The sequence below is a fragment of the Bradyrhizobium sp. Kon37 genome, from assembly GCF_055807535.1.
The window spans coordinates 676,181-731,125 of the sequence record NZ_JBVVOY010000001.1 but is presented as its reverse complement, the minus strand read 5'-3'; the positions used below and the strand labels follow the sequence as shown (position 1 = coordinate 731,125).

55 protein-coding genes, 1 tRNA gene and 1 pseudogene (1 of these 57 running past the window's edge) are annotated in these 54,945 nt (G+C 64.8%); 27 read left to right on the top strand and 30 right to left on the bottom strand.

What is annotated here, in order from left to right; translation table 11 throughout:
• Positions 1-476, bottom strand: partial view of a hypothetical protein gene (locus AC0L3J_RS03460; RefSeq protein WP_473345935.1) — the 5' portion only. Its footprint begins 157 nt before the window's first position; 476 of the gene's 633 nt are visible here — the first part of the coding sequence; it begins with the start codon at positions 474-476; its stop codon lies off the left edge, out of view.
• Between the two features lie 413 nt (positions 477-889).
• Here AC0L3J_RS03460 and AC0L3J_RS03455 point away from each other — a divergent pair, with 413 nt between their 5' ends.
• Positions 890-1,462 carry a hypothetical protein gene (locus tag AC0L3J_RS03455; RefSeq protein ID WP_473345933.1) on the top strand — a complete coding sequence of 191 codons (573 nt, stop codon included), beginning with the start codon at positions 890-892 and terminating at the stop codon, positions 1,460-1,462.
• A gap of 58 nt (positions 1,463-1,520) precedes the next feature.
• On the opposite strand, the pseudogene AC0L3J_RS03450 reads toward AC0L3J_RS03455, so the two are convergent.
• Positions 1,521-2,162: pseudogene (locus AC0L3J_RS03450) on the bottom strand (magnesium chelatase domain-containing protein); the annotation flags it as partial.
• 228 nt (positions 2,163-2,390) lie between these two features.
• Here AC0L3J_RS03450 and AC0L3J_RS03445 point away from each other — a divergent pair.
• Both AC0L3J_RS03445 and AC0L3J_RS03440 read left to right on the top strand, forming a co-directional pair.
• Positions 2,391-2,636: a PilZ domain-containing protein gene (locus AC0L3J_RS03445; protein WP_007598461.1), complete on the top strand. Its 246-nt coding sequence runs from the start codon at positions 2,391-2,393 to the stop codon at positions 2,634-2,636.
• An 80-nt stretch (positions 2,637-2,716) separates the two neighbouring features.
• The gene (locus AC0L3J_RS03440) at positions 2,717-3,502 is read left to right on the top strand and encodes a tetratricopeptide repeat protein (protein ID WP_473345931.1); all 786 of its coding nucleotides are present in this window, start codon (positions 2,717-2,719) and stop codon (positions 3,500-3,502) included.
• A gap of 23 nt (positions 3,503-3,525) precedes the next feature.
• On the opposite strand, the gene AC0L3J_RS03435 is transcribed toward AC0L3J_RS03440, so the two are convergent.
• The 7 genes from AC0L3J_RS03435 to rsmI all read right to left on the bottom strand — a co-directional run bounded on the left by AC0L3J_RS03435 (position 3,526) and on the right by rsmI (position 10,603).
• The gene (locus AC0L3J_RS03435) at positions 3,526-4,815 is read right to left on the bottom strand and encodes a CpaE/TadZ family protein (protein WP_473345930.1); all 1,290 of its coding nucleotides are present in this window, start codon (positions 4,813-4,815) and stop codon (positions 3,526-3,528) included.
• Positions 4,812-5,546, bottom strand: coding sequence for a CpaD family pilus assembly protein (locus AC0L3J_RS03430; RefSeq protein ID WP_473345928.1), 735 nt, complete (start codon positions 5,544-5,546; stop codon positions 4,812-4,814). Before AC0L3J_RS03430 ends, AC0L3J_RS03435 begins: the two co-directional genes overlap by 4 nt.
• Positions 5,547-5,604: 58 nt before the next feature.
• The gene (locus tag AC0L3J_RS03425; RefSeq protein WP_456769770.1) at positions 5,605-7,122 is read right to left on the bottom strand and encodes a type II and III secretion system protein family protein; all 1,518 of its coding nucleotides are present in this window, start codon (positions 7,120-7,122) and stop codon (positions 5,605-5,607) included.
• A gap of 10 nt (positions 7,123-7,132) precedes the next feature.
• Positions 7,133-7,936 (bottom strand): Flp pilus assembly protein CpaB, encoded by an 804-nt coding sequence (gene cpaB / locus AC0L3J_RS03420; protein WP_473345927.1) that lies wholly within the window; start codon positions 7,934-7,936, stop codon positions 7,133-7,135.
• A 373-nt stretch (positions 7,937-8,309) separates the two neighbouring features.
• A complete protein-coding gene (gene gshB / locus AC0L3J_RS03415) occupies positions 8,310-9,254 on the bottom strand; it encodes a glutathione synthase (protein WP_473345925.1) in 945 nt (314 codons plus the stop codon).
• Positions 9,255-9,264: 10 nt separating this feature from the next.
• Positions 9,265-9,666, bottom strand: coding sequence for a YraN family protein (locus AC0L3J_RS03410; protein ID WP_473345923.1), 402 nt, complete (start codon positions 9,664-9,666; stop codon positions 9,265-9,267).
• Positions 9,653-10,603 (bottom strand): 16S rRNA (cytidine(1402)-2'-O)-methyltransferase, encoded by a 951-nt coding sequence (gene rsmI, locus AC0L3J_RS03405; RefSeq protein WP_473345922.1) that lies wholly within the window; start codon positions 10,601-10,603, stop codon positions 9,653-9,655. The genes AC0L3J_RS03410 and rsmI overlap by 14 nt, the downstream gene beginning before the upstream one ends.
• Positions 10,604-10,948: 345 nt before the next feature.
• Here rsmI and AC0L3J_RS03400 point away from each other — a divergent pair, with 345 nt between their 5' ends.
• Complete coding sequence (locus AC0L3J_RS03400; RefSeq protein WP_473345921.1) at positions 10,949-12,202, top strand: penicillin-binding protein activator; 1,254 nt, start codon at positions 10,949-10,951, stop codon at positions 12,200-12,202.
• 124 nt (positions 12,203-12,326) lie between these two features.
• Here AC0L3J_RS03400 and hemW read toward each other — a convergent pair whose 3' ends face one another.
• Genes hemW through rph form a run of 3 tightly spaced genes read right to left on the bottom strand, consistent with a single transcriptional unit; the run spans position 12,327 to position 14,888 of the window.
• Positions 12,327-13,511 (bottom strand): radical SAM family heme chaperone HemW, encoded by a 1,185-nt coding sequence (gene hemW / locus AC0L3J_RS03395; protein ID WP_473346071.1) that lies wholly within the window; start codon positions 13,509-13,511, stop codon positions 12,327-12,329.
• A 16-nt stretch (positions 13,512-13,527) separates the two neighbouring features.
• On the bottom strand, positions 13,528-14,163 hold the full coding sequence (gene rdgB / locus AC0L3J_RS03390; protein WP_473345919.1) for an RdgB/HAM1 family non-canonical purine NTP pyrophosphatase: 636 nt from the start codon (positions 14,161-14,163) through the stop codon (positions 13,528-13,530).
• 11 nt (positions 14,164-14,174) lie between these two features.
• Positions 14,175-14,888, bottom strand: coding sequence for a ribonuclease PH (gene rph / locus AC0L3J_RS03385; RefSeq protein WP_027514789.1), 714 nt, complete (start codon positions 14,886-14,888; stop codon positions 14,175-14,177).
• A 180-nt stretch (positions 14,889-15,068) separates the two neighbouring features.
• Between rph and hrcA the strand changes: the two genes are divergently transcribed.
• The gene (hrcA, locus tag AC0L3J_RS03380) at positions 15,069-16,157 is read left to right on the top strand and encodes a heat-inducible transcriptional repressor HrcA (RefSeq protein WP_007598483.1); all 1,089 of its coding nucleotides are present in this window, start codon (positions 15,069-15,071) and stop codon (positions 16,155-16,157) included.
• Positions 16,158-16,252: 95 nt separating this feature from the next.
• Positions 16,253-16,867: a nucleotide exchange factor GrpE gene (gene grpE, locus AC0L3J_RS03375; RefSeq protein ID WP_456766946.1), complete on the top strand. Its 615-nt coding sequence runs from the start codon at positions 16,253-16,255 to the stop codon at positions 16,865-16,867.
• A gap of 140 nt (positions 16,868-17,007) precedes the next feature.
• Here grpE and pncA read toward each other — a convergent pair whose 3' ends face one another.
• Positions 17,008-17,730: a bifunctional nicotinamidase/pyrazinamidase gene (gene pncA, locus AC0L3J_RS03370; RefSeq protein WP_027514788.1), complete on the bottom strand. Its 723-nt coding sequence runs from the start codon at positions 17,728-17,730 to the stop codon at positions 17,008-17,010.
• Between the two features lie 126 nt (positions 17,731-17,856).
• Positions 17,857-18,798, bottom strand: coding sequence for a hypothetical protein (locus tag AC0L3J_RS03365; RefSeq protein ID WP_473345918.1), 942 nt, complete (start codon positions 18,796-18,798; stop codon positions 17,857-17,859).
• 396 nt (positions 18,799-19,194) lie between these two features.
• Between AC0L3J_RS03365 and dnaK the strand changes: the two genes are divergently transcribed.
• The 8 genes from dnaK (at position 19,195) to AC0L3J_RS03325 (ending at position 26,648) form a co-directional block, all read left to right on the top strand.
• Positions 19,195-21,096 carry a molecular chaperone DnaK gene (gene dnaK, locus AC0L3J_RS03360; RefSeq protein WP_027566215.1) on the top strand — a complete coding sequence of 634 codons (1,902 nt, stop codon included), beginning with the start codon at positions 19,195-19,197 and terminating at the stop codon, positions 21,094-21,096.
• A gap of 260 nt (positions 21,097-21,356) precedes the next feature.
• Positions 21,357-22,493 (top strand): molecular chaperone DnaJ, encoded by a 1,137-nt coding sequence (dnaJ, locus tag AC0L3J_RS03355; RefSeq protein WP_456766948.1) that lies wholly within the window; start codon positions 21,357-21,359, stop codon positions 22,491-22,493.
• A gap of 88 nt (positions 22,494-22,581) precedes the next feature.
• Complete coding sequence (locus AC0L3J_RS03350; protein WP_007598495.1) at positions 22,582-23,181, top strand: class I SAM-dependent methyltransferase; 600 nt, start codon at positions 22,582-22,584, stop codon at positions 23,179-23,181.
• A 57-nt stretch (positions 23,182-23,238) separates the two neighbouring features.
• Positions 23,239-23,817: an NADPH-dependent FMN reductase gene (locus AC0L3J_RS03345; RefSeq protein WP_473345916.1), complete on the top strand. Its 579-nt coding sequence runs from the start codon at positions 23,239-23,241 to the stop codon at positions 23,815-23,817.
• A 6-nt stretch (positions 23,818-23,823) separates the two neighbouring features.
• A complete protein-coding gene (pyrF, locus tag AC0L3J_RS03340; RefSeq protein WP_473345915.1) occupies positions 23,824-24,534 on the top strand; it encodes an orotidine-5'-phosphate decarboxylase in 711 nt (236 codons plus the stop codon).
• A 23-nt stretch (positions 24,535-24,557) separates the two neighbouring features.
• Positions 24,558-24,869: a DUF1330 domain-containing protein gene (locus AC0L3J_RS03335; protein WP_027566211.1), complete on the top strand. Its 312-nt coding sequence runs from the start codon at positions 24,558-24,560 to the stop codon at positions 24,867-24,869.
• A 259-nt stretch (positions 24,870-25,128) separates the two neighbouring features.
• Positions 25,129-25,944, top strand: a complete 816-nt coding sequence (dapB, locus tag AC0L3J_RS03330) for a 4-hydroxy-tetrahydrodipicolinate reductase (protein WP_473345914.1) — start codon at positions 25,129-25,131, stop codon at positions 25,942-25,944.
• 80 nt (positions 25,945-26,024) lie between these two features.
• Positions 26,025-26,648 carry a 2,3-bisphosphoglycerate-dependent phosphoglycerate mutase gene (locus tag AC0L3J_RS03325; RefSeq protein WP_007598504.1) on the top strand — a complete coding sequence of 208 codons (624 nt, stop codon included), beginning with the start codon at positions 26,025-26,027 and terminating at the stop codon, positions 26,646-26,648.
• A 170-nt stretch (positions 26,649-26,818) separates the two neighbouring features.
• Here AC0L3J_RS03325 and AC0L3J_RS03320 read toward each other — a convergent pair whose 3' ends face one another.
• On the bottom strand, positions 26,819-27,715 hold the full coding sequence (locus AC0L3J_RS03320; RefSeq protein ID WP_007598507.1) for a methylated-DNA--[protein]-cysteine S-methyltransferase: 897 nt from the start codon (positions 27,713-27,715) through the stop codon (positions 26,819-26,821).
• Positions 27,716-27,771: 56 nt separating this feature from the next.
• Positions 27,772-28,305 carry a DUF2244 domain-containing protein gene (locus tag AC0L3J_RS03315; RefSeq protein WP_473345913.1) on the bottom strand — a complete coding sequence of 178 codons (534 nt, stop codon included), beginning with the start codon at positions 28,303-28,305 and terminating at the stop codon, positions 27,772-27,774.
• Positions 28,306-28,327: 22 nt separating this feature from the next.
• Here AC0L3J_RS03315 and nth point away from each other — a divergent pair, with 22 nt between their 5' ends.
• Genes nth through AC0L3J_RS03300 form a run of 3 tightly spaced genes read left to right on the top strand, consistent with a single transcriptional unit; the run spans position 28,328 to position 31,868 of the window.
• Positions 28,328-29,080 (top strand): endonuclease III, encoded by a 753-nt coding sequence (gene nth / locus AC0L3J_RS03310; RefSeq protein ID WP_473345912.1) that lies wholly within the window; start codon positions 28,328-28,330, stop codon positions 29,078-29,080.
• A gap of 36 nt (positions 29,081-29,116) precedes the next feature.
• Positions 29,117-30,253, top strand: coding sequence for an HlyD family secretion protein (locus tag AC0L3J_RS03305; RefSeq protein WP_473345911.1), 1,137 nt, complete (start codon positions 29,117-29,119; stop codon positions 30,251-30,253).
• A complete protein-coding gene (locus AC0L3J_RS03300; RefSeq protein WP_456766955.1) occupies positions 30,240-31,868 on the top strand; it encodes an MFS transporter in 1,629 nt (542 codons plus the stop codon). Before AC0L3J_RS03305 ends, AC0L3J_RS03300 begins: the two co-directional genes overlap by 14 nt.
• A gap of 6 nt (positions 31,869-31,874) precedes the next feature.
• On the opposite strand, the gene AC0L3J_RS03295 is transcribed toward AC0L3J_RS03300, so the two are convergent.
• Positions 31,875-32,615, bottom strand: coding sequence for a sulfate transporter family protein (locus AC0L3J_RS03295; protein ID WP_473345910.1), 741 nt, complete (start codon positions 32,613-32,615; stop codon positions 31,875-31,877).
• A 192-nt stretch (positions 32,616-32,807) separates the two neighbouring features.
• Here AC0L3J_RS03295 and AC0L3J_RS03290 point away from each other — a divergent pair, with 192 nt between their 5' ends.
• Together AC0L3J_RS03290 and AC0L3J_RS03285 are read left to right on the top strand one after the other, a co-directional pair.
• Complete coding sequence (locus AC0L3J_RS03290) at positions 32,808-34,001, top strand: CaiB/BaiF CoA transferase family protein (protein ID WP_473345909.1); 1,194 nt, start codon at positions 32,808-32,810, stop codon at positions 33,999-34,001.
• Entirely contained in the window at positions 33,998-34,942 is a 945-nt protein-coding gene (locus AC0L3J_RS03285; protein ID WP_473345908.1) for a hydroxymethylglutaryl-CoA lyase, read from the top strand. Before AC0L3J_RS03290 ends, AC0L3J_RS03285 begins: the two co-directional genes overlap by 4 nt.
• Before the next feature lie 186 nt (positions 34,943-35,128).
• On the opposite strand, the gene nikR is transcribed toward AC0L3J_RS03285, so the two are convergent.
• Both nikR and AC0L3J_RS03275 read right to left on the bottom strand, forming a co-directional pair.
• A complete protein-coding gene (gene nikR / locus AC0L3J_RS03280; protein ID WP_473345907.1) occupies positions 35,129-35,575 on the bottom strand; it encodes a nickel-responsive transcriptional regulator NikR in 447 nt (148 codons plus the stop codon).
• Positions 35,576-35,757: 182 nt separating this feature from the next.
• Positions 35,758-38,193 carry a heavy metal translocating P-type ATPase gene (locus tag AC0L3J_RS03275; protein ID WP_473345906.1) on the bottom strand — a complete coding sequence of 812 codons (2,436 nt, stop codon included), beginning with the start codon at positions 38,191-38,193 and terminating at the stop codon, positions 35,758-35,760.
• Between the two features lie 50 nt (positions 38,194-38,243).
• On the opposite strand from AC0L3J_RS03275, the gene AC0L3J_RS03270 reads away from it, so the two are divergent.
• Entirely contained in the window at positions 38,244-38,519 is a 276-nt protein-coding gene (locus AC0L3J_RS03270; RefSeq protein WP_007598521.1) for a metal-sensitive transcriptional regulator, read from the top strand.
• Between the two features lie 59 nt (positions 38,520-38,578).
• Here the strand turns inward: AC0L3J_RS03270 and AC0L3J_RS03265 are convergent, their stop codons facing one another.
• A complete protein-coding gene (locus AC0L3J_RS03265; RefSeq protein ID WP_473345905.1) occupies positions 38,579-39,547 on the bottom strand; it encodes a YiiX/YebB-like N1pC/P60 family cysteine hydrolase in 969 nt (322 codons plus the stop codon).
• A 192-nt stretch (positions 39,548-39,739) separates the two neighbouring features.
• Between AC0L3J_RS03265 and AC0L3J_RS03260 the strand changes: the two genes are divergently transcribed.
• Positions 39,740-41,128, top strand: a complete 1,389-nt coding sequence (locus AC0L3J_RS03260; RefSeq protein ID WP_473345904.1) for a flavin monoamine oxidase family protein — start codon at positions 39,740-39,742, stop codon at positions 41,126-41,128.
• Between the two features lie 157 nt (positions 41,129-41,285).
• Here the strand turns inward: AC0L3J_RS03260 and AC0L3J_RS03255 are convergent, their stop codons facing one another.
• Genes AC0L3J_RS03255 through pheS form a run of 3 tightly spaced genes read right to left on the bottom strand, consistent with a single transcriptional unit; the run spans position 41,286 to position 45,567 of the window.
• Positions 41,286-42,056 (bottom strand): sulfite exporter TauE/SafE family protein, encoded by a 771-nt coding sequence (locus AC0L3J_RS03255; RefSeq protein WP_473345903.1) that lies wholly within the window; start codon positions 42,054-42,056, stop codon positions 41,286-41,288.
• 23 nt (positions 42,057-42,079) lie between these two features.
• Positions 42,080-44,488 (bottom strand): phenylalanine--tRNA ligase subunit beta, encoded by a 2,409-nt coding sequence (gene pheT / locus AC0L3J_RS03250; protein ID WP_473345902.1) that lies wholly within the window; start codon positions 44,486-44,488, stop codon positions 42,080-42,082.
• Entirely contained in the window at positions 44,485-45,567 is a 1,083-nt protein-coding gene (gene pheS / locus AC0L3J_RS03245) for a phenylalanine--tRNA ligase subunit alpha (protein ID WP_456766966.1), read from the bottom strand. Before pheS ends, pheT begins: the two co-directional genes overlap by 4 nt.
• 150 nt (positions 45,568-45,717) lie before the next feature.
• Between pheS and AC0L3J_RS03240 the strand changes: the two genes are divergently transcribed.
• Positions 45,718-46,128 carry a hypothetical protein gene (locus AC0L3J_RS03240; RefSeq protein WP_473345901.1) on the top strand — a complete coding sequence of 137 codons (411 nt, stop codon included), beginning with the start codon at positions 45,718-45,720 and terminating at the stop codon, positions 46,126-46,128.
• Between the two features lies 1 nt (position 46,129).
• Here the strand turns inward: AC0L3J_RS03240 and rplT are convergent, their stop codons facing one another.
• Entirely contained in the window at positions 46,130-46,489 is a 360-nt protein-coding gene (rplT, locus tag AC0L3J_RS03235) for a 50S ribosomal protein L20 (RefSeq protein WP_007598538.1), read from the bottom strand.
• Positions 46,490-46,567: 78 nt separating this feature from the next.
• Positions 46,568-46,768: a 50S ribosomal protein L35 gene (rpmI, locus tag AC0L3J_RS03230; RefSeq protein ID WP_007598540.1), complete on the bottom strand. Its 201-nt coding sequence runs from the start codon at positions 46,766-46,768 to the stop codon at positions 46,568-46,570.
• Between the two features lie 270 nt (positions 46,769-47,038).
• Between rpmI and AC0L3J_RS03225 the strand changes: the two genes are divergently transcribed.
• Entirely contained in the window at positions 47,039-47,443 is a 405-nt protein-coding gene (locus tag AC0L3J_RS03225; RefSeq protein ID WP_473345900.1) for a hypothetical protein, read from the top strand.
• 91 nt (positions 47,444-47,534) lie between these two features.
• Here AC0L3J_RS03225 and infC read toward each other — a convergent pair whose 3' ends face one another.
• Positions 47,535-48,074 carry a translation initiation factor IF-3 gene (infC, locus tag AC0L3J_RS03220; RefSeq protein WP_085349942.1) on the bottom strand — a complete coding sequence of 180 codons (540 nt, stop codon included), beginning with the start codon at positions 48,072-48,074 and terminating at the stop codon, positions 47,535-47,537.
• A 249-nt stretch (positions 48,075-48,323) separates the two neighbouring features.
• Here infC and AC0L3J_RS03215 point away from each other — a divergent pair, with 249 nt between their 5' ends.
• Both AC0L3J_RS03215 and AC0L3J_RS03210 read left to right on the top strand, forming a co-directional pair.
• Positions 48,324-49,136 (top strand): alpha/beta hydrolase, encoded by an 813-nt coding sequence (locus AC0L3J_RS03215; RefSeq protein WP_473345899.1) that lies wholly within the window; start codon positions 48,324-48,326, stop codon positions 49,134-49,136.
• A gap of 186 nt (positions 49,137-49,322) precedes the next feature.
• Entirely contained in the window at positions 49,323-49,793 is a 471-nt protein-coding gene (locus AC0L3J_RS03210; RefSeq protein WP_473345898.1) for a nuclear transport factor 2 family protein, read from the top strand.
• 17 nt (positions 49,794-49,810) lie between these two features.
• Here AC0L3J_RS03210 and AC0L3J_RS03205 read toward each other — a convergent pair whose 3' ends face one another.
• The 3 genes from AC0L3J_RS03205 to AC0L3J_RS03195 form a co-directional block, all read right to left on the bottom strand.
• On the bottom strand, positions 49,811-50,608 hold the full coding sequence (locus tag AC0L3J_RS03205) for an acyl-CoA thioesterase domain-containing protein (RefSeq protein WP_473345897.1): 798 nt from the start codon (positions 50,606-50,608) through the stop codon (positions 49,811-49,813).
• A gap of 174 nt (positions 50,609-50,782) precedes the next feature.
• A complete protein-coding gene (queG, locus tag AC0L3J_RS03200; RefSeq protein ID WP_473345896.1) occupies positions 50,783-51,973 on the bottom strand; it encodes a tRNA epoxyqueuosine(34) reductase QueG in 1,191 nt (396 codons plus the stop codon).
• Positions 51,922-52,614: a glutathione S-transferase family protein gene (locus AC0L3J_RS03195; protein WP_007598553.1), complete on the bottom strand. Its 693-nt coding sequence runs from the start codon at positions 52,612-52,614 to the stop codon at positions 51,922-51,924. Before AC0L3J_RS03195 ends, queG begins: the two co-directional genes overlap by 52 nt.
• Before the next feature lie 169 nt (positions 52,615-52,783).
• Here AC0L3J_RS03195 and AC0L3J_RS03190 point away from each other — a divergent pair, with 169 nt between their 5' ends.
• On the top strand, positions 52,784-53,590 hold the full coding sequence (locus AC0L3J_RS03190) for an undecaprenyl-diphosphate phosphatase (protein WP_027566187.1): 807 nt from the start codon (positions 52,784-52,786) through the stop codon (positions 53,588-53,590).
• A gap of 64 nt (positions 53,591-53,654) precedes the next feature.
• Here the strand turns inward: AC0L3J_RS03190 and AC0L3J_RS03185 are convergent, their stop codons facing one another.
• Complete coding sequence (locus AC0L3J_RS03185) at positions 53,655-54,620, bottom strand: complex I NDUFA9 subunit family protein (protein ID WP_247285080.1); 966 nt, start codon at positions 54,618-54,620, stop codon at positions 53,655-53,657.
• Positions 54,621-54,783: 163 nt separating this feature from the next.
• Here AC0L3J_RS03185 and AC0L3J_RS03180 point away from each other — a divergent pair.
• Positions 54,784-54,870 (top strand) — tRNA-Leu (locus AC0L3J_RS03180).
• The last annotated feature ends 75 nt before the right edge of the window (positions 54,871-54,945 follow it).

The window sequence follows — 54,945 nt, the reverse complement described above, 5'->3', positions numbered from 1 at the left end:
CCAGCATCCGCGAAGATCCGAATCCAATTCGCTTTCGCTAGCTCAGCTCCATGCAGTGCGCTCTCATGCCACGGGTTCGCAGCGCCGCCGGTCGGCAACTTGACAGGCCAAAGCATCGTATTGCCCGAACGAGTGACCGTTACGTATAGCTGCGCATAGAACGCCCCACGCAGGCCGTTCATAGTGCCGAGCATCGTCGGCATGATGATATAGTACTCGCTAGTGTAGCCCTCTCTGCTTTCATGCAGCGCGACCGAGATTGTCATGCCTCGATCTGGGTGAACGCGGATGTATTCTTCGGCTGGCGGCTTTCGAACGCTGACCGAAGAGAGCACTTCTTCGGCCCCTTCAAGGCCAGCCTCTTTCATATCGACCTTGAACTGTTCAAGGTCGGCGAAGAAGTGGCTGGATTGAGAAGATCGAGCAGCTGCTGGCGGCGGAGAAACCGCGACGTCGGTATCAATAAGAGACGACATTTGTGCTCTCCCTTACTTGATCAACAGAGAGCGGCCGCGATGCACGCTGGCGATCTGGTCTGCCGTCGGAACCGTCAAGTTTTCAGGCTGGTGACGGGTCTCGTACAGCACTCGAGGCTTGCGCCGCAGCTGCGCACGGATGGTCCTAATGATTCGGACCGCGGCCGACCTATTTGTGGTCAGACGATGAAGCTCCCTCATGCGATTCACGAGGTTTAGTCTAGTCGGTGCACTCGATCCGCCGCCGCAGATTGTGGTCAATCGAATATTGTTCGACATGTAGCTCTCTTTCCTTGCTCAGAATGGACAAGTGGAGTGTCATGTCGCGGCCTTGAAGGATCGAGTGGTACTCGTAAAAAAATGGCAAAATCCAGCTACATCAGTGGCTTATTGGCCGAAAGTTGAGGGGTCGAATGGCGAATAAGCCCTACAAAGAGCGCATAGATAGCAGGTTGAAGGATTGGATCGGCTGCGAGGTCAAAGGTGAAGAGCTTATGGCTGAACCATTTCATGACCTGGATGGGCCCATAGCTGAACTGTTCGACCAGTCTGATCTCGACCCCCGATATCAAATCAGTTGGTATTTGCTCCTGGGGATGTTTGCGGAAATTCACTACGAAAAAGCGCCTCGTGCGAAAACTTGGAATAGTTTCGCATATCAAGATCTGCTGAAAGCAGCATACGAGCAAAAACTGCTCAGCTCGGCAGATGATCTCGCGGGCATATGCATGAAGCTAATCGCCAAATCGCACCCTATCGTCGAGTTGGTAAATGCTGTTGAACCTGAAAAAGTCAAAAATGCTCTTCTAAGACATCTGTATTCCGCGATGAACTGGGCTCACTCCAGGTTGCAGGAAGAGCCCACTTTGCTCAAGGACCCGGAGGGCGAGGCCGAAATACGCAAATGGCTGTTAGCTCTTCGAGCTCCAGGTCTGCTCCCGACTAAGATGAGCAAATCGCCGCGGCGCATAAAGGACAGCCAATAGAACGACATCACTTGAAGATCAGACGGCCTAATGATCCAAAATCAAAAGGACATCACTTAAGCAGGTGATGACCGCCGGCGGCCGCGATCTCCAGCGCCCGCTTGGCACTCTCCTGGCCCTTGATGTCGCGCAGGTCGAGCGGCGAGCTTGCTGCTTCATGCACCTTCGGCACGGGCCGCGACAGCACCTGCGTTCCCTTGAAGTGGTTGGCGATCTGGATCAGCGAACTTGCGGCGATGATCTGGATGTCGGGGCTCGCCCACGCCGCTTCCGAGCCGCAAGCTGCCGGACAGATCAGCCCCTCCTCGCGCACATTGGCGCCGATCGCGGCGGGAAGAACACCGGCCACCGGCGCGATCGATCCGTCGAGGCCAAGCTCGCCCAGAACGGTGAAGCCGGTCAGCGCATCCGGCGGGATCGCGCCGATCGCCCCCATCAGCCCAAGCGCGATCGGCAGGTCATAATGGCTGCCCTCCTTGGGCAGATCGGCGGGCGCGAGATTGACGGTGATCCGCCGGGCCGGCAGCGCCAGCCCCGAGGCGATCAGCGCCGAGCGGACCCGCTCACGTGCCTCCGACACCGCCTTGTCCGGGAGACCGACGATCGCGAACGCCGGCAGACCCGGCGCGACCTGCACCTGCACGTCGACCGCGCGGGCCTCGATCCCCTCAAAGGCGACGGTAGAAACCCGCTGAACCATGCCCGAACCAGCCTGCCCTTTTGCACAATTAGGGGTAGCAGAGCGGGCCGGTTCTTGCAAGAACAATACGGGAACGCGTAGGGGTGGGCTGGAAGGTCCTAACCGATCGTAAACACGACGAAGACACTACGCCTCGAATGCAAGCTGCTCTGCTCAGCACATCCCAACGAATGTCCGCTACTCCTAGGGGTGCGGGATGGGCCGTGGTCTAACGGGTGAACAATTCAGATGCTTGCAAATCGCCGGAGAAGCGAACGACGGATGTGCACGCGGCTCGCCAAGATTCATTTTGGCGCGGGTTCGCTGCCGCGGGACTGCACGATCACGGATATTTCGGATGGCGGCGTGAAAGTGGTGGCGGAGTTCCTGGAAGTGCCGCCGCAATTCACCATCATCTTCGCGCCCGACTATTCCCGCCAGTGCCGCCTGCGCTGGCGCATCGGCTGCGAGTTCGGCGCTGAATTCACCGACTGAGCTATCGGAAGCACCCCGCCTTAACGGGACTTTAGCGTTAATCGGTAAGCATCTCTGATCAGTCGCCGAGTGATCAGAGTATGTCCAAGCGTTTGTCCGTCGCCTCTCCTCCGGCGAGATATCTGTTTTCCGCGCTTCTGATCCTGGCCCTCGGCGGCTGTCAGACCACCGGCATTGAGGACATCACCGGCGCGCTCGGCGGAAAGTCGGAAACGGCTGGCAGGGCCGAGGCCAAGCCGGACGTGAGGCCGGACATGGACGCGCTGCGCGAGCGCTATCGCGCCAAGCCTGGCGATCCCAACGTCGCGCTCGAATACGGCAAGGCGTTGCGCCAGACCGGCCAGCGCGCGCAGGCGCTCGCGGTGCTGGAGCAGGCCGTGCTCGCCCATTCCAGCAACAAGGCGCTGCTCGCCGGCTACGGCCGTGCGCTCGCCGACAGCGGAAGTTTCCAGCAGGCGTTCGACGTCCTCGGCCGCGCGCATTCGCCCGAGGATCCCGACTGGCATATCCTCTCGGCGCAGGGCGCCGCGCTCGATCAGCTCGGCCGCAACGAGGAAGCGCAGCAATATTACGCCGCCGCGCTCAAGATCGTGCCGGACGAGCCGTCGGTGCTGTCCAATCTCGGACTGTCCTACATGCTGCAGAACAATCTGCCGCGGGCAGAGGAAACGATGCGCCGGGCGCACGCGCGCAATCCCGCCGATCTCCGCGTGCGCGCCAATCTCGCGCTCGTGCTGGGACTGGAAGGAAAGCAGGCCGAGGCCGAAACCATCGTCAAGGCGGACCTGCCGCCGGATCAGGCGGCGGCAAAGGTCACGGCGCTGCGGCAGTTGCTGGTGAAGAAGCAGCAGCGGGCGGAGAAGTAACCGCGCGCGTCAGGATGCCTTGGTTACGACGCCTTGCGATGCGGAGCTGATCCGCGCCCCGACCTGCCCTTCAGCTTCTTCAGCAGCGGTCCGAACAGCGAGCGCTTCGGCTTCTTCACCTCGCCGCGCCCGGCAAGGCGGTTCGCCATGTTCTGGAACAGCTCGGTCGTGCGGTGGCCCTTGGAGACCTCCGCGATCATCTGGCCGTTGTTGGCCGCGGTCGAGAACAGCTTCGAGTCGAACGGGATCACCGCGATCGGCTGGCTCTCCATGGTCTTGGCGAAGGCCTTGACCTCGATCTCCGCACGCTTGGGCATGCCAACCTGGTTGATGCAGTAGAGCGGTGGCCGGTCGTTCGGCCGCGCCGCCTTCAACACGTTCAGCATGTTCTTGGTGTTGCGCAGGTTCGCAAGATCGGGCTCGGCCACGATCACGATGTCGTCCGCGTTGACCAGCGCGCGCCGCGTCCAGCCCGACCATTGATGGGGAACGTCGAGCACGATGCAGGGCGTGGTCATCCGCAGCGTGTCGAACACCGCATCGAAGGCCTCCGCGCCGAAATCGTAGACGCGGTCAAGGGTGGCAGGCGCGGCAAGCAGGCTGAGACGCTCGGTGCATTTGGAGAGCAGACGCTCCATCAGGGCCGTGTCCGGCCGATCCTGCGACAGCACCGCATTGGCGATGCCCTGCACCGGGTCCTGATTGTAATCGAGACCGGCGGTGCCGAAGGCGAGGTCGAGATCGATCACGACGGAATCGAGTGCGAGGTCGCGGGCGATGGTCCAGGCCACATTGTGCGCGACGGTGGAGGCACCGACACCGCCCTTGGCGCCGACCACCGCGATGACGCGGCCGGTGATGATGGTTTCGGATGCCGAGAACAGGCTGCAGATCGAGCGGACGACGTCGAGTGTCTCGACCGGTCCCACCACATAGTCGTTGACGCCGCGGCGGACCAGCTCGCGATAGGGCGCGGTGTCGTTGGGATTGCCGATCACGACCACGCGGGTGCCGGGGTCGCAGACGCCGGCGAGGTCGTCGAGGCCCTCGAGAATGTCGCGCGTGCCGTCGGATTCGATCACAATGACGTTCGGCGTCGGCATCGTTTCATAGACTTCGATTGCCGCAGCTAAGCCACCATCCTTTGCGGTGAGGTGCGCCTTGGCGAGACGGCGATCCTGCCCGGCCGCGGTCACCGCGGCGAGCGTCTGCTCGGTCTCGCAAAAGGCCTGCACGGAGATGCGAGGAACCGGCGCAATGTGTTCCTCGGGGTGCTGCGGATCGTCCGCTTCTTCGTCGTGGACGCGTGTCATCTGCCTGTGTCGCTGAGTTTGGCCTTGTCGGCGTCTGGATTGGTGGTCCCGATCGGCGTGCCCTTGCGATAGCGCTCGAAGGCCATGTCGCGCCGTGCGTTATAGGCCGGCGTCTCGGACCGCGGCTGCTCGAGGTCGGCCGGATTGTCGATCATGGCCGCGAGGTTGCGCTGGCTGGCGCAACCCAGATTGAAATAGGGCCGGTTCTCGTTGTAGCCGGGGTCGAGGATGGAGGGGCCGAGATCTTCCGGCCACAGCCCGCAGGGGCCCGCGACCGCGGCGATCCGGGAATAGCTCAGACGGATGGTGGGCAGCAGTCCGGGATCCTCGGGCCGATAGGGATGCTGGACGATGGCACGCGAGGGCACGCCGACGGATGCGAGCACGGAACGGATCTCGTGATAGGTCGCTGCCGCCGCGCGCGAATTCGCAGCGTTGACGGGGACGTCAACGACGACCGAGCCGGTACCTTCGCGCACCCAGTCCCGGGCAATGCCGGCGACGTCCGCGTGCTGCGCGGCCGAGAGGCCGCCGCGAGCGTTGCCGACGAAGATCACGATCGACTTCTTGGCTTCCTCGACCGCGATCGGGTGACGCTGGCGATAGTCGGTCGGCACCGTCTGGGTGACGATCTCGCCGGTGGTGTTGCAGGCGCCCAGCATGACGGAGAGCCCCGTCAGTGCCAGGGCGACGCTCAACTTGCGACGTCGATCGGCCATGGTCTTCGTCATCGCTTCATCCCCTCGTGCCCCGTCTCTTTGCCCCGTTCCCCAGGCCGTCCGTTCGTCATCAGTCGATGATGAAGCCGAAATCGCCGGGCGTGCCCGCGATCGGATCGACGCGGCGCGCGATGCCATAGAGGCGGTTCATGCGGCCGAGCAGCGCCGTCTGGGCGTCAGAGGCCGGCGCAAAGCCGTCGTCGGGCCGGGACAGTTCCTTCTGAGCCACCGCGCGCACCACATAGGGCGTCACGATCACCATCAGCTCGGTCTCGTTGTTGACGAAGTCCTGGCTGCGGAACAGCGCGCCGATGATCGGCACCTGGTCGACGCCGGGCAGGCCGTTGATCGCCTGTTTGGTCTGCTGCTGGATCAGGCCGGCCATCGCCATCGAACCGCCCGAGGGAATTTCCAGTGTCGTTTCGGCGCGGCGGGTCTGGATCGAGGGAATGGTGATCGAGTTGGTCGAGCTCGACGACAGCGCCTGGGTCACCGTGATGGCGCTCTGGTTCGACAACTCGGACACCTCGGTCATCACCCGCAGGCTGATCCGGCCCTCGCTCAGTACGACCGGGGTAAAGTTCAGGGAGATGCCGAACTTCTTGTAGGTGATCTGGGTGGTGCAAACGTGGGTGACGGGATCGCAGGCATAGCCCGACGGAATGGGGAATTCGCCGCCGGCGATGAAGGTGGCGGATTCGCCGGAGATCGCGGTCAGGCTCGGCTCGGCGAGCGTGCGCATGACGCCCGCGCTTTCCATCGCGCGCATCGTGGCGCTGACGGTCGCGAAGCCCTTGGTGAGGCCGGCGACACCTAATCCGTTGTTGCTGACGATCGGTCCGCCGCTGACCGAGAACGGGTTGGAATTGTTGAAGTTCACCACCGCGGTGCCGGCGTTCAGGCTGGCACTGAGATCGACGCCCAACTGCTTGACGATATCGCGGCGCACTTCGCCGACGACGACCTTGAGCATCACCTGGTCGCGGCCGCGCACGACGATGTTGTTGACCACCTTCTCGGAGCCGCCGACCAGTTTGGCGGCGACGTCGCCGGCCTGCTGGGCCTCGACCGGGCTCGACACCGAGCCGGTGAGCATCACGCTGTCGCCGACGCCCTCGATCTGCACGCCCGGCAGCGACTGACGCAGCGCCGTGCGCATGCCGTTGAGATCGCGCTTCACCGCGATGTCGTAGGCGGCCACCTGCTGGCCGTCGGCGGCGAAGAACACGACGTTGGTCTGGCCGACCTGTCCGCCGATGATATAGGCGCGTTGGGCCGAGCGGATCACCGCATTGGCAATCTTGGGATCGGCGACCAGCACGTCCTTGACGTCGCGCGGCAGGTCGATCACGGCGGACTTGCCGACGCCGAGCGACAGGAAGCGCGTCTTCGCCGGTGCGATCGTCCCGACTGGCGACACATCGAGATCCGCTGCCTGCATGGGCGCCTGGTCGCCGACCGGCGCATCCGCGGCGCTGACGACATCGGGGGCTGCGAGCAGCCCCAGGATCAGCATCGTCCCCGTCCAGACCGAGCGCGCGCGATTCCCCCGAATGCGCATGCCCGTCCGATCATCCCCAAAGTTCATCATATCCCCATCACTTCTGTGACGTCAGTTGCCGCGCCTGTACGCCGTAGCGGATCACGTTGACCCCGCCGGTCCGCTTGCTCGCCTGGTCCTCGGGCGTGCTGTCGAGCGAGTTGGCATCGACGATGCTGCGCAGCGCGAGTGTCAGCGTGCCGCCCTGGCGCGCTGCCGAGAGCGTGGCGACCTGCTCGGGCTTGAGCTCGAGCGTGACGGTCCTGCCGACGACGGCGTTCTGGCCGTCCTTTTCCTTCGGCGCCTGGTCGATCGCGAGCACGCGGATATTGGTCAGGATCGCCTCGGACAGGATGAGGTCGTTACCGGCGGCCCCGTCAGGATTCTTCAGGCGACGGGTCAGCACGATGTCGACGCGGTCATTCGGCAGGATGAAGCCGCCGGCGGCAGTCTCGGCTGAAATCTCGGTGGAGACGGCGCGCATGCCCGACGGCAGGATCGCGGCCATGAAGCCGGAGCCGTCGGCCTTGACCAGCTTCTGCTCGCGGATCGGCTCGCCCTGCATCAGCGGCACGCGTGCGATCGAGCCTGCGATCTGGATCTGCGCCTCGGGCCTGTTGTCGCGGCGGATGAAGGCGCTGCTCGCGGTCGCCGCCGGCCAGACCTGCCATTGCAGGTCCTCGGGCTTCACGGCTTGACCGAGCTGGATATCGTTCTTGGCGACCAGGACCTCGACCGTCGGCAGCTTTTCGGCGACGGGGAGAGCGGGCGCGGGCTTGTTGTCATAGCCGCTCGCCAGATACGCAGCGACGCCGCCGGCGCCCAGCGCGATGACGAGAACGACAATGCGTGCGGTGTTCATACGCTTCTACTCTTACGCGGGGCACTCGAACCGCACCTGGCGGGTTCCCCAACGTCGATGAGTAGGCAGTAAAAGTATAAGCGGTGTTGCGAGGCCGAATGCGATCGACGGCCGCGCTGTGGTCTTTCGGCAGATGGTGAACGTCGCGTTAGCCGGTCGGCCACTGGCCCCGTAGTTTCACGCAGTCGCGGCCCGTGCGTTCGAATGACGCGCGCCGCGTGATGGTGAATGCGTGGTTAGTGATGTGTGGGGTGATGCCGCGAATGCATCACGTAGCCCGGATGGAGCGCAGCGCAATCCGGGGCCGTTGAATGTGGCGTGGGATCCCGGATTTCGCTGCGCTCCATCCGGGCTACGAGCTACGGGCCGATGCCTACTTCGCCCGCTTCTGCTCGATCACGTCCCAGAGCTTTGCGGCAACGTCCGGTCCGCCGAGTCGCGCGATGGCGCGGATGCCGGTCGGCGAGGTCACGTTGATCTCGGTGAGGTTGCCGTTGATGACGTCGATGCCGACGAACAACAGCCCGCGCTCGCGCAGCGCCGGGCCGACGGTGGCGCAGATCTCGCGCTCGCGCGGCGTGAGCTCGGTCTCCTGCGCTGCGCCGCCGCGCACCATGTTGGAGCGGAGGTCGTCGGCGGCCGGCACGCGATTCACCGCGCCGGCGAACTCGCCGTTGATCAGGATGATGCGCTTGTCGCCGTGCTTTACCTCGGGGATGAACTGCTGGATCACCCAGGCTTCCTTGAATGTCACCGAGAACATGTCGAACAGCGAGCCGAAATTCATGTCCTGCGGCATCACGCGGAACACCGCCGCGCCGCCATGGCCGTGCAAGGGCTTCATGACGACGGCGCCATGCTTGTCGCGAAACGCGTTGATCTCGTCGAGATCGCGCGAGATCAGCGTCGGCGGCATCAGCTGCGGGAAGTTCATCACGAACAGCTTTTCCGGCGCGTTGCGCACCGAGGCTGGATCGTTGACGACGAGTGTCTTCGGATGGATGCGTTCGAGCAGGTGCGTCGAGGTGATGTAGGCGAGGTCGAACGGCGGATCCTGGCGCAGCAGCACCACGTCAAAACCGTTGAGCGCCTCGCGCCTGGGCTCGCCCAGGGTGAAATGGTTGCCAGGCTCGTCGCGCACGGTGAGCAGCTGAACCGGAGCGACGATCTCCTCGCCGACCATCGAGAGCTTGTCGGGGGTGTAATAGGACAGGCCGTGGCCGCGCTTTTGCGCCTCCAGGAGCAGCGCAAAGGTGGAATCGCCATTGATGTTGATGCGGGCGATGGGGTCCATCTGGACGGCGACGTTCAGTTTCATGGTCTGCCTTTCAGGTCGAGGCGTCGAATGCCGCCAACACATGGCGTGGAAGTGACCGCGGCGCAATCAGCATGGCATCGAATCGCATTTCGAATTCCGCATGCTCGGGATGCGCGACGAGCCAGCCTTGCGCGGCGTCGATGATGCGCTGCTGCTGGCGCGGCGTCACGGCGAAGGCGGCATCATCTAGCGTTGCGCGCGCCTTGACCTCGACGAAGGCGATCAAATTGCGGCGGCGCGCCACGATGTCGATCTCGCCATGCGGCGTGCGGAAGCGCTTGGCGAGGATGCGGTAGCCCTTGGCCATGAGATAGGCCGCGGCGCGGCTTTCCGCGGAGATGCCGGTGCGGAACGCGGCGACGCGCTCGGGCGAGGCGATTTTCGGTTCCGAAGGGGCCTCAGTCTTCGCCATCGCCGCCCCGCAGATCTTTGGCAAGCTCAAGCGCGCGGGCATAGACCTCGCGGCGCGGCCGGCCCGAGAGCGCGACCGCATGCGCCACCGCATCCTTGACGCTGTTCGCGGCGAGCTGCTCGCGCAGGAGCTCGTCGAGCGCGTCCGATGTCAGCATCTCGGCATCCGCCGCAGGCGGAGCGATCACCAGCACGAATTCGCCGCGCGTCTCCAGCGTGTCGGCACCAAGCGCCAACTCACGCAGCGTCGCGCGCGAAATCTGCTCGTGCAGTTTCGTCAGCTCGCGGCAGATTGCGGCTTCGCGGGTCCCCATGATCTCGGCGAGCTCGGCAAGCGTGTCCTGCACGCGGTTGCCGGAATCGAACATCACCAGCGTCGCATCGATGCGCGCAAGCTCAGTCAGGCGCGATCGTCGTGCCGCCGATTTCGCGGGCAGAAAGCCTTCGAAGAAGAAGCGATCGGTCGGCAGCGCTGCGACCGACAGCGCCGCTAGCACCGAGGACGGGCCGGGCAGCGCGTAGACGGCGTGGCCGGCGGCGCAGACCTCGCGTACCAGCTTGTAGCCGGGGTCCGAGATCAGCGGCGTGCCCGCGTCCGACACCAGCGCGATCGAGCCGCCCTGCGAAAGCCGCTCCAGGATTTTTGGACGGGCCGCTTCCGCGTTGTGCTCGTGATACTGCTTGAGCTGCGCGGAGATGTCGTAGCGCTCGGTCAAACGCCGCGTGATCCGGGTGTCCTCGCAGGCGATGACATCGACCCCGGCGAGGGTCTGCAGCGCCCGCAGCGTGATGTCGCCGAGATTGCCGATGGGGGTCGCGACCAAATGCAGGCCCGGCGCGGCCTTTGGCGCCGCAAGCCGATGGGCGTCGATGGCGAAACCGCGCGAGGCGGGCTCCGTGATCTCGGGTGTATTTATCGGGGACGGCTTTGCGCGCATAATCAGACGAACTTAGGCATGATCCCCGGGACTGGGAACCGGTCCCCGGAAAAAGATCGTGCCTGGGCGAGGCAAGGGGCGAGGAAGGACTGGAATGTGATCCATTCGGCATCACATTCCCCAGGGAATGAAGCGTCAGCGCCATATTCGCGGCGGAAACGCCGCCTTGATGCTGGGTGATGGACGGCGGACAGCTAGCCAGAACTTGAGAGGAAGCCGCGTTAAGCGGGCATTATCCTTTTGTTTGAGTTAACTATTTGCCGACAATATGCCTGAATCCATGGCCGGTGTCGTGGAAAGAATGTCGTGACCGGCTGGCGACGGTCGGTCAGAAGAGAAACTGTCATGACGGGCCCACGTGATCCCAGATCCTCCTTTCCGGAGGAATCTCCCGTTCAGGGCCCCCTGATGTCAGGGGCGACCCGGCGAAGCGCGCTCGGCCTGTTGCTCGGCACGCCGCTGCTGTCGGCCTGCGCCGGCGTGCAGCAGAGCCTCAGCCAGTTCTCCAATCCGTTCAGCAGCTCCTCTCCGCCTCCGGCCCAGCCGGCCGGCCCGCCGCAGCAGGCAACGACCGCCGGCACCGGCGGGGTGAAGGTTGCCGTGATCCTGCCGCTCTCGGCATCCGGCAATGCCGGCCTCGCCGCGCAGTCGATGCGCAATGCCGCCGAGATGGCGCTGGCCGAGTTCCAGAATCCCAACATCCAGCTCCTGATCAAGGACGACAATGGCAACCCGCAGGGCGCGCAGGCGAGTGCGCAGCAGGCGGTCGACGAGGGCGCCGAGATCATCCTGGGGCCGCTGTTCGCACAATCCGTGCCTGCGGTGGCGCAAATCGCGCGCACGCGCGGCATCCCGGTGATGGCGTTCTCGACCGATTCCAGCATCGCCGGCCGCGGTGTCTATCTGCTGAGCTTCCTGCCGGAGTCCGACGTCAACCGCATCGTCGAATATTCCGGCAGCATCGGAAAGCGCTCCGTCGCCGTGCTGGTGCCCGACAATGCTTATGGCAACGTGGTCGAGGCCGCGGTGAAGGCGGCGGTGCCGCGCCGCGGCGGGCGCATCGTCGCGTTCGAGAAATACGGCGCCGACCGCGCCACGCCGGCCCGGACCGTGGCGCAGCAGCTCGGCAGCGCCGATGCGCTGTTCATCGCCGATGATGGCGACGCCGTCGTCTCGGTCGCCGATGCGATGAGCGCGGCGGGTGCGAATTTGCGCAATATCCAGCTGCTCGGCACCGGCCTGTGGGACAGTCCGCGCGTCTATGCCAGCCCAAGCTTGCAAGGTGGCCTCTACGCCGCGCCCGATCCGGCCGGCTTCCGCGCCTTCTCCGGCCGCTATCGCACCAAATACGGCGCCGAGCCCGTGCGCACCGCAACGCTCGCCTATGACGCCGTCGCCCTCGTTGCTGCGCTGGCGCGCACGCAAGGCACCACCCGCTTCTCGTCCGACGTGCTCACCAATCCTTCCGGATTCGCTGGCATCGACGGCCTGTTCCGCTTCCGCGCCGACGGCACCAACGAGCGGGGCCTCGCGGTGATGAAGGTCACGACCGGCGGCGGCGTGGCCGTGGCGGGTTCGCCGAAGAGTTTTGGGGCGTAGCGCGGGACGACAGTGCCGTAGGGTGGGCAAAGGCGCGCGCTTTGCGCGCCGTGCCCACCGTCTTTCTGCACATGTGGTGAAAAATGGTGGGCACGCTTCGCTTTGCCCACCCTACGGCAGCTCGCTACGCCGCCAGATCCGCAACCACCGCATCGAGCACCGGAAAACCGCTGCTGGTCACGCGCAGCCGTCCCGTTGCATCCACTGTGATCGCGCCTTCTTCGCGCAGCAGCGTGATGCGCTTGGGATCGAGCGAGCGGCCTGACAGCGCGCGGTAGCGCTCGGGGTCGATGCCCTCGGCAAGGCGCAACCCCATCAGCAAAAATTCGTCGGCGCGCTCTTCGCTGTTGAGGAGATCGTCGGTGACGACGCCGTGGCCGTTGGTCTCGACCCGCATCAGCCAGGCTTCGGGACGCTTCTCGGTGGCGGTCGCGTGCCTGATACCGTCGATGTCGAGCCGGCCATGGGCACCGGGGCCGATGCCGGCATATTCCTCGCCACGCCAGTAGACCAGATTGTGCCGGCACTCGGCGCCGCGCCGCGCGTGATTGGAAATCTCGTAGGCGGGCAGGCCGAGCCTGTCGCAGGTCTCTTGGGTAACATCGTAGAGCGCGCGTGCGACCGCTTCATCCGGCGTCTTCAGCTTGCCGGCCTGATGCAGGCCGAAAAACGGCGTGCCTTCTTCGATCGTCAATTGATAGAGCGACAGATGTTCGGCTGCCTCGCCGATCGCGAGACGCAATTCATCGGCCCACATCGCCGGCGTCTGGTCGGGACGGGCGTAGATCAGGTCGAACGAATAACGATCGAACGAGCGGCGCGCGATGGCGACGGCATCGAGGGCCTCGCGCGCGCTGTGCATGCGACCGAGCGCTTTCAGAGAGGCATCGTCGAGCGCCTGCACGCCGAGCGAGACGCGATTGACGCCGGCGGCGCGATAACCGGCAAAGCGCGTGGCTTCGACACTGGTCGGGTTTGCCTCCAGCGTGACTTCGACGTCTTTCGCCACGGTCCAGTGCTTGCCGATGGCGTCGAGCACAGCGCCGACGGTCGCAGGCTGCATCAGTGAGGGCGTGCCGCCGCCGAGAAAGATCGAGGTGACTTCGCGGCCGGGCGCGCGCTCGGCGGTCGCAGCGATCTCGCGCGCGAAAGCCGACGCAAAGCGCGCCTCGTCGATCGCGGCGTGGCGGACATGGCTGTTGAAGTCGCAATAGGGGCACTTCGACAGGCAGAACGGCCAGTGCACGTAGACGCCGAAGGCTTCGGATTCTTGTTTTGACGCGTTTTCCTGGCGCGAACCGGTATCCACTTCGCTCGAAAACGCTCTAGCGCGGCTCAAGGCAGATCTCCGCCAGTTTCACGAAGGCGCGGGCACGGTGCGACAGGCCGAGACCGAGCGGCGGCAGGCCGTGCTTCTCGAGGCTCTCCATCTCGCCGAAGGTGCGGCTGTGGCCGTCGGGCAAAAACATCGGGTCGTAGCCGAAGCCGGCGGTGCCGCGCGGCGGCCACACCAGCGTGCCGTCGACGCGCGCTTCGACCTGTTCGAGATGATCGTCGGGCCATGCAACGCAGAGCGCGGAAACGAAATGCGCCTTGCGCTTGGCGGGCGTGGTCGCGCCGCGCTCCTGCAATAGCCGTTCGATCTGCGCCATCGCCGCGGCAAAATCCTTGTTCGGGCCAGCCCAGCGCGCCGAGTAGATGCCGGGCGCGCCGTCGAGCGCGTCGACCACGATGCCGGAATCATCGGCGAAGGATGGCAGCTTCGTCGCCTGCGCTGCCGCGATCGCCTTGATCGCGGCATTGCTGCGGAAATCGTTTCCGGTCTCTTCCGGCTCCGGAAGGCCTAATTCGCCGGCCGACACCGCCTCGATGCCGTAAGGCGCGAGCAGCTCCTTCATCTCGGCGAGCTTGCCGGGATTATGGGTCGCGATGACCAGCTTTCCGGTGATTCGGCGATGCATCGGGCTATTGACTACGCTACCGCCAGTTTCTGCAAGTCCACCAGACGCGCCACGCCCTTGCGCGCCAGCGCCATCAGCGCGAGGAACTCGGCTTCCGTGAACGGCTCGCGTTCCGCGGTGCCCTGGACTTCGATGATGCGGCCATCACCCGTCATGACGAAGTTGGCGTCGGTATCGGCCTCGGAGTCCTCGGCATAGTCGAGATCGAGCACGGGCGTGCCCTTGTAGATGCCGCAGGAGATCGCGGCGACGTTGTCGCGCAACACATTGGCTTTGACCATGTTGCGCGCCTTCATCCAGGTGATGCAATCGGCGAGGGCGACCCAGGCGCCGGTGATCGAGGCCGTGCGGGTGCCGCCGTCGGCCTGGAGCACGTCGCAATCGACCGTGATCTGGCGCTCGCCGAGCGCTTCGAGATTGATGATGGTGCGAAGCGAGCGGCCGATCAGGCGCTGAATTTCGACGGTGCGGCCGCTCTGCTTTCCTGCGGAGGCCTCGCGGCGGGTGCGTTCCGAGGTCGCGCGCGGCAGCATGCCGTATTCGGCGGTGACCCAGCCACGGCCCTGGCCCTTGAGCCACGGCGGCAGGCGGTCTTCCAGCGTGGCGGTGACCAACACGTGGGTGTCGCCGAATTTCACCAGGCACGAGCCTTCCGCATATTTGACCACGCCGCGCTCCAGCGTCACGGGGCGCAATTCGTCGGGCGCACGGCGGCTTGGCCGCATGGGAATCCTCCAAAACTCTCGGAAAAGGGCTGTTGGCGGTGCTTGTAGGGGGGGTAAGGGTGGGCGGCAAGGGGGAAGATCGAGGCCTTATTCACCCCCGATTTTCAATCCGCGAACGCCACGCTTGTCAGAAGCCCCAGGGATAGACAAATTAGCTGTATCTGAGAGGAGTTACGGTCTGTGGCCCATCACGATCCGATCCATCTGATCGCGCCGCGCGCGGGCCTTGCCCAGCTCAACGAGCGTTCCCGCGACATCTTTCGTCAAATCGTCGAAAGCTACCTCGCGACCGGGGAGCCGGTGGGCTCGCGCAATATTTCGCGCCTGATCGCCATGCCGCTGTCGCCCGCATCGGTCCGCAACGTCATGGCCGACCTGGAACAGCTCGGCCTGATCTACGCCCCTCACACCTCCGCCGGCCGGCTGCCGACGGAACTCGGCCTGCGCTTCTTCGTCGATGCCCTGATGCAGGTCGGCGACCTCAATGACAGTGAACGGCAGGCGATCCAGAGCCAGTTGACCTCCGTGGGCCACGCGCAATCGGTCGAGGCCGCGCTCGAGGAGGCATTGACGCGGCTTTCCGGCCTGACCCGTGCGGCCGCCGTCGTGCTGACGCCGAAATCCAATGCGCGGCTGAAACATATCGAATTCGTCCGCTTGGAACCGGAAAAGGCGTTGGTGATCCTGGTCGGCGAGGACGGGCAGGTCGAAAACCGCGTCTTGACGCTGCCGCCGGGAGTTCCATCCTCGGCGTTGACCGAAGCCGGCAACTTCCTCAATGCCCGTATCCGGGGTCGGACCCTGGCCGAGGCGCGGCTGGAGCTCGAGACCGCGCTCGGCGAGGCGCGCACCGAGCTCGATCAGCTGACGCACAAGGTGATCTCGGCCGGCATCGCCAGCTGGTCCGGCGGCGAGAACGAGGATCGCCAGCTCATCGTCCGCGGCCACGCCAATCTGCTCGAGGATTTGCATGCGCTGGAGGATCTCGAGCGCGTTCGCCTGCTGTTCGACGATCTCGAGACCAAGCGCGGCGTGATCGACCTGCTCGGCCGGGCCGAAACCGCGGAAGGCGTGCGGATCTTCATCGGCAGTGAGAACAAGCTGTTCTCGCTGTCGGGCTCGTCCACCATCATCTCGCCCTATCGGGATGCCGCCGGCCATATCGTCGGCGTTTTGGGCGTGATCGGGCCGACGCGGCTGAATTATGCCCGCGTGATCCCGACCGTGGACTACGCTGCCCGCATCGTCAGCCGGCTCCTGGGGGGCTGACCGGCGTCTCCCGCGATCACGGGCGCTTGATTTTCGGCGCCCGAAGCACGATATGCGGGCCAGAAACCCCTGAGATGAATGCGAAAAGAGAGCCGATGACCGATCGAGACCGGCAACCCGAAGACACGAGTGCTGCGGCCGGCGAGCCCGTGGTGTCAAAACCCTACATCATGCCCGACGATCCCGAGCCCGGCTCGGTCGAGCTCCTGCAGAAGGAAGTCGCCGAGGCGCGCGACCGCATGCTGCGGACGCTGGCCGAGATGGAGAATTTGCGCAAGCGCACCGCCAAGGAGGTCGCTGACGCCAAGCTCTACGGCGTCACGGGCTTTGCCCGCGACGTGCTCGACATCGCCGACAACCTCCAGCGCGCCCTCGATGCCGTTCCGGCCGAGGCCCGTGCGGCGGCCGATGCAGGCCTCGCCTCGCTGATCGAGGGCGTCGAGCTGACCGAGCGCTCGCTGCTCAGCGCACTGGAAAAACACGGCGTGAAGAAGTTCGACCCCTTGGGCCAGAAGTTCGATCCGAACTTCCAGCAGGCGATGTTCGAGGTGCCCGATGCGTCGGTACCCGCGGGCACCGTCGTGCAGGTCATGCAGGCCGGCTACACCATCGGCGAGCGCGTGCTGCGTCCTGCCTTGGTCGGTGTCGCCAAAGGCGGCGCCAAGGCCGCGCCCGCTAACAGCAACGAGCCGAACGGCGCGGCGAACTGAAGATCCTCATGGTGAGGAGGCGCGTCAGCGCCGTCTCGAACCATGCAGGCCGAACTGCTGCAGCGGGGCCTTCATCCTTCGAGACGCGCGCGAAAATGCGCGCTCCTCAGGATGAGGGTCTTGCAGTTCGGTCGCGCCTCTTACGCGCTCGCCGCGATATCCGCAGACTGAATCCGCTTCACGCCGGCCTTGGCCATATCGGCCCAGGCTTTTGCGAGCGAACCCTGATTGTCGATGCCGCGGCAGGCGTCTTCCACCACATAGACCTCGAAGCCCGCCTTGCGCGCGTCGAGCGCGGTCCAGGCCACGCAGAAATCCGTCGCCAGCCCGACTACGAAGACGCGCTTGATCTTGCGCGCCTTCAGATAGCCGGCAAGGCCGGTCGAGGTCTTGCCGTCGGCTTCGAGGAAGGCCGAATAGCTGTCGACGTCCTTGTGAAACCCCTTGCGGATGATGAGCTCGGCGTGCGGGATCGCAAGGTCTTTCGACAGTGCGGCGCCGTCGGTGCCCTGCACGCAATGGTCGGGCCACAGCACCTGCTTGCCGTAGGGAAGATCGACGGTCTCGAACGGCTTCTTGCCAGCGTGGACCGACGCGAAGGAAACATGGCCTTGCGTGTGCCAGTCTTGCGTCATCACCACGTTCGAAAACGCTTTCGAGATCTTGTTGATGACGGGCACCACCTGCTCGCCTTCCTTCACGGCAAGGCTGCCGCCGGGCAGGAAGCAGTTCTGCACGTCGATCACGAGCAGCGCGGATGCATCGTCCGGCTTGATCGATGTGGCCGCCAGAATCGCGGTTGGCGCGAGCGCCACGAGCGCGCTCGTCCCGAGCGCCGCCAAGACTTGTCGCCGATCCAGCATCATTCGCCTCCCATCCAGGATGAACTCAACGGAAGGGGAGCCTAGTTCCGTTCGTATACGAACAGAAGCCCGAAAATGCAGCCGGCTTTGGTGAGTGGTTGGGCTGCTGACCGGATGAGTGTCGGGTTAGCCCTTCGGCTGGATGCCGTCGCGGACTGCGCGGAAGCGGGTGAAGGCGGCCGGCCATTGCTCGCGCGGGGCGCTGGCGATGATGCGCAGCGAGGCGCCGCCGCTGCTAAAGCGGATCCACTGCACCACAGTCACCGGCGTCTTGTCCTTGCCGCTGACGCCGTCGATCCGGGTCTCGAACCCCTGCTGGCCGCTGATGCGGATCGGCTCGGACATGGTGACGCGCGACTCGCGCACGCCGGGAATCTGGAGCGCCGCCTCCTGGGCGAAGCGGGCGCGGTCGTCGGCGGCTTGCGGGGTGGCGCCAATCACGCCGAGGATGATGAACGGCTTCGATTCATAGCCGGAGCTCTCGTCGCCGTCGGCCAGGATGATGCTCGAGCCCGGCGCCAGCGTGCGAACGTCCTTGAAGTCGGCGAGATCGGTGATCTTGAACGGCATCAGCGCGATCTGCTCTTCGGCCGAGACCTGCTTGCGGGTGACGACGCTCGCGAACATCTGCCGCACCGCTTCGTCGGTGTAGATCTTGCTCGCATTCTCCGGAATCTGCACCGCGACATAGCCGGAGAAGCCGGCCCCCGGCACGATCATCGAATAGCGTCGAACCGGGGTTTCGCCGGCCTTGCCGCTCTCGGTCGTGAAATAGGCAAGACCCGCGGGCGTCTCGATCTTGTCCTGCTTGACGCCGTTGGCTCCGGCCGGATTGGAGTTGAAGGCGCTCACGACCTCGCCATAGGCCGCCGGCGGCAGTTCTGTGATCAGCACCTTGACGTTGCCGTCCTCGCTCTCGAAGCCGGGAAAGGTCTTGGCCGTGTTGAGACCGACCAATGGCACCATGCCGAGGCGCAAGCCGGGTGGGAAAACGGCGTCGGCAGCCAGAGCCGGAAGCGCAGAGGCAACGAGGAGGGCGAGCGCAGCAAGGGGGCGGATCAGCTTCATGGGCACTCTGATTGGTTCACATTGAGGCCGTTCGATGGTGGCCAGCCGGCCCCTTTTGTCGCGCAACGCAGCCCGCTGACGAGCCCGGCCGGCTGCCCGCCTTTTAGCGGGTTTGGACTTGCCGCAACAGGGCGGGGCGGAATGCGGTAGCCGATGCCGGCTGATCGCGGCACCTGTTAATAATTCCTCACCTGCAAGGGCGGTGCAGCCCGGATATGTTCTTCCAAAACCCAATGTTTTCACGGCCGAAACTTGCGTTCGGTCCTTGCGGGCACCTCCCCCCCTCCTATATGACCCCCAACCATCGCAATATCGCGAATGTTTGATCTTAGGGGGTTTCGGTTCGGGTGCCTTCTGGGCCCAGCCAGCCTGCCGCAAAAACAAGGATACAGGACCATGGGAAAGGTCATCGGGATCGACCTCGGCACCACGAATTCGTGCGTCGCCGTAATGGATGGCAAGAACGCCAAAGTCATCGAGAATTCCGAAGGCATGCGCACGACGCCTTCGATCGTCGCCGTGACGGACGACGGTGAGCGCCTCGTCGGCCAGCCGGCCAAGCGCCAGGCCGTCACCAATCCCGAGCGCACGTTCTTCGCAGTGAAGCGCCTGATCGGCCGCCGCTACGACGACCCGATGGTCGAGAAGGACAAGAAGCTCGTTCCGTACAAGATCGTGAAGGCTTCCAACGGCGACGCCTGGGTCGAGGCCGACGGCCAGACCTACTCGCCCTCGCAGGTCTCGGCGTTCATCTTGCAGAAGATGAAGGAGACCGCGGAAGCCCATCTGGGCCAGAAGGTCGACCAGGCCGTCATCACCGTGCCCGCCTACTTCAACGACGCCCAGCGCCAGGCGACCAAGGACGCCGGCAAGATCGCGGGCCTTGAAGTGCTGCGCATCATCAACGAGCCGACCGCGGCCGCGCTCGCCTATGGCCTCGACAAGACTAAAACCGGCACGATCGCCGTGTACGATCTCGGCGGCGGCACGTTCGATATCTCGATTCTCGAAATCGGCGACGGCGTGTTCGAGGTGAAGTCGACCAACGGCGACACCTTCCTCGGCGGCGAAGACTTCGACATGCGCCTGGTCGGCTATCTGGCCGACGAATTCCAGAAGGAGCAGGGCATCAACCTGCGCAACGACAAGCTCGCGTTGCAGCGCCTGAAGGAAGCTGCTGAAAAGGCCAAGATCGAGCTGTCGTCGACGACGCAGACCGAGATCAACCTGCCCTTCATCACCGCGGACCAGACCGGCCCGAAGCATCTGACGATGAAGCTCACCCGCGCCAAGTTCGAGGCGCTGGTCGATGACCTCGTCCAGAAGACCGTCGAGCCCTGCCGCAAGGCGCTGAAGGATGCCGGCCTCACCGCCGCCGAGATCGGCGAAGTGGTGCTGGTCGGCGGCATGTCGCGCATGCCGAAGGTCCAGGAAGTCGTGAAGCAGCTGTTCGGCAAGGAGCCGCACAAGGGCGTCAACCCGGACGAAGTCGTGGCGATCGGCGCCGCGATCCAGGCCGGCGTGCTTCAGGGCGACGTCAAGGACGTGCTGCTGCTCGACGTGACCCCGCTGTCGCTGGGCATCGAGACGCTGGGCGGCGTGTTCACCCGCATCATCGACCGCAACACCACGATCCCGACCAAGAAGAGCCAGGTGTTCTCGACCGCCGAGGACAGCCAGAACGCGGTCACCATCCGCGTCTTCCAGGGCGAGCGTGAAATGGCGGCCGACAACAAGATGCTCGGTCAGTTCGACCTGATGGGCATTCCGCCGGCCCCGCGCGGCATGCCGCAGATCGAGGTGACCTTCGACATCGACGCCAACGGCATCGTCAACGTCTCGGCCAAGGATAAGGCCACGTCCAAGGAGCAGCAGATCCGCATCCAGGCCTCCGGCGGTTTGTCGGAAGCCGACATCGAGAAGATGGTCAAGGACGCCGAGGCCAATGCCGAGGCGGACAAGAAGCGCCGCGAGGCCGTGACTGCCAAGAACGACGCGGATGGTCTGGTGCATTCGACCGAGAAGGCACTGGCCGAGCACGGTTCGAAGGTCGCAGAGACCGAGCGCCGCGCGATCGAGGATGCGGTCAGCGACCTCAAGGAAGCGCTGAAGGGCGACGATGCCGAAGCCATCAAGGCCAAGACCCAAACGCTGGCCCAGGCGTCGATGAAGCTCGGCGAGGCCATGTACAAGCAGCAGGCCGAGGCCGACGCCAAGAAGGATGCGGCCAAGGACGACGTCGTCGACGCGGAGTTCACCGAAGTCGACGACGACAAGAACAACAAGAAGTCCGCCTGAACCCCGCGAGGGTGATGATGCGGACGGCTTGGACCCCACACGCGCCAACGGCCTCCTCCCTCGCGGGGGAGGCCATCGTGTCGGGCTCGACGGGGCAAGGCCTTGCTAAAATCGGCCCCGTTACGATCGATCAATTCCCAGCCGTTATTCTGAATGCTGCCGTGCAATCCTCTGCCGCGAGGCGGAAGGCTGCCTATATCGTTGCATGGCGACGTTGCTTCGCTCCGACTTGAATCGCGATCGGATAGACTGAGCTCATCATGTCCACGTCCACCAAGCGCTGCTACTACGAAACCCTCGAAGTCGAACGCGATGCCGACGATTCCGTCCTGAAATCGTCGTTCCGCAAGCTGGCGATGAAGTTTCACCCCGACCGCAATCCCGGGGACGACACCAGCGAAGTCAAATTCAAGGAAATCAACGAGGCCTACGAGGTCCTGAAAGACAAGGACAAGCGCGCCGCCTATGACCGTTACGGCCATGCCGCCTTCGAGCAGGGCGGCGGCGGTGGCGGCCCCGGTTTCGGCGCGGGCTTCGCCTCCTCTTTTTCCGACATTTTCGAAGATCTGTTCGGCATGGCCGGACAGCGCGGCGGCCGTGGCGGCCGCGAGCGCGGCGCCGATCTGCGCTACAACATGGAAATCACGCTCGAGGAAGCTTTTGGCGGCAAGACCGCGCAGATCGAGATCCCGGTCTCGGTCACCTGCGAAGCCTGCTCGGGCATCGGGGCCAAGGCCGGCACCAAGCCGAAGACCTGCTCGACCTGCGGCGGCGCCGGACGCGTACGGCAGTCGCAGGGCTTCTTCACGCTGGAGCGGACCTGTCCCGGCTGCCAGGGGCGCGGCCAGATGATCGAGGACGCCTGCCCGTCCTGCTCGGGTCAGGGGCGTGTCACCCGCGAACGGAATCTGTCGGTCAACATTCCCCCTGGAGTCGAGGACGGCACCAGGATCAGGCTCGCCGGCGAGGGCGAGGCCGGGGTCCGCGGCGGCCCGCCCGGCGACCTCTACATCTTCCTGTCGCTGGCCCAGCACCAGTTCTTCCAGCGCGACGGCGCCGATCTGCATTGTCGTGTGCCGATCTCGATGGTGACGGCGGCGCTTGGCGGCGAATTCGAGGTGCCGACCATCGAGAAGGGCAAGACCAAGGTGAAGGTCCCCGCAGGGACGCAGTCCAGCCGCCGATTCCGCATCGCATCAAAAGGCATGCCGGTGCTGCGCTCGCGCCAGATGGGCGACATGTATGTTCAGGTCGTGGTCGAGACCCCGCAAAATCTCACCAAGAAACAGCAGGAATTGCTGGCCGAGTTCGAAAAACTCTCCTCCGGCAACACCCAGCCGGAATCCGAGGGTTTCTTCACCAAGGTCAAGGATTTCTTCGGTAATCGGGCAAGTTGACGCGTCTTGACCGTGCCGCCTTCGGCCTATACGTCTTTATGACCATTTTCTGACACGCCGCGGTCACGCGGTCCCGGCCGGTCCCGACATGCCATTGCCATCGTCCGCGCGTGCGTTGAAGAAGCCCCGTCTCGATGACGAGGTGCGTTTTCTCCGGTCATGGATTGAAAAGCCCCTCCACATGGGCGCGGTGATGCCGTCGGGCAAGCTGCTGGCCCGGACCATGGCCCACTACGTCGACGTCAATTCGGACGCACCGGTGGTCGAGCTCGGGCCCGGCACCGGCGCCATCACCTCGGCCCTGGTCGAGCGCGGCGTCGACCAGAAGCGTCTCGTCCTCGTCGAGTACAATCCTGGCTTCTGCGCCCTGCTGCGCGACCGCTACCCGCAGGCCAAGGTGGTGCAGGGCGATGCCTATCGCCTGCGCGACACGCTCTGGAACGTGCTGAGCGCGCCGGCCTCCGCGGTCGTCTCCGGCCTGCCGCTGGTCACAAAACCGATGCTGACGCGGCTGCGGCTCATTCGCGACGCCTTCACGGCGCTGGCGCCCGGTGCGCCCTTCGTCCAGTTCACCTATGCGGTGGTGCCGCCGATTCCGAAATCGCTGCCCGGCGTGTCCACAGAGGCCTCGGAACGGATTTGGATGAACCTTCCGCCGGCCCGCGTCTGGGTGTATCGCAAGGACTAATTCCGCCGGCATTCCTGTTTGCGTGGCGGGCTCGTTTCGCCGAACGCATGGAAGCGGATGTCCGCACCGAAAATCCTGATCATTCCCGGCTCCCTGCGCACCGGCTCGCACAATGCGAAGCTGGCAGCGGTCGCCGCCTATGCATTCGACCAGGCCGGTGTCGACGTCACCCGCATCTCGCTCGCCGATTTTCCGCTGCCGATCTATGACGGCGACCTGCAGGCCAAGTCCGGTGTGCCCAAGCAAGCGATCAATCTCAAGCGCATGATCGGCGCGCATCACGGCGTGCTGATCGTCTCGCCCGAATACAACGCCTCGGTGCCGCCGCTGCTGAAGAACGCGATCGACTGGGTCAGTCGCGTGCATGAGCTGCACGAGCCGCGCGGCGAGGTGTTCCGCAACCGCGTCTTCGCGCTCGCCGGCGCCTCGCAGAGCCGGCTTGGCGCGGCTCGCGCGCTGCAGGCGTTGCGGCTGATCCTGACCTCCTGCCACGCCAATGTGATTGCCAGCCAGCTGACGCTCGCCTTTGCCGACCAGGCCTATGACGATATGGACAGGCTGAAGCACGAGGGCGATATCGCCGCGTTGAAGGAACTGGTGCGGCAGTTGATCGACATTTCCCAACGCATGATGTGAGGTGACATGACGCCAGCCGAGATTGCCCCGAAAGACCGCCTGATCGTCGCGCTCGATCTGCCCGGCGTTGATGCCGCAGAAGCGATGGTCAACCGGCTCGGCGACAGCGTCACCTTCTACAAGATCGGCTATCGGCTGGCTTATGCCGGCGGCTTGCCGCTGGTCGGCAAGCTCGCCGACAAGGGCAAGAAGGTCTTTCTCGATCTCAAGCTGCACGACATCGGCAACACCGTGGCGCAAGGCGTCGACAGCATCACAAGGCTCGGCGCGACCTTCCTCACGGTGCACGCTTATCCGCAGACCATGAAGGGTGCCGTCGAAGGTCGCGGCAGCTCGAACCTGAAGATTCTCGCCGTCACTGTTCTGACGTCCTACAACGAGGACGATCTGCACGCGGCAGGCTTCCGGCTCGGCGTCTCCGAGCTCGTCGAAGCGCGCGCGCAGCAGGCGCAGGTGCTCGGCATCGACGGGCTGGTATCGTCGCCCGAGGAAGTCGGAGCCTTGCGCAAGATCGTCGGCCACCAGATGAGCCTCGTCACCCCCGGCATCCGGCCGGCGGGCGCGGCGAGCGGCGACCAGAAGCGCATCATGACGCCGGGCCGCGCGATTGCCGCGGGCGCGGACTATCTCGTCGTCGGGCGGCCGGTGGTGGAAGCCACGGACCCCGAGGCGATTGCGCAGGCTATCCAGAGCGAGATCGCCGAGGCACTCGACTAACCAACAACACAGGGAGAAGAACAATGGCAAAAGGCTACTGGATCGGACGCGTCGACGTGAGCAGTGACGAGGGCTACAAGCCCTATGCCGTCGCCAATGGTCCGATCTTCAAAAAATGGGGTGGCCGCTTCGTCGTCCGCGCCGGCAAGTTCACCACCGTCGAAGGTGCCAGCCGCACCCGCAACGTCGTGATCGAATTCCCGGACTACGAGACCGCGATCGCCTGCTACAACTCGCCGGAATACCAGGCCAACATCAAGGTGCGCCAGCCGCACTCCGTCGCCGACCTCATCATCATCGAGGGCTATGACGGCCCGCAGCCGTCAGACGGCTGAGGCTGGGTCTGCGCGCACGCCTCGTCCTTCGAGACGACCGCTCCGCGGTCTCCTCAGGATGAGGCTAAGCAGTATCGGCGCCCGTCGAATTTGTTGCCACGGATTCCGACCTCATCCTGAGGGCCCGCCGTAGGCGGGCGTCTCGAAGGATGGCCGCAAGCGACCGGCGCTCCAGGGAAGGTGGAAGCCCGCCTGCCCGATCACCCTCGGTTGCCGGAACTGCCTCCCCCCGCTACAACGACCGTGAGAGGATCGCACCATGTCCGACATGCGTTTGATTGTTGCTGGAGCCGGCGGCCGGATGGGCCGGGCGCTGACGCGGGCGATTGCCGAAAGTAAAGGCGCGGTGCTGGCCGGCGCGCTGGAGGCGCCGGGCTCGGAGCTGCTCGGCAAGGATGCCGGCGTGCTCGCAGGCCTGCCGGCCAATGGCATCAAACTCTCCGGCGATCTCTGGGCGTTGTCAAAGGATGCCGACGGCATTCTGGATTTCACCGTGCCCGCGGCGACGCTGGCCAATGTCGCGATCGCCGCCGAACGGGGCCTCGTGCACGTGGTCGGCACGACCGGGCTGTCGGGCTCCGACAACGCCGTGATCAAGAGCGTCACCAACCGCGCCGTCGTGGTGCAGTCCGGCAATATGAGCCTGGGTGTCAATCTGCTCGCCGCACTGGTCAAGCGCGTCGCCAAGGCGCTCGACGAGAGCTTCGACATCGAGATCGTCGAAACCCATCACCGCATGAAGATCGACGCGCCCTCGGGGACGGCGCTGATGCTGGGCCAGGCGGCCGCTAGCGGCCGCGGCATCGCGCTCGACGAGCATGCAGACCGCGGTCGCGATGGCATCACCGGCGCGCGCAAGCCCGGCGACATCGGCTTTGCGTCGTTGCGCGGCGGCACCGCGGCCGGCGATCACAGCGTGAGCTTCCTCGGCGCGTTCGAGCGGCTGACGCTGTCGCATCACGCGGAGGATCGCATGCTGTTCGCCCACGGCGCGCTGAAGGCCGCGCTCTGGGCGCATGGCAAGAAGCCGGGGCACTACTCCATGGCCGATGTGCTCGGCCTGTCTGACATCTGAACGAAGCATGATCCGGAAAAGTGTGAAGCGGTTTTCCGACACAATCATGCTTAGACAACGAACGAAACGGAAAGCAGTCAATGAGCGAACGTCTTCTCGTGCTGGTGCGGCACGGCCAGAGCGAATGGAATCTCAAGAACCTGTTCACGGGCTGGAAGGATCCTGACCTCACCGAGCTCGGCGTCAAGGAAGCTTCGGAAGCCGGCCGCAAGCTGAAGGCGCAAGGCCTCGTGTTCGACGTCGCCTACACCTCGGTGTTGACGCGCGCACAGCACACGCTCGACCTCATTCTCGGCGAGCTCGACCAGAAGGGCCTTCCGACGACGAAGAACCTCGCGCTGAACGAGCGCGACTATGGCGATCTCTCCGGCCTCAACAAGGACGACGCCCGCAAGAAATGGGGCGAGGACCAGGTGCTGATCTGGCGCCGCTCCTACGACGTGCCACCGCCCGGCGGTGAAAGCCTGAAGGACACGCTGGCGCGAGCGCTGCCCTATTACGTGCAGGAGATCCTGCCCGGCGTGCTCAACGGCAAGCGCACATTGGTTGCGGCTCACGGCAATTCGCTGCGCGCGCTGATCATGGTGCTGGAAAAGCTCTCGCCCGAAGGCATTTTGAAGCGCGAGCTCGCGACGGGTGTGCCGATCATCTACCGCCTCAATGCGGATTCGACGGTGGCGTCGAAGCTGGATCTGGCGGGCTGAACGAGATTGCATGAGACGCGCGGCACAGCGAGCCAAACTTTCAGTGTCGTCCCGGCGAAGGCCGGGACCCATAACCACCGGATTGAGTTTGGCGAAGACTGGCAGTAGGTCCTCGCGCGGTATCGGTAGATCACGCGGTATGGGTCCCGGCCTTCGCCGGGACGACAATTTTACTGCATCCCCAGCTGCCCGGCCTCCCAGCCCAGCATCGCCTGCTTGCGGGTGATGCCCCAGTGGTAGCCGGTGAGCGTGCCGCTCTTGCCGAGCGCGCGGTGGCAGGGCACGACGAAGGACACCGGATTCTTGCCGACGGCAGCGCCGACGGCGCGTGAGGCTTTCGGGCTGTTGATATTGCAGGCGATGTCCGAATAGGACACCGCGCGGCCCATCGGGATCTTCAGCAGCGTCTCCCACACCCGCACCTCGAAATCGGTCCCAATCATCACCACGCGCAGCGGCTGATCCGGCCGCCAGAGTTTCGTGTCGAAGATGCGCTGCGCCAAGGGTGCGGTACCTTCGTGATCCTCGACGTAAGTTGCGTTCCGCCATCGCCGCGTCATGTCGGCGAGCGCCACCTGTTCCTCACCGGGATCGGCGAAAGCGAGTCCCGACAATCCGCGATCGGTCGCGATCACGATCGCGGTGCCGAACGGCGAGTGATGAAAGCCATAGCGCAGGATCAGCCCCGCGCCGCCGTTCTTCCATTCACCCGGCGACATCGCCTCATGGGTGACGAACAGATCATGCAGCCGGCCCGGACCCGAAAGCCCGGAGTCGAGCGCCGCATCGAGGATGCTCGCGGAGTCCCTGAGCAAGCCCTTGGCGTGATCGAGCGTGAGCGCCTGCATAAAAGCCTTCGGCGTGATCGAGGCCCAGCGACGGAACAAATGGTGCAGCTCGTCCGGCGTGACGCCGGCCGCATCCGCCATCGCCTCGATGGTCGGCTGGGCGCGCCAGTTTTCCGAAATGAAGGCGATCGCCCGGCGCACGGAATCATAGTCGCGCATCGCGGCGTTCTGGGAGCCCGGCCCGGCCAGGCGCTGGTCATGTATCGCGAGTGTCATCATGACCACAAATGTAGGAGAGGGCAGGGTGGGAAACCACCCGATTTCCGATCCGCAAATCAGGCGATCGGATTGTAGGTCGGGCCGCGCCGGGCGGCATTCAATGCCTCAACCAAACCTTTGTAAAAACTTGCCTTTTCGTCCGGTCCCAGGAAGCGGGCGATCTGGATCTGGTGACCTCGCGAGATCAGATAGAGGTGCTCGATGCCAAAATCCTCGTCGATTTCCATGTCGAGACGGACCCAGAGCGGGTTGAAGGTCCACTCGACCACCTGGCCGTGCTGGCTGACGCGCCGCACGCGCAATTCAGATGGTGTGACCACAATCTCCTCGCTGGCCCGCGCCGCGCGGAAATTGGCTTTGAAGGCCCACCAGATCACCAGCACATCGAGGCCGAAGAAGCCGAACACCGGCCAGGCGCCCATCATCAGGAAGACGAGGCCGGTGACGAAGCTGACGGCGCTCAGGAACAGCATCACGGCGAGGAAGCCGGTGCGGTTCAGCGAGCGGTGCGGCGTCAGGCGCGCGGAAAAGATCTGAGGCTCGGCCTCGCTTCCGGATCGTTCGCGCGCAATTTCGTTGCCTGTGCTCATCGTCCCTCAGTATATCCCGATCATGGCGAAAATCACCCGCAAGCCGGCCCCGCGCAAAACGTCCGTGCCGAAGAAAAAGGCGAAGGCGGCCGCCGCGAAGCCTAAGGCCCCCGGCAAGAAATCCCTCAAGGCCATGAAACCCTGGACGCCGCCCGAGGTCCACGAGGTCTTCAGCCGTTTCCGCAAGGCCAACCCGGAGCCGAAAGGCGAGCTCGAGCACGTCAATCCGTTCACGCTGCTGGTTGCGGTGGTGCTGTCGGCGCAGGCGACCGATGCCGGCGTCAACAGGGCGACGCGCGCGCTGTTTGCGATCGCCGACACGCCGCAGAAGATGCTCGACCTCGGCGAGGAACGCCTGCGCGAGTACATCAAGACCATCGGGCTCTATCGCACCAAGGCGAAGAACGTGATCGCGCTGTCGGCGAAGGTGCTCAGCGAGTTCGGCGGCGAGGTGCCGCGCACGCGCGCGGGGCTCGAGTCGTTGCCCGGCGCCGGTCGCAAGACCGCCAATGTCGTGCTCAACATGGCCTTCGGCGAGCACACCATGGCGGTCGACACGCATGTCTTCCGCGTCGGCAACCGGACCGGACTTGCGCCCGGCAAGACGCCGCTGGAGGTCGAGCTCGGTCTCGAAAAGGTGATCCCGGCCGAGTTCATGCTGCATGCCCATCATTGGCTGATCCTGCATGGCCGCTATACTTGCCTCGCGCGCAAGCCGCGCTGCGAGGTATGCCTGATCAACGATCTCTGTAGGTGGCCGGAGAAGACGGTCTGAGACTGGCGTTCGGGGAAGTGGTTTTTGGAGTCTAGCGTGAGTCAGCAGGAACAAATCCCGTCGTCGCCACCTGTTGCCACGCCGGCGCCGCCACCGAAGCCCTCGCAGCGACCGCCGAGCTCCCTGTGGAGCCGGCTCGCGATTCCGCTGTTCGCGGTGATCGTCGCGCTCGGCTTCGTCGCGCTGGCAACGCAGCGCTTCGACGAATGGGTCGGCAATTCGGTGGTCCAGACCACCAACGACGCCTATGTGCGCGCCGAGCTGACGCGGCTTGCCAGTCGGGTCTCCGGCGAAGTGCTGACCGTCGGCGTCACCGACTTCCAGCGCGTCAAGGCCGGCGATCTCCTGATCCAGATCGATCCTGCCGACTATGAGGCGCAAGTCGCGCAGTCCGAAGCGGCGGTCGCCGCCGCGCAAGCCGTGCTCGACAATCTGGCCAATCAGATCGAGCTGCAATATGCGACGATCGCGCAGGCGCAAGCCGCGCGGCTCTCGGCTGAAGCCGTGGAGGTCGAGGCGCGGCAGGAGCAGGAGCGTCAGCAGTCGCTGTCGCAGACCGAATCCGGTACCCGGCAGCGCTTCGAACAGGCGGTCGCAGGCTATGCCAAGGCGCAGGCCGATGTGCGCGCGAGCCGCGCCGTGATCGCGGCCCAGCAGCACCAGCTCGAAGTCCTGCAAGGCACCAGGAAACAGCGCGCCGCCGATCTCGAAGCGACCAAGGCGACACTGGCGAGTGCGAAGCTCAAGCTCGGCTACACCAAGATCACGGCACCGTTCGACGGCGTCGTCGGCGAGCGACAGGTCCAGCCCGGCGACTACGTCAACATCGGCACCAACCTCATCAACGTCGTGCCGTTGCCGAAGGTCTATGTGATCGCGAACTACAAGGAGACCCAGCTTACGCACGTTGCGCCGGGCCAGCCGGTCGAGATCACCGTCGACAGCTTCCCGCGCGAGAAGCTGCGCGGCCGGGTCGAGCGCATTGCGCCTGCGACCGGCGCGCAGGTCGCGCTGTTGCCGCCGGACAACGCAACCGGCAACTTCACCAAGGTCGTGCAGCGCATTCCCGTGCGCATCCAGTTCGACGACAACCAGCCGCTGCTGACGCGGCTGGTGCCGGGCATGTCGGTCGTCACCAGCATCGACACCAAGGCCGGCAATGGCGGAAAATGACGATTCCAGTCGCGGACCGCTCTCGCGCGGCGGCGTCGCCCCGCAACCCTTGTTTGCGGTGGCGGCGGTGCTGCTCGGCTCGTTCCTCGCCAATTTCGACAGCCGCCTGACCACGATTGGCCTGCCGGACCTGCGCGGCGCGTTCTCGCTCTCGTTCGACGAAGGCGCATGGCTCTCCACGGCGGGCATCGGCTCGCAGATCTTCATCGCGCCCGCGGTGGCTTGGCTTGCCACCGTATTCGGCCTGCGCCGCGTGCTGGGTATCCCCAGCCTCGTCTATGCCGCGGTCTCGCTGATCATCCCGTTCGTGCACGATTATCCGACATTGCTCGCGCTCAGCGTGGTGCATGGCCTCTTGCTCGGCACCTTCGTGCCGGCGACGCTGATGATCGTGTTCCGCAATTTGCCGATCCGCTGGTGGCTCCCGGCGATCTCGATCTATTCGATCCGCGTCGGCTTCGCGCTTGATACTTCGAGCTCGCTGGTCGGCTTCTATGTCGACCATCTCGGCTGGCAATGGCTGTACTGGCAGAGCGTTCTGATCGCGCCCCTGATGGGCCTGATGGTCTATTGGGGCACGCCGAACGAGCCGGTGAATCGCGCGTTGCTGCGCGAGGCCGATTGGGGCGGCATGCTGCTGCTCGGCGCCGGCGTTTCGATGATCTATGCCGGGCTCGACCAGGGCAACCGGCTGGACTGGCTCGGGTCGGGAACGGTGATGGCGTTGATTATTGCCGGCGCGGTGCTGGTCGCGGGCTTCCTCGTCAACGAGGCCCTGGTGCGACAGCCATGGGCGCATATCAACGTGCTGTTCTCGCGCAATATCGGCCTGGGGCTGGTCCTGATCCTGCTCTACACGCTGACCAGCCTCTCCAACGCGTCGCTGGTGCCGAATTTCCTCGCCACCATCGCCCTGCTCAGGCCGGAGCAGAGTGGCTTGCTGCTGCTGACCTACGGCGCGTTGCCGATGTTCGTGCTGGTGCCGCTTTCGATCTGGCTGCTGCGGCATTTCGATACGCGAACGGTGGTGGTCGTGGGATTTGCCTGCTTCGCCGCCGCCAATCTCTGGGGCACGCAGCTCAGCCATGATTGGGCGCGCGAGGATTTCGCCGGCATCGTGCTGCTCCAGGCCATCGGGCAGTCGCTGACCTTGCTGCCGCTGATCATCACGCTGCTGTCCAATTCCGATCCGAGCCGCGCCACCTCATTTGCCGCCTATATCCAGATCATGCGGCTCGGTGGCGCCGAGATCGGCGTGGCGGTGATGGGGACGTGGCTGCGCGTCCGCGAGCAGATCCATTCCTTCTATCTCGGCCAGAATCTCGGCGTCGGCGACGTCGACGTGGTCCGCATGCTGAAACAGCTCGCCGACCATTTTGCGGCCCATGGCGCCGGCTCGGCCCAGGCCCGCGCGGTCGGTACGCTCGCGGGCTTGGTTCAGCGCGAGGCCAATGTGCTCGCTTATATCGACGGCTTCTGGCTGTGCTTCTGGGTCGCGATGGCCGCGCTCGGCGTCGTCGCGCTGGTCACCCGTGCCCCGCCCGGCCCGTTCACGCCGGCGCCGTTCGGCTTCGCCAGGATGCTCCTGCGCAAATGCGGGGTGTCGGTGAGGTAGACACCCTCACCGCATCTGCCGCGCCGGCTCGATCAGCTCGGGCCGTGGTCCTGAGAGCCGCTTGTGCATGTGGACCATGAAGGCCATGGCGAAGATCGGCGTCGCCAGGTTCACGATCGGGATCGAGACGAAGGCTGCGATGAACAGGCCCGCGGTGAAGATGGTCGCGGCATTGTCGCGCCGCATCGCCTTGGCTTCCTCCGGCGAGCGAAACCGCATCGCCGCGAGCTCGAAATACTCGCGGCCCAGCAGCCATGCCGTGGCGAGGAAGAAGACCAGGAAACCGGCGCCGGCGAAAAGCACCAGCGGCAAGGCGATCAGGTAGACCAGGATCGTCAGCAGCGCGGTCTTGACGCCCTCGTAGATCGCCTGGCTGAACGGCAGCGCGACGCCCGGCCGCTCGGCCGGGTAGTGCTCGCGCTCGACAATGTCGGCGACGTCGTCGACGAACAGGCTCGCCACCAGCGAGGTGATCGCGGGCATCAGGAACACAGCTCCGAACACGACGCCGAGGCCCGCGGCGATCGAAATGATCCAGGACAACACCTCGAGCGATGAGTGCCAGCCCGGACCGAGCAGGCCTTCCAGCCAGGCCTCGCCATAGGTCGCAAACCAGCTCAGCAGCCGCTGCAAGCCGATCGCCAGCACGATGATCAGCACCAGTGCGACGCCGATCGACCGCCACAGGATCGATCGCATCGGCGGCGAGATCATTTGCGACAGCGCCTTGACGGCGGCATCCAGCATGGGAGTTCCTCTCACGAAATCACCCGCGAGAGGTAGACACCCCGGGCCACTTCGGCAAGGGAGATCGGCGGCGCCGCTCATGGCCGGATTGACCGCTCGCATCAACGAAGCCACGATGAATTCGGCAAGACCGTTGCTTCACCAACCCGCCTGACAACAAGCGGAACCCACCGGGCAAAGGAACAGGCGCATATGGCGATGGAAGAATCGGCGGCCGGATTGCCGCTTGCAGGCGTGCGCATCGTCGAGATGACCCACATGGTCATGGGCCCGACCTGCGGCATGATCCTGGCGCAGCTCGGAGCCGACGTGATCAAGGTCGAGCCGCCCGCGGGCGACAAGACCCGAAGCCTGGGGGGCATGGGCACGGCCTTCTTCCCGCTGTTCAACCGCGGCAAGCGCAGCGTGGTGCTGGATTTCGAGAAGTCCGAGGATCGCGACACCATGCACCGGCTGCTGGCGACGGCCGACGTGTTCCTGGAGAATTTTCGCGACGGCCAGCTCGAGAAGCAGGGGCTCGGCGCGGACGAACTGCGCCGCCGGCATCCGGAGCTGATCATCGCCGGCCACAAGGGTTTTCTCTCAGGTCCCTACGAGCACCGCCCCGCGCTCGACGAGGTCGTGCAGATGATGGCGGGCCTTGCCGCCATGACCGGCACCAGCGAAAAACCCCAGCGCGTCGGCTCGTCCGCCAACGACATCATGGGCGGCATGTTCGGCGTGATCGCGATCCTCGCGGCGCTCTATCAGAAGCGCGGGGGAAAACGCGATGGCGCCGACATTCGCATCGGCCTGTTCGAGAACTGCCTGTTCCTGGTTGCCCAGCACATGGTCGAATACGAGATGACCGGCAACAAGCCGCGCTCGATGCCGGAGCGCGAGCATGCGTGGCCGATCTACGACATCTTCGAGACCGCCGGCGGCGAGCGCATCTTCATCGGCGTCGTCACCGAAGGTCATTGGCAGAGCTTTTGCCGCGAGTTCGGCCTGACTGAATTCCTCGATGATCCCGCCTTGCGCACCACGACCGACCGCATCCTGGCGCGCGGGCGGATCATTCCGCGCGCGGCCGGAATCATCAGGCAGTGGGACGTGGCGAAACTGTCGCAGAGGCTCGATGCGCTCAACATCTGCTTCTCGCCGATCAACCGGCCCGAGGATCTCTTCGCCGATCCGCATGTGCTGCGGCCGGGTGGGCTCGTCAACAATGTAACGGCCGACGGCAAGCCGTTCCGGGTGCCGGCGTTGCCGATCGAATGGAATGGCAGCCATATCGGCGAAGGCCTGAAGGTCGCGCCGCTCGGGGCCGACACCGCGGCCGTTCGCGCCGAGATCGACAATGAAAATGAAGACGCCACGTCAAAAACAACAGGGAGGCGCGGATGAGCCGGATCCAGGAGATTTACCCCGCGGAGCGCGTCAGCCTGCGCGAAGTCGGCCTGCGCGACGGGCTCCAGCTCGTGAAGAAAATTCCCTCGACCGACGCCAAGCAGCGCTGGGTGCGCGAGGAATATGCCGCCGGTGTGCGCCATTTCGAGGTCGGCTCGTTCCTGCCGGCGAAGACTTTTCCGCAATTCGTCGATGTTCGCGATGTCGTCGCGACCGTCGCTTCATTGTCCGGCGCGCATGGCATCGCGCTTGCGCTCAACGAACGCGGCGTCAACGAGGCGCTGGCGTCCGGCGTCGGCGAGATCGCCTCGGTGGTCTCGGCAACGGAAGAGCACAGCCAGGCCAATGCGCACCGCTCGCGCGAGTCCGCGATCGCCAATCTGAAACGCCTGTGCGAGTTGCGCGATGCCACCAGCCACAAGCCGCTCGTCAACGCGGCGATCTCGATGGCGCTGGGCTGTTCGATCACAGGCGCGGTTGATCCCGCGGAGGTGCTGCGGCTGGTCGACAAATGCCTGGAGGCTGGTGTCGATTTCGTCGGCATCGCCGACACCGTCGGCTATGCCGGGCCGAAGCAGGTGGCGGAGCTGACGCGCGCCGCGGTGAAGCTTGCAGGGTCAAAGCCGATCTGCATCCATCTTCACGACACCCGCGGCATGGGCATCGCGAACGCGGCCGCCGCGCTCGACGAAGGCGCGCGTATCCTCGACGGCTCGCTCGGCGGCCTTGGCGGCTGCCCCTTCGCGCCCGGTGCGACCGGCAATGTCGTGTTCGAGGATGTCGTCTTCCTGTGCGAGAGCAAGGGTTTTCCGACCGGCATCGATTTGGAGAAACTGATCGCGGTGCGCAGGATCCTGCGCGAGGAGATGCCGAATGAGCAGCTCTACGGCGGCCTCGCCCGGGCGGGGCTGCCGGGTGGGAGCGCGAAGGCGGCGTGATCCTTTTTCCCTTCTCCCCCTGTGGGAGAAGGTGGCGCGAAGCGCCGGATGAGGGGTTTGCTTCCGCGAATTCAAGTCGAGAGAGACGAGTTAGTGGAGACATACCCCTCACCCGTCTCGCCGCTTCGCGGCGATCCACCCTCTCCCACAGGGGGAGAGGGAAAAAGGCCGCGGTGCTAGTCCAACCTACTCATGCCGGTGCGCCTGCTTCCGCGCCTTCGCCTGCTTGCCTTCCCCCGTTGGAATCATCACCACACGCCCATAGCGCACGCCGCGTTCGGCGATGATGTGGTCGGCGAAATGTCTGACCTCGGAGGCGTCGCCGCGCAGTGCCGTCATCTCCATGCAATTGTTGTCGTCGAGATGGACGTGCAGCGTCGCCAGCGCGAGGTCGTGGTGACCATGGAATTCCTGCAACAGGCGTTTTGAGAGATCGCGGCCGGCGTGGTCGTAGACATAGACGAGACCGGCGACGCAAGGACCCGTCTGTGCGGTGTCTTCGCTGCTCTGTTGCAAGCCTGCGCGTGCGAGGTCGCGGATGATCTCGGAGCGGTTCTGGTAGCCGCGCGCTTCCGCCGCAGCGTCGATCTCCGCCAGCAGATCGTCTTCGATCGTGATCGTAATTCGCTGCATCAGGTCCTCGCTGCGTGTGGCGCTGTTCTTTACCTCGCCCCGCTCGCGGGGAGAGGTCGGGATTCAAGCGTAGCTTGAATTCCGGGTGAGGGGGACTCTCCACGAGTCCAACTGTTAGCGGTAATGTGGAAACACCCCTCACCCCAACCCTCTCCCCGCAAGCGGGGCGAGGGAGTCCACTGTCACAGCCGCGTTGCCCGCAGCCGCAGCGCATTCCCGACCACGCTGACCGAGGACAGCGCCATCGCGGCCGCGGCGATGATCGGCGACAGCAGCACGCCGAAGGTCGGATAGAGGATGCCGGCCGCGATCGGAATGCCGGCGGCGTTGTAGATGAAGGCAAAGAACAAATTTTGCCGGATGTTGCTCATGGTCGCCTGCGACAGTTTTCGCGCCCGCACGATGCCGGTGAGATCGCCCTTCAGCAGCGTGACGCCGGCGCTCTCCATCGCCACGTCGGTGCCGGTGCCCATGGCGATGCCGACTTCGGCCGCGGCCAGTGCCGGCGCGTCGTTGACGCCGTCGCCGGCCATCGCGACGCTGCGGCCGGCCTTCTGCAGCTTCGTCACCACCGCGCTCTTCTGATCCGGCAGCACCTCGGCCTCGACATCGGCGATGCCGAGCCTGCGCGCCACGGCCTCCGCCGTGGTGCGGTTGTCGCCGGTCAGCATGATGACCTTGATGCCTTCGGCCGCGAGTGCCTTCAGCGCCTCCAGGGTCGAAGCCTTGACCGGATCGGCGATCGCGAACAGGCCGGCAAGCCGGCCGTCGACCGCCATGTTGATCACGGTCGCGCCATCGCCGCGCAGCCGTTCGGCCTCGCCATCGAGCGCTTTGGTGTCGATGCCGATCGACGTCAGATATTTGGCATTGCCGAGCACGATGGTTTTGCCGTCGACCTTGCCGGTGGCGCCCTTGCCGGTCGGCGAATCGAATTGTTCGACCTGGCCGAGCGCGAGCTGCTTCTCCTTCGCCGCGCGCATGATCGCGTCGGCCAAAGGATGCTCGCTGGCGCGTTCGACGCTGGCGGCCATGCGGAGGATGTCGTCTTCCGCAAAACCGGCCGCCGGCACGATCGCGACCACCTTCGGCTTTCCCTCGGTCAGCGTGCCGGTCTTGTCGACCACCAGCGTGTCGATCTTCTCCATCCGCTCCAGCGCCTCGGCGTTCTTGATCAGCACGCCTGCTTGCGCGCCGCGGCCGACGCCGACCATGATCGACATCGGGGTCGCCAGGCCAAGCGCACAGGGGCAGGCGATGATCAGCACGCTGACGGCGGCGACGAGGCCGAAGGCCAGCCGCGGCTCCGGCCCGAACCAGGCCCAGGCCGCAAAGGCAGCGACCGCTACCGCGATCACCATCGGCACGAACCAGCCCGCGACCTGGTCGGCGAGGCGCTGGATCGGCGCGCGCGAGCGCTGCGCGTCCGCGACCATCTGCACGATCTGCGACAGCAGCGTCTCACGCCCGACCTTGTCGGCGCGCATGATGAAGCTGCCGGACTGGTTGAGCGTGCCGGCGATCACCTTCGCGCCCGTCTCCTTGGTCACCGGCATGGATTCGCCTGTGACGAGCGACTCGTCGAGCGAGGAACGGCCTTCCAGAATGACGCCGTCGACCGGCACTTTTTCGCCCGGACGCACGCGTAAGCGGTCACCGGCATGAAGTGCGTCGATCTCGACCTCGTGCTCGCCGCCGTCAGCATCGACGCGGCGCGCGGTTTTCGGGGCGAGCTGCAGCAGCGCCTTGATCGCACCCGAGGTCGCGTCGCGGGCGCGCAGCTCCAGCACCTGACCGAGCAGCACCAGCACGGTGATGACCGCCGCGGCCTCAAAATAGACCGCGACCGCGCCTTCATGGCCGCGGAAGGTGGCCGGGAAAATCTGCGGCGCGATGGTGCCGATCAGGCTGTAGACATAGGCAACGCCCGTGCCCATCGCGATCAGCGTGAACATGTTGAGGTTGCGCGTCAGCAGCGACTGCCAGCCGCGGACGAAGAACGGCCAGCCGGCCCACAGCACCACAGGCGTGGCGAAGACGAGCTGGATCCAGTTCGACAGCGTCGCATCGATCCAATTGTGCGGGCCCGCGAGATGGCCGCCCATCTCCAGCACCACTGCCGGCAAAGCCAGCGCGCCGCCGATCCAGAACCGCCGCGTCATGTCGGCGAGTTCGGGGTTGGGGCCGGTCTCCAGGCTCGCCACTTCCGGCTCCAGCGCCATGCCGCAGATCGGACAGCTTCCGGGCCCGGCCTGGCGGATCTGCGGATGCATCGGGCAGGTGTAGATCGTGCCCGCGGGCATCTCGGGCTCGGGCGTCTTGTCCTTTGCGAGGTACTTTGCGGGATCCTCGGCGAACTTGGTGCGGCAGCCGGCCGAGCAGAAATGGAAGGTCGCACCGTGATGGTCGAAGCGGTGTTTTGAGGTCGCGGGATCGACGGTCATGCCGCAGACGGGATCGCGGACTTTTGCCGCGGCGCCGTGGTCATGCGCGTGATCGCCGTGCGCGCCGCAGCAGGCGGCAGCGGCGGGCTTGTCGACCGGGGCAACTTTACTGGAACAGCCGCATCCGGAATGTGTTTCCGGCTTGTGATGGTGCTCGTGTTCGGCGTCGTTCATTGCCACGCTCCGGCCTTGCAAGTTATACCCTGGGGGGGTATATAGTCCGCATGCGCAAGGACATCAAGGCATCCGTCGGAAAACGTCTCGGCCGGATCGAGGGGCAGGTTCGCGGCCTCTCGAAAATGGTCGAGGAAGACCGCTATTGCATCGACATCGTCACGCAGATCTCGGCGGTGCGCGCCGCGCTGCGCCGGGTCGAGGAAGAGGTTTTGAAAGATCACGTCGCCCATTGCGTCGAGCATGCGATCGCGAGCGGCGACAAGGCCGATCAGCGCGAGAAGATCGCGGAGCTGATGGCGGTGATCGGGCGGGCGGAGCGGTAGGTCGCCGTCATTGCGAGGATTGCTTCGCTGCGCTCGCAATGACGATGTTGGAGGGACGGCTACGCCGCCATCTCCAGCGCATGTCCCCGCGCGCGGTACTTTGCGAGATCGTTCAGCAGCACAAAATGCTCGGAGAAGGCAACGCTCATCTCCGCAGCCGCCTCACGCATCACTTCTTCAGCCGGAACCGGCGCCTCTTCGTCAATCGCTTCAGGAACGAGCGGCGGCGCACTGAACGTTTCTGGAAACACACCGAAGGTGCCGGCTACCTCCTCGAGCGGCTTCTGCTTGTCGGCCCAGTGCAAGGCGGTGTAGTCGAAGCCGTGCACGATGGTGGGTTTGACGACTTCGAAATAGGGCGAGATGTCGAAGTCGCGGGGCATGTAGAGCGAGGAATCGCGGATGTGCAGGATCTCGCGGCGGGCAGCACGGCTGCCGGCCTTGGTGATCTTGGGCAGGATCGGGTAACGCACGGCGTCGAACGCCTGCGCGATTAGCGCCGAGCAGATGATCTTGGTGGGATCGCCCGAGCCGATCGAGATCATGCGGCGCCGCCAGCGCTGCGGGATCGGCAGCGGAAACAGAAAGCGCATCAGGTCGACGATGTTCTTGGTGTCGTAGCCGAAGCCGATGCGGTTGATCGCATAGCGGCAGACCGTGGTGCGATCCTCATAGGACAGCCCGACCGGGCGGCAGACGCGGGTGTGATAGGGGAAATATTTCGACAGCGGCGCGGAGGTGACGCCTTCGCCGATATTGGCCTCGATCAGCACGTGCGGCTCGCCGTCAGGCTCTTCCGCGCCCTCGATCGGGCCGACATAGAGTGCGCCGTGGGACCAGGTCGACTGCGTCAGATATTTGATGATGCCCGAGATGCGGTTGTTGCCCTCGACCAGCAGCACGTCGCCGGGCTCGATGACGCCGCGCAGATGCTCGGGGTCGCTCGGCGTGAACGGCTCATAGCCCGGCACCTCCTTCGAGAGGTACGCGGCAATCAGCTTGCCGACTGAATCCAGGACCGTCCCCATTTCAAAACTCCCCCACGGCCTTTTCCGGCCGTCTTTTTCTCTTCTCTACCATGGTCTGAACGTGTTGCAATTCGGTTCATCGCTCCGTGACATCAAGCACGATTGATTCACCATGATGGTTGCCGCGCAACATCAGATACGGCAAGGTTCGCTAGCTGTTCCCGTTTGCTGCAAGTCTCCGGAAACCATGCCATGACAATCACGCGCCGCAGCTTCCTATCGGCATCGGCGGGCCTTGCTGCGATGCCGGTCCTGCGCGCAACCGCCGCGCCCCTGCCGCGCGAGGCTGACATTGTCGTGATCGGCGCGGGCGCGGCCGGAATTGCCGCGGCGCGGCGCATCATGGCGGCCAATCGCAAGGTCGTGGTGGTGGAAGCTGCGTCGCAGATCGGCGGCCGCTGCATCACGGATACGACCACCTTCGACACGCCGTTCGATCGCGGTGCGCGCTGGATGCACAATCCCGACACCAATCCGATGATCCGGCTGGCGCGCAGCGCCGGGCTCGACGTTCTGCCGGCGCCGTCAGGCCAGAAGATGCGCATCGGCCGCCGCAACGCACGCGCCGGCGAGACCGAGGAATTCCTGGCGGCGCTGGTGCGCGCCAACCGCGCCATCGACGAGGCCGCGCGCGGCAAGCTCGATACCGCCTGCGCCTCGGTGCTGCCGAAGGACCTCGGCGACTGGGCCGGCGCGGCCGAGTTCATGCTGGGCGCGAGCTTCGCCGGCAAGGACCTGAAGGAGTTGTCTGCGATCGACAAGGCGCGGGCACAGGATCGCAACGCCGCGATCGCCTGCCGCCAGGGCCTGGGGACCCTGATCACCAAACTCAGTGAGCAGGCGCCGGTCGCGCTGTCGACACCGGCGAGCCGAATCGTCTGGAGCAATCGCGACGTCAGCGTGGAGACACAGGCCGGCAAGATCGCCGCACGCGCCGCCATCATCACGGTCTCGACCAATGTGCTGATTTCGGGCGCGATCAAATTCGGGCCTGACATTCCGAAGCGCACGCTCGATGCCGCATCAAAGCTCACGCTCGGAAGCTACGATCACATCGTGCTGCAACTGCCGGGCAATCCGCTCGGCCTGTCGCGCGACGACATCCTGATCGAGCAGAGCAACTCGACGCGCACGGCGCTGATGTTCGCCAATATCGCCGGTTCCTCGCTATGTTCGATCGATGTCGGCGGCTCGTTCGGCCGCGATCTCACCCAGCAGGGCGAGAAGGCGATGACGGCCTTCGCCAGGGAATGGATCACGAAGCTGTTCGGCAGCGAGGTCGCCGCGGCCGTGCAGAAAGCCAGCGTGACGCGCTGGAACGCCTCGCCCTTCGTGATGGGTGCGATGTCGGCGGCCTCGCCCGGCGGTCAGCTCTCGCGAAGAATCCTTGCCGAGCCGATCGGCAACATGTTCCTCGCTGGCGAAGCCACGCACGAGACGCTGTGGGGCACCGTCGACGGCGCCTGGGAAAGCGGCGAGCGCGCCGCGGACGCGGCCTTGCGCAAGATCGGCGCGCTGAAGGACGAGCCGGCCGATGTGCCGACGCAGTCGACGAAGAAGCGCAGGGCGCCGCGGCAATAGGGTAATTGATTCAGCCGTCGTCCTGGACAAGCGCAGCGCAGATCCAGGACCCATTACCCCACGAAGTGGTTTGGCGAAGAGTTGTGGTTGTCAGTCGCGCTACAAACGCTGACCGGGGTAATGGGTCCTGGCTTTCGCCAGGACGACTAAGGACAATTCAGCGTAACACCCCATCCAGCGCCGGCAGCCCGGCGACCACCGCGATCGCGATCAGCCCATAGCAAATCGCGCGAAACACTTTCTCGCTGGCACGGCCGAACAGCGACGCACCGAAGGCGACGCCGATCGCATAGACTGGTCCGACGATGAGCGAGAGCACGAGCGATTCGCGGCTGATCAGTCCTGTGGTCGCGTAGCTGACCATCGAGAAAAAATCAGACGCGCCAAAAAACAGCAAGATGTTGGCGCGCGCGACGATCGATGCGACCGGGCGGCCGAGCCAGTAGCCGACGATCGGCGGGCCTCCGGTCTGGGCGAGGCCGCTGCAGAAGCCGGAGAGGCTGCCGATGCCGACCGAGAGCCAGGCGTGGTCCCTGCCGCGATAGCGCCAGCCCGACAGCAACAGCAGCAACAGCGCGGCGACGAAGCAGGAGATGATCCATCGCGTCGTGACGGGTTCGAGCACGCTGAGGAAATAGGTGCCGACGGGCACGCCGACCAGCGCGCCCAGCACGATCACGGCGGTGGCCTTGCGGTTAGCCTTGCGCCAGGCGTCGGGCAGCAGCGGCGCGGCCGCGACGAAATCGATCACGAGGAGCAGCGCGGCAACCAGACGCGGCGCCGCGATGCTGCTCGCCAGCGGCATGAAGATCAGGGCCGAGCCGAAGCCGGAGAAGCCGCGCGCGGTGCCCGAAACGAAAGCGACGGCGCAGAGCGCCATCGCAACGGTGAGGCTGACGTCCTTTGGAAGAAAGTCAGTGAGATTCATGCTCTATGATTTCTCGAGCATGATCATGCTCTCAAAGTGCCGCCGGTCTTCTTCGTCACCTCCGCCACGATCTTCGCGGCGACGGCCTCGATCTCCTCGTCGGTCAGGGTCTTTTCGCGTGGCTGGATCGTCACCGCGATGGCGATCGACTTCTTGCCATCGTCGATGCCCTTGCCTTCGTAGACGTCGAACACGTTCACGGCGGTGATCAGCTTCTTGTCGACGCCCTGGGCCGCGCGCACGATGTCGCCGCTCTTCACGGTGCGATCGACGATGAAGGCGAAGTCACGCGACACCGGCTGGAATGCCGACAGCTCGATCACGGGCTTGGCGCGGGTCGGCTTCTTCTTCGCCTCGGGGATGCGGTCGAGGATCACCTCGAATACCATCAGCGGGCCGCCGGCACTGAGCGCCTCGAGCGCGCGCGGATGCATCTCCCCGAAATAACCCAGCACGTTCTGCGGCCCGATCTGGATCGTACCGGAGCGCCCGGGATGCAGCCAGGACGGGCCGCCCGCGACGATCTGAAGGGCCTGCATCGGTGCGCCGGCGGCGGCGAGCACCGCGAGCGCATCGGCCTTGGCGTCGAACAGGTCAGCCTGCGCCGAACCCGACCAGTGCCGTCCGAGGCCTTGCGACGACGCAAAGCCGCGGCGGACGCCGCTTGCCACCATGAACTGATCCTGCGGGCGATCGCCCTTGAACACCTGCCCGACCTCGAACAGCGCGACATCGCCAAAGCCGCGATCGGCATTGGCCTGCGCCGCCGCGATCAGGCCGGCCAACAGGGTCGGGCGCATGTCGGAGAGATCCGACGCGATCGGGTTGGCGACCTCGAGCTCGCGCTGGCCGCCGCCGAACAGCTTTGCGGCGGACTTGGTGATGAATGACCAGGTCACCGCTTCGATGATGCCGCGGCTCGCCAGCGCGCGCCTGGCGCGGCGGGTGCGGAGCTGGAGCGGGGTCAGCACGGGTTTGCGTGCGTCCTCGCCGCGCTCGAACGGCGTCATCGGCACCTTGTCGACGCCGTGGATGCGGACGACTTCCTCGACGATGTCGGCCTTGCCATGAACGTCGGTCCGCCACGACGGCACCGCGACCTTCACGACCGGGCCCGGGCCCGCCATCATGAAGCCGAGATGGGTCAGGATGCGCTTCATCTCCGGCATCGGCACCTCGATGCCCGAGAGCCGCTTGACCTCGGTGACCGGAAAATCGATCACGCGGTCGTCGCCGAAGGTCTTGCCGACCACGACGTTCTCCGACGGCGTGCCGCCGCACATCTCCATCACGAGCTTGGTCGCGAGCTCCAGCCCCGGCACCATGAAGGCCGGATCGACACCGCGCTCGAAACGATAGCGCGCATCCGAATTGATGCCGAGCTTGCGGCCGGTCTGGGCGATGTTGATCTCGTTCCACAGCGCCGATTCGATCAGCACGTCGGTGGTGGTTTCGTCGCAGCCTGAGGCCTCGCCGCCCATGATGCCGGCGAGCGATTCGACGCCGTGCTCGTCCGCGATCACGCAGATTGCGGGATCGAGATTGTAGCTGCGGCCGTCAAGCGCGAGCAGCGTCTCGCCGTCACGCGCGCGGCGCACCACGAGATTGCCCTTCACTTTCTTCGCGTCGAACACGTGCAGCGGCCGCGCGCGGTCGTAAGTCATGAAGTTGGTGATGTCGACCAGCGCGTTGATCGGACGCAGACCAATCGCGGTCAGCCGCTTCTGCAGCCATTCCGGCGACGGTCCGTTCTTCACGCCACGCACGAGGCGCAGCGCGAAGCCCGGGCACAGCGCGGCGTCTTCGACCGTGACCTTCACCGGGCACGGGAATTCGCCCTTGATCGGCTTGATGGTCGGATCCTTGAACTTGCCCATGTCGGCGGCGGCAAGATCGCGCGCGATACCGTGCACGCCGGTGCAGTCCTGCCGGTTCGGGGTCAGATTGATCTCGACCACGGGATCGCCGAGGCCGGCCCATGCGGCGTAGGCAGCGCCGATCGGCGCATCCGCGGGCAATTCCATGATGCCGTCATGGTCGTTGGAAATCTGCAATTCAGCCGCCGAGCACAGCATGCCGCGGCTCTCGACGCCGCGGATGGTGCCGACACCGAGCGTGATGTCCTTGCCGGGAATGTAGGTGCCGGGCGGCGAAAACACGCTGACGAGACCCGTCCGCGCATTGGGCGCGCCGCAGACGACCTGCACAGGCGCGCCACCGTCGCCGGTGTCGACCATGCACACGCGCAGGCGATCCGCATTCGGATGCTGCTCCGCGGAGATCACCTTCGCGATGGTGAAGGGCTTCAGCGCCTTCGCCTTGTCCTCGATGTTCTCGACCTCGAGCCCGATCATGGTGAGCTTCTCGGCGAGCTTGTCCAGCGGCTCGTCGGTGTCGAGATGGTCCTTCAGCCAGGAGAGGGTGAATTTCACGAGCTCAGCCCTCCCGCGAGGGTCGGTACTTCCAGCGGCTTGAAGCCGTAATGGGAGAGCCAGCGGACGTCGCTGTCGAACAGCTGGCGCAAATCGGCGATGCCGTATTTCAGCATGGCGATGCGGTCGATGCCCATGCCCCAGGCAAAGCCCTGGTACTCGTCGGGATCGATGCCGCAGGCGCGCAGCACGTTCGGATGCACCATGCCGCAGCCGAGAATCTCGAGCCAGTCTTCGCCCTCGCCGAAGCGGATCTCGCCCTTGTCGCGGCGGCACTGGATATCGACTTCCAGCGACGGTTCGGTGAACGGGAAGAACGAGGGCCGGAAGCGCATGTTGATGTGATCGACCTCGAAGAACGCCTTGCAGAACTCGTGCAGGATCCATTTGAGGTGGCCGAGATGGGAGTGCTTGTCGATGACGAGGCCTTCGACCTGGTGGAATTGCGGCGTGTGGGTCGCATCCGAATCGATGCGATAGGTGCGGCCCGGGCAGATCACGCGGATCGGCGGCTTCTGGCTCAGCATGGTGCGCACCTGCACCGGCGAGGTGTGGGTGCGCAACAGCATGCGGGAGCCGTCCTCCTTCGGATGGAAGAAGAAGGTGTCGTGCATCTCGCGCGCGGGATGGCCTTCCGGAAAATTCAGCTTGGTGAAGTTGTAGTCGTCGGTTTCGATATCGGGGCCTTCGGCGACCGAGAATCCCATGTCGGCAAAGATCGTGGTCAGCTCGTCCCAGACCTGGCTCAGCGGATGGATGCGGCCGGCCTCGACCGGCGCATCGCGCAGCGGCAGGGTGACGTCGATGGTTTCCGACGCAAGCCGCGCGTCGAGCGCGGCCGATTTCAAAACGTCGCGCCGCGCGGCGAGCGCCTCGGTGACCTTGTCCTTGGCCTGGTTGATCGCAGCGCCTTGGGTCTTGCGTTCGTCCGGCGACATTTTTCCGAGCGTGGCAAGCAGCGCCGAGATCGAACCCTTCTTGCCGAGGGCAGCGACGCGCACCGCTTCGAGGGCGGCCTCGTCGCCGGCTGCGGCGATCTGGTCGAGGATGGATGTTTCGAGCATTGCGAGGTCGGACACGGTCAAATCCCTGCTGCCAAATTCGGCTGGGTTGTCGCCGCCCGAAGGCCGTAACGTCAAGCGAAAAGCCGGTCATTCGGGCTGACGAGCGGCTGGGTTGAACCTCGCGCGGGAGGCTGGCACCAAGGGGGATACGAGGAGGCTTTCGCGATGCTCTCAAGATCCGGTCTGGCTGCTCTCGCCGTCGTTCTCTTGATCGCGAGCACCCCGGCGCGCGCCATGGTCTGCATGGAGAAGTCGATGACGCTGGACGAGGTCGTCGACGCCATCGCTGCCCAGAAGGGCTGCGAAAGCGCGATGAAAATGTTTCAGGATTGCCAATTGACCGCGAGCGGCGACGTCCAGCTCGGCACCGCCGTCGAGAAGAAATGCGAGGCGGACTTCATGCCCGGCCTCAACATTGCGCGGAAACAGGCTTACCAACGCGAGATGCGCGTGTGCGACCGGAAGTACCGGAATAAATCCGGCACCATGTATCTGTCGTTCACGGCATTCTGCCGGGCGGAGATCGCCCAGCGCTACTCGCAACGCGCGCTGAAGGCCGGCGGAGCCGGCCGTTAGCTCAGGCCGCCAGAGCGGCCTTGGCCTTCTCGGCGATCGCCTGGAACGACGCGGGCTCGTTGATCGCGAGATCCGACAGCACCTTGCGGTCCACGGTGATCCCGGACTTGGCCATGCCGTCGATAAAGCGGCTGTAGGTCAGGCCGAACGGACGCACGGCAGCGTTGATGCGCTGGATCCAGAGTGCGCGGAATGTCCGCTTCTTGCGCTTGCGATCACGGAAGGCATACACGAGAGCCTTCTCGACCGCCGGCTTGGCGGTGCGGATCGTGTTCTTGCGGCGGCCGCGGAAACCCTTGGCGGCCTTGTAGACTTTCTTGTGCTTGGCGTGGGCGGTCACACCGCGTTTGACGCGAGCCATGACAAATATCCTTCGAAAGATGACTTGATGTTCGGATCGCCGCGAAGCTGCGGCGCGTGGCAATGATCGTGGACGCGATCAGGCGTTCGGCAAGAAGTACTTCTTGACGTTGTCGCCGTCGGTCTTGAACAGCACGGCGGTGCCGCGCAGCTGCCGGATCTGCTTCTTCGTCCGCTTGATCATGCCGTGACGCTTGCTGCGATGAGCGAACATCACTTTGCCGGTGGCAGTCACCTTGAAGCGCTTTTTAGCGCCCGATTTGGTCTTCAGCTTGGGCATTTGGCTCTCCTAATGGCCATAGAAATCCGCCCGCGAAGGCGGCTGGCCGTCAAAATGCTCGTTAGAGCGTTGATTGTGCTCAGGTTTTACGAACAAGCGCGAAACCCGCACGGACACCGCCACGGCAGCCCTTAATCAGCCGGGCAATGAAGGCTGGGCTTATGACAGAGGACGGGCGAATTGGCAACGATGAACCGGTGGAACCTAGCCGCCGACTATCCGGAATTGCTAACCTCATGTCCGGGCCGTGTCGCCCGGAGCAGGATTAAAATGCCCTATTTTTCCCAATCGCTTCCGTCTTTGACGGATGTCGCTCGTCCGCGCCGCCTGGCGCTGTTGGCTGTGCTCGCCATGGCTGCGTTTCCGTCGACTGCCGATGCTCGCATCCGCGGCTATGACGGCGTCTGGAATGTCACCTTCGCCACCACCCGCGGCAATTGCAGCTCCGGCTACAGCGTTCCCTTCACCGTCGCGGGCAGCCGGGTGTCGTCCGCTGGCGGCGGCCGGGTCTCCGGCACGGTCAAGCGCAGCGGTACCGTCGCGGTCCAGGTTTCGGTCGGGGCGTCCCATGCCAGCGGCGGCGGCCGGCTTGCTGGCGTGAACGGCGCCGGCTCGTGGAAGGGTATCATCTCCGGCGATCAGTGCAGCGGCACCTGGCAAGCGACGAGGACGTAACTATCGCCAACAGGACGGGTGCGTAAGAAAACAAAACGGCCCGCCGGACATCCGGACGGGCCGTTGAATTCGCGAGTTCAAAGGATCGGCGTCAGCGCGGCGCCAGCACCATGACGACCTGACGGCCCTCGAACCGCGCGTCCTGCTCCACCTTGGCGAGCTCGGCGACGTCGGTCTTGATCTTGTCGAGCAGCTTGGTGCCGATCTCCTGGTGCGCCATTTCGCGTCCGCGATAGCGCAGGGTGATCTTGACCTTGTCGCCTTCTTCGAAGAACCGCTGCATGGCGCGCATCTTCACTTCGTAATCGTGGTCGTCGATCATCGGGCGGAGCTTGATCTCCTTGATCTCGACGATCTTCTGCCGCTTGCGGGCTTCGGCGGCTTTTTTCTGCGCTGAATACTTATACTTCCCGTAGTCCATGATCTTGCAGACGGGAGGGCTGACGTTCGGCGAGATCTCGACCAAATCCATGCCGGCTTCCTGGGCCAGGCGGATAGCCGCGACGGTCTCGATGGTGCCCTTGTTGTCACCGGTCTGATCGATCAGCTGGATCTGCGCATTGCGAATGTCGTCATTGATGCGCGGCCCGTCTTTGGCGGCAGTGGGCGGGGCTTTATTTGGACGGCGAATGGGTGGTTCTCCAAAGTTATGAAAAGAGGCGGCTATTTTGCAGGAAGATACGGTTGCCGGCAAGCAATCGCTCGTGCGGCGGTCGAAAAAGCCGCAAATGCGAGGCATTTTGGCCACGGCGCGGCACGCAGAGGGACATAGACACCTTGCTTCTGTTCCGCAAGCGTCCCAAAGGGCCAATGACGACGTCCAGCTGCGCTGCGGAGCACGTCCGGACAGCTCAAACCGCACAGCCAGAGTAAACGTTCCATGAATCACCCAATTACCGATGCCGTGCTCGACTTCATCGATGTGGGCGAAGGCCCGTCCGCACGCCGGATCGCGGTGCGCCGCCGCGCGGCGCAAGAAACTGCTCAAGGACCGGGACTGGTCTGGCTCGGCGGGTTCAAATCGGACATGCGGGGCAGCAAGGCCCTGGCGCTGGACGATTGGGCTCGTGATCACGGCCGTGCCGTGGTGCGGTTCGATTATTCCGGCCACGGCGAATCCGGTGGCGATTTCGCCGACGGAACCATCGGGCGCTGGCTCGAGGAAAGCGTCGCGGTATTCGAGCGGTTCTGCGCCGGCCCGCAAGTCCTGATCGGCTCGTCCATGGGCGGCTGGATGGCGCTGCTGCTCGCGCGCGAAATCAAGAAGCGGCAAGAGAAACAGCAAGCCAAAGCCTCGCTGGCGGGCCTGGTGCTGATCGCGCCGGCGCCCGATTTCACCGAGGAGCTGATGTGGAAGAATTTTCCGGCCGCGGTGAAGAAAGAGATCGAGACCAAAGGCGTCTGGCTGAGACCATCGGATTATGGCGACGGCTCGCCCTATCCGATCACGCGGAATCTGATCGAGGAGGGGCGCAACCATCTCGTGCTCGGCAGCGCCATCGATCTCGGCTGTCCCGTCCGCATCCTGCAAGGTGCGCAGGATCCCGACGTGCCCTGGCAGCACGCGTTCGCGCTGACCCATCGCCTGCCGGCCGACGATGTCGTGCTGACCATGATCCAGGACGGCGATCACCGCCTCTCGCGCCCGCAGGACATCGCCCGCATTCTTGCCGCGGTGGCCGAGATCGGGTGAAGTGCTTTCTTCCTTCCCCCCTTGCGGGGGAAGGTGGCGCGCAGCGCCGGATGAGGGGTTGCTTCCGCAAACGCGAGTGTCGCATTCGCGGAGACAGACCCCTCACCCAAGTGAATGCGTGTCAACGAGCGGAGCTGCCCTCTCCCGCAAGGGGCGAGGGCGCAACAAGAAACACCGTGAGGCACCATGACAACCACCACCGCCATGCTGCGCGCCTTCTGCGACGCCGTCGAACAACGCAACGGAAAAGCCTTCGCGGATCTCTTCACCGAGGACGGCGTCTATCACGACGTGTTCTATGGCGCCTTCGCCGGCCGCGAGAAGATCGCCGCGATGATCGACGACTGGTTCTATCGCACGGCGACCGACTTCCGCTGGGACATGCACGACCCGGTGTCGAACGGCACCACGCTCTATGCGCGGTACACGTTCAGCTATCGCTCGACCTTGCCGGAGGCGAATGGCGCGCGGGCGATGTTCGAGGGTGTGGCAATCATGACGCTTCGCGACGGCAGGATCGTCAGCTATCACGAGGTCGCCAACACCGCGCCGGCGTTTGTCGATCTGAAGTTTGCGCCGGAACGGATTGCGAAGATCGTCGCCAGGCAGGGCGCGGAGCTCAAGGCGCGGCCCGAGATGCAGCGGCATTTTGGCTAGCCGTTGTTCTTGCGCACCTACCGCTTCGACGGGTTTGCCATGGGCTTGCGCTGCGCCAGCGCGGCGACCGTGGCGGTGCCGATCGGGCCCTGCTCGTCGTAGAGCCAGCATTCGCCGATCGCAACACCGTCGGTCGCCTGGTGGTTCACCACCTCGAAGCCGATCCAGTTCGTCACCGGCAGGCGGTGCAGATAGATCGTGACGTCGCTGTTGATGTAGCCGAGCCCCTTGTCGCCGGCGTTCGCGAACGGACTGGCGAAGTCCGCGCCGGTGGCGACATGGACGAACGGCGTCATCGGCACGCCCGCGACCAGCTCGCGCACCTCGCTCATCCAGAGCTTTCGTGGCCCGAGCGAGCCCATCTGGCCGACGATCGGTCGCGTGGTCCATTTGCCGTTCATGCCGAGCCTGGGATCGGTCGGCTTGGGAATGTCGGCCGGCTTCGGTACGTCCCAGTTCGGCGGCGACCAGACATTGCCGTCTGGATTCTGCGTTCGCCGCAACAGCTGGCACGAGGCGCGCGCCATGCCGACGCCGCCGGAGAAGAACTCCGCTTCCACGACGCGGATGCGCATCCCGTCGCGCACCAGCCGTGTCGTCACCTCGATCGGCTTGTCGATGGTCGGCAGCCGAAACATGTCGACGGTCAGCCGCGCCGGCACGAATTCAGGGCCGGAATGCCGCTCCTCGATGGCGAAGCCGAGCAGGCCGACGATGACGCGTCCGTGCAGCGATTTCGGATCCCACGGGCCGTTGGCGACTTCCGTCGGGTGGAATGTGTCGCCGTCGCGGGTGAAGAAAGGCATGTTTGTCATGATGCGCGAGATTGGAGGAACGTGCGGGGAAATCAAGGTCTCTAACCCTCATGGTGAGGAGCGCGGCACGCGCGTCTCGAACCATGAAGGCCCCCGCTGCAGCAGCTCGGCCTGCATCCTTCGAGACGCGCGCGAAGAAGCGCGCTCCTCAGGATGAGGGGAAGGAGCGGAGTGCTAGGAAGCGAGCTCCCACTCCTCGCGCACGCTTTCGTCGCGCTCGCCAGCAATCGCATTCGTCTTGATCGCCTCGAACTCATCCCGTGGCATCAACTGCCCCAGCGCCCACACCGCAGCCCCGCGCACCAGAGGATTCTCATCGCCCAGCAATCGCCGCGCCTCGTCCGCCAGTGCCGCATCGCCGGAGTTGCCGATCGCGATCAGCACGTTGCGCAAAAAGCGGTCGCGGCCGATGCGCTTCACCGGAGACTTCGTGAACAGCGCACGGAACGCCGCGTCGTCGAGCCGCGCGAGCTCGGCGAGACCCGGCGCGCGCAAAGCGTCACGTGCGGCGAGCTTGGCCTCGCGGCCCTCCTGCGCGAACTTGTTCCAGGGACAGGCGGCGAGGCAATCATCGCAGCCATAGATGCGGTTGCCGATGCTTTCACGAAATTCGCGCGGGATGGGTCCCTTGTTCTCGATGGTGAGATAGGAGATGCATCGCCTTGCATCGAGCTTGTAGGGCGCGGGGAAGGCGGCGGTCGGGCAGATGTCGAGACACGCCCGGCACGAGCCGCAATGATCGATCTCGGAATCGTCGCGCGGCAGCTCCAGCGTGGTGTAGATCGCGCCGAGAAACAGCCATGAGCCGAATTCGCGCGAGACCAGATTGGTATGCTTGCCCTGCCAGCCCAGATGCGCGGCTTGCGCCAGCGGTTTCTCCATCACGGCCGCGGTGTCGACGAACACTTTCACTTCGCAAGGCTTCACCTCGCAAGTTGCGGTCGCGACCAGCCATCGCGCCAGTGCCTTCAGGCGCTTCTTGATGAGGTCGTGATAGTCGTCGCCCTGCGCATAGACCGAGATCGCCGCGCGCGTGCGCTGTTGCAGGATCGCGAGCGGATCCTGGTCGGGGCCGTAATTGACGCCGAGCATGATGACGCTGCGCACGTCCTGCCACAGCCCGCGCGGATCGACCCGGCGCTCCGGCTGCGCGGCGAGCCAATCCATGTCGCCATGGCCGCCGGATGCGATGAATTCGAGAAAATGTTGTCCGGCGCTTTCGATCGTGCCGGGCTCCGTGATGCCGATGCAGTCGAAGCCGAGCGCGCGGGCCTCGTTTGCCAGCGCCGTCTTCAGTTCGGTCGGATCGGAGTTCAGAAGTCGAGGTCCACGTAGGTCCGCGACGCCGGCACGCCGGCCAGCCATTCGCTCAACAGCGGACGGAACGACGGGCGGGATTTCACCCGCGCGTACCACGCCTTTGCCGCGTCGTCCTCGCTCCATGGCACGTCGCCCAGATAGTCGATCGCCGAGAGGTGCGCCGCGGCGGCGAGATCCGCGTAGCTGAGCCGGTCGCCGGCGAGGAAATTACGCGTCTGCGCCAGCCAGCCGATATAGGCCAGATGATAGCGCACATTGGCCTTGGCGGCGCGCATCACGTCGGCCGAGGGCGGGCCGCCACCGTTGTCCTCGCTCATGAAGCGCTTGTAGATGCGCTCCGTGACGAGCGGGTGGGAGACTTCCTCGAAGAACTTTTCGTTGAACCAGGCCATCAGCCGGCGGACCTCGACGCGCTCGCCGATCGTGTCCGGCATCAGGCGCTTCAGTCCCATCTCGGAGCCATAGGCCTCGTCGACATATTCGGCGACGATCGCCGCGCCCGGGATCGGCGGCTGCTCGTCGTCCACCAGGACGGGCGTCGTTCCCGCCGCATTGAGCAGCAGAAATGCTTCGCGCCGCTCCCAGCTGCGCTCTTCGATCAGCTTCAGCTCAAGCCCGTATTCTCCCGCGATCAGGCGGATGAACCGCGAATGCGGGCAGAACGGATGATGAAACAGCGTAAACATGAAGCCTTTGACTATGTGATGGTGCTTAAGAATCCATCAATGTTTTGTGCGGCGCCACACTAGTCATTCAAAACCGCGAAGCAAGGGCGCGACGCCGCATTTTGCGATTGCAGCAAGGGGGCGGATGGGCGAGAAGAACCCCGCTTTTCCAGCCGAAATGGACCTAAATATGTCAGATGCAATACGGGCAGTGATCCTCGGCATCATCGAGGGTGTGACCGAGTTCCTTCCCGTGTCCTCGACCGGCCATTTGCTGCTCGCGGAGCGCTTTTTTCATCTCGGCGAAGGCGCGTTCTGGGATTCGTTTACGGTCCTGATCCAGCTCGGCGCGATCCTCGCGATCGTCGTGTTGTACTTCAAGAAATTGTGGGACGTCGCGATCGGCATGTTCACGGGCGACGCCTATGCACGCCGCTTCGTGATCGGCGTGCTGGTGGCGTTCCTGCCCGCTGTCGTCGTCGGTCTCGTCGCCGGCAAGTACATCAAGAGCATGCTGTTCAATCCGTGGGTCGTGTGCTTTTCGCTGATCGTCGGCGGCGCCATCCTGCTCTGGGTCGACAAGCTCGATCTCAAGGCGCGCGAGCACGACGCCACCCGGTTTCCGCTGCTGATGTATCTCTATATCGGCATCGCGCAGTGCATCGCGATGATCCCGGGCGTGTCGCGCTCCGGTGCCAGCATCGTCGCGGCGATGTTCCTCGGGGCCGACAAGCGCGCGGCGGCGGAGTTCTCGTTCTTCCTCGCCATTCCCACCATGATCGGCGCGTTCGCCTACGATTTCTACAAGAACCGCTCCGAGATGACGATGGACCACATGGGCATCGTCGCGATCGGCTTCGTGGTGTCGTTCGTCACCGCGATCATCGTGGTGAAGACGTTCCTGGAATACGTCACCCGCCACGGCTTCGTGGTGTTCGCTTGGTGGCGCGTGATCGTCGGCACGCTCGGCCTGATCGCGCTGGCGCTGGGGCGGTAAACTTCTGAAGCAAGGCTGCGGTGCACTCCCTCGCCCCGTTCTTACGGGGAGAGGTGAAAAAAACCTACGCGCTCTTGCGCTGGAATTGCCCGGCGGCGCGGAAACGCCAGAGATATTGCGGGGCGATCGCTTCAAGCGAGTCGGGCGTGATGCCGAGGCCTTCCAGCGTCAGGCCTGCGGCCTTCGCCGCGTCCGACACCACATTGTCGCGCGCGAGCAGCGTGACCTGGTCCGGCGTCAGCTTCAGCGCGCCCGGCGCGAATTGCAGGAAGTTGGCCTTGAAGCGGGCGAGGCCAAACGGCAGCGGCATCAGCATCGGCTTGCGATCGGCAATCTCGAGAATGGCCTCGATGATCTCGCGCATGGTCAGCACTTCCGGGCCGCCGAGCTCGTAGGTCGCGCCCGCCTTAGCCTTGCCGTCGACGGCATCTGCGACCGCGGTGGCGACGTCGCCGACATAGACCGGTTGCATCTTGGTGTCGGCGCCGATCAGCGGCAGAACCGGCGACATCCGCGCCAGCGCCGCGAAGCGGTTGGTGAACTGGTCCTCGGGGCCGAACATCACGGAGGGGCGGAAGATCGTCGCCGACGGCACCGCGGCCAGGACCGCGGCTTCGCCGGCCGCCTTGGCCCTGGCATAACGCGAGGGCGATTCCGCGTCGGCGCCGATCGCCGAGACATGGATCAGCTGTGCCCCCGCGGCCGCCGCCGCCTTGGCGATGGTCTCGGCGCCCTTGGCCTGGACGGCGTCAAAACTCTGCGCGCCGCCCTCGGCGAGGATGCCGACCAGATTGATCACCACATGCGAATCACGCAGCGCCGCCTCGATCGAGGCCGGATAACGCACGTTGGCCTGCACGGTGTGGACCTGCCCGACCTTGCCGGACGGCTGGAGGTAGCCGGCCAGCTCCGGCCGCCGCACCGCGACCCGGACCCGGTAGTCGCGCCGGCACAGCGCGCGGACCACATTCCGGCCCAAAAACCCCGATCCGCCGAAAACCGTGACGAGCGTGTCCAGATTCGATGCCATGGGATCCATTCCTGGGGTCCATATCCTGCGGGAAGAGTGCGCCTCGTCAGGCTTGTATCGGGCCGGTTTGCGATGCGCAATCCGCATCCCGAAGCGGGGTTCAAGCATGAATTGACAACCGCGTCACCGAACCGTAGTAACCGCCTCCGTGCCTAACCGGCATGCCCAGGTGGTGGAATTGGTAGACGCGCTGGCTTCAGGTGCCAGTGGCTTAACGGCCGTGAAGGTTCGAGTCCTTTCCTGGGCACCACCTCCTACTCAAGCGATTGAAATCGCTTTTGCAGGGAATTTGAGCTGCTGACCGGTACACAAAACCGAGGCACGG

Coding starts and splice junctions, on each gene's coding strand:
- cpaB (WP_473345927.1), bottom strand. CDS start 7,936: ATGAACACCGCACGCATTGTCGTTCTCGTCATCGCGCTGGGCGCCGGC.
- AC0L3J_RS03240 (WP_473345901.1), top strand. CDS start 45,718: ATGCTCTCAAGATCCGGTCTGGCTGCTCTCGCCGTCGTTCTCTTGATC.
- AC0L3J_RS03430 (WP_473345928.1), bottom strand. CDS start 5,546: ATGACGAAGACCATGGCCGATCGACGTCGCAAGTTGAGCGTCGCCCTG.
- rplT (WP_007598538.1), bottom strand. CDS start 46,489: ATGGCTCGCGTCAAACGCGGTGTGACCGCCCACGCCAAGCACAAGAAA.
- AC0L3J_RS03345 (WP_473345916.1), top strand. CDS start 23,239: ATGTCCGCACCGAAAATCCTGATCATTCCCGGCTCCCTGCGCACCGGC.
- AC0L3J_RS03210 (WP_473345898.1), top strand. CDS start 49,323: ATGACAACCACCACCGCCATGCTGCGCGCCTTCTGCGACGCCGTCGAA.
- rph (WP_027514789.1), bottom strand. CDS start 14,888: ATGCGGCCAAGCCGCCGTGCGCCCGACGAATTGCGCCCCGTGACGCTG.
- AC0L3J_RS03445 (WP_007598461.1), top strand. CDS start 2,391: ATGCTTGCAAATCGCCGGAGAAGCGAACGACGGATGTGCACGCGGCTC.
- AC0L3J_RS03185 (WP_247285080.1), bottom strand. CDS start 54,620: ATGGCATCGAATCTGGACACGCTCGTCACGGTTTTCGGCGGATCGGGG.
- AC0L3J_RS03315 (WP_473345913.1), bottom strand. CDS start 28,305: ATGAGCACAGGCAACGAAATTGCGCGCGAACGATCCGGAAGCGAGGCC.
- nth (WP_473345912.1), top strand. CDS start 28,328: ATGGCGAAAATCACCCGCAAGCCGGCCCCGCGCAAAACGTCCGTGCCG.
- nikR (WP_473345907.1), bottom strand. CDS start 35,575: ATGCAGCGAATTACGATCACGATCGAAGACGATCTGCTGGCGGAGATC.
- AC0L3J_RS03365 (WP_473345918.1), bottom strand. CDS start 18,798: ATGAAGCTGATCCGCCCCCTTGCTGCGCTCGCCCTCCTCGTTGCCTCT.
- AC0L3J_RS03295 (WP_473345910.1), bottom strand. CDS start 32,615: ATGCTGGATGCCGCCGTCAAGGCGCTGTCGCAAATGATCTCGCCGCCG.
- dapB (WP_473345914.1), top strand. CDS start 25,129: ATGTCCGACATGCGTTTGATTGTTGCTGGAGCCGGCGGCCGGATGGGC.
- queG (WP_473345896.1), bottom strand. CDS start 51,973: ATGGCTGGCCGGCGTGCCGGCGTCGCGGACCTACGTGGACCTCGACTT.
- AC0L3J_RS03435 (WP_473345930.1), bottom strand. CDS start 4,815: ATGACACGCGTCCACGACGAAGAAGCGGACGATCCGCAGCACCCCGAG.
- AC0L3J_RS03440 (WP_473345931.1), top strand. CDS start 2,717: ATGTCCAAGCGTTTGTCCGTCGCCTCTCCTCCGGCGAGATATCTGTTT.
- AC0L3J_RS03225 (WP_473345900.1), top strand. CDS start 47,039: ATGCCCTATTTTTCCCAATCGCTTCCGTCTTTGACGGATGTCGCTCGT.
- dnaJ (WP_456766948.1), top strand. CDS start 21,357: ATGTCCACGTCCACCAAGCGCTGCTACTACGAAACCCTCGAAGTCGAA.
- AC0L3J_RS03400 (WP_473345921.1), top strand. CDS start 10,949: ATGACGGGCCCACGTGATCCCAGATCCTCCTTTCCGGAGGAATCTCCC.
- AC0L3J_RS03300 (WP_456766955.1), top strand. CDS start 30,240: ATGGCGGAAAATGACGATTCCAGTCGCGGACCGCTCTCGCGCGGCGGC.
- AC0L3J_RS03350 (WP_007598495.1), top strand. CDS start 22,582: ATGCCATTGCCATCGTCCGCGCGTGCGTTGAAGAAGCCCCGTCTCGAT.
- AC0L3J_RS03260 (WP_473345904.1), top strand. CDS start 39,740: ATGACAATCACGCGCCGCAGCTTCCTATCGGCATCGGCGGGCCTTGCT.
- AC0L3J_RS03335 (WP_027566211.1), top strand. CDS start 24,558: ATGGCAAAAGGCTACTGGATCGGACGCGTCGACGTGAGCAGTGACGAG.
- AC0L3J_RS03195 (WP_007598553.1), bottom strand. CDS start 52,614: ATGTTTACGCTGTTTCATCATCCGTTCTGCCCGCATTCGCGGTTCATC.
- AC0L3J_RS03255 (WP_473345903.1), bottom strand. CDS start 42,056: ATGAATCTCACTGACTTTCTTCCAAAGGACGTCAGCCTCACCGTTGCG.
- AC0L3J_RS03275 (WP_473345906.1), bottom strand. CDS start 38,193: ATGAACGACGCCGAACACGAGCACCATCACAAGCCGGAAACACATTCC.
- AC0L3J_RS03190 (WP_027566187.1), top strand. CDS start 52,784: ATGTCAGATGCAATACGGGCAGTGATCCTCGGCATCATCGAGGGTGTG.
- AC0L3J_RS03425 (WP_456769770.1), bottom strand. CDS start 7,122: ATGAACTTTGGGGATGATCGGACGGGCATGCGCATTCGGGGGAATCGC.
- AC0L3J_RS03270 (WP_007598521.1), top strand. CDS start 38,244: ATGCGCAAGGACATCAAGGCATCCGTCGGAAAACGTCTCGGCCGGATC.
- AC0L3J_RS03320 (WP_007598507.1), bottom strand. CDS start 27,715: ATGATGACACTCGCGATACATGACCAGCGCCTGGCCGGGCCGGGCTCC.
- gshB (WP_473345925.1), bottom strand. CDS start 9,254: ATGAAACTGAACGTCGCCGTCCAGATGGACCCCATCGCCCGCATCAAC.
- AC0L3J_RS03265 (WP_473345905.1), bottom strand. CDS start 39,547: ATGGGGACGGTCCTGGATTCAGTCGGCAAGCTGATTGCCGCGTACCTC.
- grpE (WP_456766946.1), top strand. CDS start 16,253: ATGACCGATCGAGACCGGCAACCCGAAGACACGAGTGCTGCGGCCGGC.
- dnaK (WP_027566215.1), top strand. CDS start 19,195: ATGGGAAAGGTCATCGGGATCGACCTCGGCACCACGAATTCGTGCGTC.
- AC0L3J_RS03410 (WP_473345923.1), bottom strand. CDS start 9,666: ATGGCGAAGACTGAGGCCCCTTCGGAACCGAAAATCGCCTCGCCCGAG.
- rpmI (WP_007598540.1), bottom strand. CDS start 46,768: ATGCCCAAGCTGAAGACCAAATCGGGCGCTAAAAAGCGCTTCAAGGTG.
- rdgB (WP_473345919.1), bottom strand. CDS start 14,163: ATGCATCGCCGAATCACCGGAAAGCTGGTCATCGCGACCCATAATCCC.
- AC0L3J_RS03205 (WP_473345897.1), bottom strand. CDS start 50,608: ATGACAAACATGCCTTTCTTCACCCGCGACGGCGACACATTCCACCCG.
- AC0L3J_RS03325 (WP_007598504.1), top strand. CDS start 26,025: ATGAGCGAACGTCTTCTCGTGCTGGTGCGGCACGGCCAGAGCGAATGG.
- AC0L3J_RS03285 (WP_473345908.1), top strand. CDS start 33,998: ATGAGCCGGATCCAGGAGATTTACCCCGCGGAGCGCGTCAGCCTGCGC.
- AC0L3J_RS03290 (WP_473345909.1), top strand. CDS start 32,808: ATGGCGATGGAAGAATCGGCGGCCGGATTGCCGCTTGCAGGCGTGCGC.
- pyrF (WP_473345915.1), top strand. CDS start 23,824: ATGACGCCAGCCGAGATTGCCCCGAAAGACCGCCTGATCGTCGCGCTC.
- AC0L3J_RS03455 (WP_473345933.1), top strand. CDS start 890: ATGGCGAATAAGCCCTACAAAGAGCGCATAGATAGCAGGTTGAAGGAT.
- pncA (WP_027514788.1), bottom strand. CDS start 17,730: ATGCTGGATCGGCGACAAGTCTTGGCGGCGCTCGGGACGAGCGCGCTC.
- rsmI (WP_473345922.1), bottom strand. CDS start 10,603: ATGCGCGCAAAGCCGTCCCCGATAAATACACCCGAGATCACGGAGCCC.
- AC0L3J_RS03215 (WP_473345899.1), top strand. CDS start 48,324: ATGAATCACCCAATTACCGATGCCGTGCTCGACTTCATCGATGTGGGC.